The 53,524-nt window shown below is 64.1% G+C and carries 72 protein-coding genes and 1 tRNA gene (1 of these 73 running past the window's edge); 66 read left to right on the plus strand and 7 right to left on the minus strand.

Annotated elements, in window-relative coordinates:
- Positions 1–39: 39 nt before the first annotated feature.
- From LK493_RS01890 to LK493_RS01900, 3 genes are all read right to left on the minus strand, one after another.
- Entirely contained in the window at positions 40–546 is a 507-nt protein-coding gene (locus tag LK493_RS01890) for an iron-containing alcohol dehydrogenase (RefSeq protein ID WP_227789918.1), read from the minus strand.
- Between the two features lie 113 nt (positions 547–659).
- Entirely contained in the window at positions 660–1,760 is a 1,101-nt protein-coding gene (locus LK493_RS01895; RefSeq protein ID WP_227789919.1) for a glycerol dehydrogenase, read from the minus strand.
- An 83-nt stretch (positions 1,761–1,843) separates the two neighbouring features.
- Positions 1,844–3,067, minus strand: a complete 1,224-nt coding sequence (locus LK493_RS01900) for an iron-containing alcohol dehydrogenase (RefSeq protein WP_227789920.1) — start codon at positions 3,065–3,067, stop codon at positions 1,844–1,846.
- A gap of 500 nt (positions 3,068–3,567) precedes the next feature.
- On the opposite strand from LK493_RS01900, the gene LK493_RS01905 reads away from it, so the two are divergent.
- From LK493_RS01905 to LK493_RS01920, 4 genes are all read left to right on the plus strand, one after another.
- On the plus strand, positions 3,568–4,644 hold the full coding sequence (locus tag LK493_RS01905; RefSeq protein ID WP_227789921.1) for a tetratricopeptide repeat protein: 1,077 nt from the start codon (positions 3,568–3,570) through the stop codon (positions 4,642–4,644).
- On the plus strand, positions 4,644–5,687 hold the full coding sequence (locus tag LK493_RS01910; RefSeq protein ID WP_227789922.1) for a hypothetical protein: 1,044 nt from the start codon (positions 4,644–4,646) through the stop codon (positions 5,685–5,687). The genes LK493_RS01905 and LK493_RS01910 overlap by 1 nt, the downstream gene beginning before the upstream one ends.
- Positions 5,688–5,732: 45 nt before the next feature.
- Entirely contained in the window at positions 5,733–7,910 is a 2,178-nt protein-coding gene (locus tag LK493_RS01915; protein ID WP_227789923.1) for a MurT ligase domain-containing protein, read from the plus strand.
- Positions 7,911–8,009: 99 nt separating this feature from the next.
- Positions 8,010–8,086: transfer RNA gene (locus LK493_RS01920), tRNA-Glu, on the plus strand.
- On the opposite strand, the gene LK493_RS10340 is transcribed toward LK493_RS01920, so the two are convergent.
- The 3 genes from LK493_RS10340 to LK493_RS01935 all read right to left on the minus strand — a co-directional run bounded on the left by LK493_RS10340 (position 8,045) and on the right by LK493_RS01935 (position 10,625).
- Positions 8,045–9,487 carry a recombinase family protein gene (locus tag LK493_RS10340; RefSeq protein WP_227790054.1) on the minus strand — a complete coding sequence of 481 codons (1,443 nt, stop codon included), beginning with the start codon at positions 9,485–9,487 and terminating at the stop codon, positions 8,045–8,047. The genes LK493_RS01920 and LK493_RS10340 overlap by 42 nt on opposite strands.
- A gap of 88 nt (positions 9,488–9,575) precedes the next feature.
- Positions 9,576–10,283 carry a hypothetical protein gene (locus LK493_RS01930; protein WP_117800534.1) on the minus strand — a complete coding sequence of 236 codons (708 nt, stop codon included), beginning with the start codon at positions 10,281–10,283 and terminating at the stop codon, positions 9,576–9,578.
- Positions 10,284–10,286: 3 nt separating this feature from the next.
- Entirely contained in the window at positions 10,287–10,625 is a 339-nt protein-coding gene (locus LK493_RS01935; RefSeq protein ID WP_227789924.1) for a helix-turn-helix domain-containing protein, read from the minus strand.
- A 150-nt stretch (positions 10,626–10,775) separates the two neighbouring features.
- Here LK493_RS01935 and LK493_RS01940 point away from each other — a divergent pair, with 150 nt between their 5' ends.
- The 59 genes from LK493_RS01940 to LK493_RS02220 all read left to right on the plus strand — a co-directional run bounded on the left by LK493_RS01940 (position 10,776) and on the right by LK493_RS02220 (position 46,267).
- On the plus strand, positions 10,776–10,973 hold the full coding sequence (locus LK493_RS01940; RefSeq protein ID WP_227789925.1) for a helix-turn-helix domain-containing protein: 198 nt from the start codon (positions 10,776–10,778) through the stop codon (positions 10,971–10,973).
- A gap of 79 nt (positions 10,974–11,052) precedes the next feature.
- Positions 11,053–11,445 (plus strand): hypothetical protein, encoded by a 393-nt coding sequence (locus LK493_RS01945; RefSeq protein WP_227789926.1) that lies wholly within the window; start codon positions 11,053–11,055, stop codon positions 11,443–11,445.
- A complete protein-coding gene (locus LK493_RS01950) occupies positions 11,442–11,723 on the plus strand; it encodes a hypothetical protein (RefSeq protein ID WP_227789927.1) in 282 nt (93 codons plus the stop codon). The genes LK493_RS01945 and LK493_RS01950 overlap by 4 nt, the downstream gene beginning before the upstream one ends.
- Positions 11,716–12,051, plus strand: a complete 336-nt coding sequence (locus tag LK493_RS01955; RefSeq protein ID WP_227789928.1) for a hypothetical protein — start codon at positions 11,716–11,718, stop codon at positions 12,049–12,051. The genes LK493_RS01950 and LK493_RS01955 overlap by 8 nt, the downstream gene beginning before the upstream one ends.
- A 26-nt stretch (positions 12,052–12,077) precedes the next feature.
- Complete coding sequence (locus LK493_RS01960) at positions 12,078–12,509, plus strand: RusA family crossover junction endodeoxyribonuclease (protein WP_227789929.1); 432 nt, start codon at positions 12,078–12,080, stop codon at positions 12,507–12,509.
- Positions 12,506–12,826 carry a hypothetical protein gene (locus LK493_RS01965; RefSeq protein ID WP_227789930.1) on the plus strand — a complete coding sequence of 107 codons (321 nt, stop codon included), beginning with the start codon at positions 12,506–12,508 and terminating at the stop codon, positions 12,824–12,826. The genes LK493_RS01960 and LK493_RS01965 overlap by 4 nt, the downstream gene beginning before the upstream one ends.
- Positions 12,827–12,835: 9 nt before the next feature.
- Positions 12,836–13,132 carry a hypothetical protein gene (locus tag LK493_RS01970; RefSeq protein WP_227789931.1) on the plus strand — a complete coding sequence of 99 codons (297 nt, stop codon included), beginning with the start codon at positions 12,836–12,838 and terminating at the stop codon, positions 13,130–13,132.
- On the plus strand, positions 13,132–13,614 hold the full coding sequence (locus LK493_RS01975; RefSeq protein WP_227789932.1) for a hypothetical protein: 483 nt from the start codon (positions 13,132–13,134) through the stop codon (positions 13,612–13,614). Before LK493_RS01970 ends, LK493_RS01975 begins: the two co-directional genes overlap by 1 nt.
- Positions 13,615–13,625: 11 nt before the next feature.
- A complete protein-coding gene (locus LK493_RS01980; RefSeq protein WP_227789933.1) occupies positions 13,626–14,267 on the plus strand; it encodes an ERF family protein in 642 nt (213 codons plus the stop codon).
- On the plus strand, positions 14,267–14,644 hold the full coding sequence (locus tag LK493_RS01985) for a single-stranded DNA-binding protein (RefSeq protein ID WP_321573258.1): 378 nt from the start codon (positions 14,267–14,269) through the stop codon (positions 14,642–14,644). Before LK493_RS01980 ends, LK493_RS01985 begins: the two co-directional genes overlap by 1 nt.
- A gap of 9 nt (positions 14,645–14,653) precedes the next feature.
- Positions 14,654–14,974 (plus strand): hypothetical protein, encoded by a 321-nt coding sequence (locus tag LK493_RS01990; RefSeq protein WP_227789934.1) that lies wholly within the window; start codon positions 14,654–14,656, stop codon positions 14,972–14,974.
- A gap of 1 nt (position 14,975) precedes the next feature.
- Positions 14,976–15,581 carry a DUF6291 domain-containing protein gene (locus tag LK493_RS01995; RefSeq protein WP_227789935.1) on the plus strand — a complete coding sequence of 202 codons (606 nt, stop codon included), beginning with the start codon at positions 14,976–14,978 and terminating at the stop codon, positions 15,579–15,581.
- A complete protein-coding gene (locus tag LK493_RS02000) occupies positions 15,559–16,143 on the plus strand; it encodes an ATP-binding protein (RefSeq protein WP_227789936.1) in 585 nt (194 codons plus the stop codon). The genes LK493_RS01995 and LK493_RS02000 overlap by 23 nt, the downstream gene beginning before the upstream one ends.
- A complete protein-coding gene (locus tag LK493_RS02005) occupies positions 16,140–16,592 on the plus strand; it encodes a hypothetical protein (RefSeq protein ID WP_227789937.1) in 453 nt (150 codons plus the stop codon). The genes LK493_RS02000 and LK493_RS02005 overlap by 4 nt, the downstream gene beginning before the upstream one ends.
- A gap of 2 nt (positions 16,593–16,594) precedes the next feature.
- Complete coding sequence (locus LK493_RS02010) at positions 16,595–16,999, plus strand: hypothetical protein (RefSeq protein ID WP_227789938.1); 405 nt, start codon at positions 16,595–16,597, stop codon at positions 16,997–16,999.
- On the plus strand, positions 16,987–17,169 hold the full coding sequence (locus tag LK493_RS02015) for a hypothetical protein (RefSeq protein WP_227789939.1): 183 nt from the start codon (positions 16,987–16,989) through the stop codon (positions 17,167–17,169). The genes LK493_RS02010 and LK493_RS02015 overlap by 13 nt, the downstream gene beginning before the upstream one ends.
- A gap of 7 nt (positions 17,170–17,176) precedes the next feature.
- Positions 17,177–17,554: a hypothetical protein gene (locus LK493_RS02020; RefSeq protein WP_227789940.1), complete on the plus strand. Its 378-nt coding sequence runs from the start codon at positions 17,177–17,179 to the stop codon at positions 17,552–17,554.
- 112 nt (positions 17,555–17,666) lie between these two features.
- Positions 17,667–17,966: a hypothetical protein gene (locus LK493_RS02025; RefSeq protein ID WP_227789941.1), complete on the plus strand. Its 300-nt coding sequence runs from the start codon at positions 17,667–17,669 to the stop codon at positions 17,964–17,966.
- Positions 17,966–18,175, plus strand: coding sequence for a hypothetical protein (locus LK493_RS02030; protein WP_227789942.1), 210 nt, complete (start codon positions 17,966–17,968; stop codon positions 18,173–18,175). The genes LK493_RS02025 and LK493_RS02030 overlap by 1 nt, the downstream gene beginning before the upstream one ends.
- Positions 18,175–18,381 (plus strand): helix-turn-helix domain-containing protein, encoded by a 207-nt coding sequence (locus LK493_RS02035; protein ID WP_227789943.1) that lies wholly within the window; start codon positions 18,175–18,177, stop codon positions 18,379–18,381. Before LK493_RS02030 ends, LK493_RS02035 begins: the two co-directional genes overlap by 1 nt.
- A 5-nt stretch (positions 18,382–18,386) precedes the next feature.
- Positions 18,387–18,788: a hypothetical protein gene (locus tag LK493_RS02040; RefSeq protein ID WP_227789944.1), complete on the plus strand. Its 402-nt coding sequence runs from the start codon at positions 18,387–18,389 to the stop codon at positions 18,786–18,788.
- Positions 18,785–19,003 carry a hypothetical protein gene (locus tag LK493_RS02045; protein WP_227789945.1) on the plus strand — a complete coding sequence of 73 codons (219 nt, stop codon included), beginning with the start codon at positions 18,785–18,787 and terminating at the stop codon, positions 19,001–19,003. Before LK493_RS02040 ends, LK493_RS02045 begins: the two co-directional genes overlap by 4 nt.
- A complete protein-coding gene (locus tag LK493_RS02050; RefSeq protein ID WP_227789946.1) occupies positions 18,993–19,367 on the plus strand; it encodes a hypothetical protein in 375 nt (124 codons plus the stop codon). The genes LK493_RS02045 and LK493_RS02050 overlap by 11 nt, the downstream gene beginning before the upstream one ends.
- Entirely contained in the window at positions 19,364–19,576 is a 213-nt protein-coding gene (locus LK493_RS02055; protein ID WP_227789947.1) for a Lar family restriction alleviation protein, read from the plus strand. The genes LK493_RS02050 and LK493_RS02055 overlap by 4 nt, the downstream gene beginning before the upstream one ends.
- Complete coding sequence (locus tag LK493_RS02060) at positions 19,576–19,833, plus strand: hypothetical protein (protein WP_227789948.1); 258 nt, start codon at positions 19,576–19,578, stop codon at positions 19,831–19,833. The genes LK493_RS02055 and LK493_RS02060 overlap by 1 nt, the downstream gene beginning before the upstream one ends.
- Entirely contained in the window at positions 19,833–20,126 is a 294-nt protein-coding gene (locus tag LK493_RS02065; protein WP_227789949.1) for a hypothetical protein, read from the plus strand. The genes LK493_RS02060 and LK493_RS02065 overlap by 1 nt, the downstream gene beginning before the upstream one ends.
- Before the next feature lie 107 nt (positions 20,127–20,233).
- Positions 20,234–20,362, plus strand: a complete 129-nt coding sequence (locus tag LK493_RS10190; RefSeq protein ID WP_265333239.1) for a hypothetical protein — start codon at positions 20,234–20,236, stop codon at positions 20,360–20,362.
- The gene (locus tag LK493_RS02070) at positions 20,363–20,536 is read left to right on the plus strand and encodes a hypothetical protein (RefSeq protein WP_227789950.1); all 174 of its coding nucleotides are present in this window, start codon (positions 20,363–20,365) and stop codon (positions 20,534–20,536) included. It begins immediately after the preceding gene.
- A 2-nt stretch (positions 20,537–20,538) separates the two neighbouring features.
- Positions 20,539–20,913 (plus strand): HNH endonuclease, encoded by a 375-nt coding sequence (locus tag LK493_RS10345; protein ID WP_227790056.1) that lies wholly within the window; start codon positions 20,539–20,541, stop codon positions 20,911–20,913.
- A 244-nt stretch (positions 20,914–21,157) separates the two neighbouring features.
- A complete protein-coding gene (locus LK493_RS02080; RefSeq protein WP_227789951.1) occupies positions 21,158–21,823 on the plus strand; it encodes a ParB/Srx family N-terminal domain-containing protein in 666 nt (221 codons plus the stop codon).
- A gap of 143 nt (positions 21,824–21,966) precedes the next feature.
- The gene (locus tag LK493_RS02085; protein WP_227789952.1) at positions 21,967–22,743 is read left to right on the plus strand and encodes a site-specific DNA-methyltransferase; all 777 of its coding nucleotides are present in this window, start codon (positions 21,967–21,969) and stop codon (positions 22,741–22,743) included.
- Positions 22,740–22,922 (plus strand): hypothetical protein, encoded by a 183-nt coding sequence (locus LK493_RS02090; protein ID WP_227789953.1) that lies wholly within the window; start codon positions 22,740–22,742, stop codon positions 22,920–22,922. The genes LK493_RS02085 and LK493_RS02090 overlap by 4 nt, the downstream gene beginning before the upstream one ends.
- A 107-nt stretch (positions 22,923–23,029) precedes the next feature.
- Complete coding sequence (locus LK493_RS02095; protein WP_227789954.1) at positions 23,030–23,329, plus strand: hypothetical protein; 300 nt, start codon at positions 23,030–23,032, stop codon at positions 23,327–23,329.
- Complete coding sequence (locus LK493_RS02100) at positions 23,326–23,871, plus strand: P27 family phage terminase small subunit (RefSeq protein WP_215693013.1); 546 nt, start codon at positions 23,326–23,328, stop codon at positions 23,869–23,871. Before LK493_RS02095 ends, LK493_RS02100 begins: the two co-directional genes overlap by 4 nt.
- A complete protein-coding gene (locus tag LK493_RS02105; protein WP_227789955.1) occupies positions 23,852–25,324 on the plus strand; it encodes a terminase large subunit domain-containing protein in 1,473 nt (490 codons plus the stop codon). The genes LK493_RS02100 and LK493_RS02105 overlap by 20 nt, the downstream gene beginning before the upstream one ends.
- 42 nt (positions 25,325–25,366) lie before the next feature.
- Positions 25,367–26,632, plus strand: a complete 1,266-nt coding sequence (locus LK493_RS02110; RefSeq protein WP_227789956.1) for a phage portal protein — start codon at positions 25,367–25,369, stop codon at positions 26,630–26,632.
- Positions 26,613–27,221, plus strand: a complete 609-nt coding sequence (locus tag LK493_RS02115) for a head maturation protease, ClpP-related (protein ID WP_227789957.1) — start codon at positions 26,613–26,615, stop codon at positions 27,219–27,221. The genes LK493_RS02110 and LK493_RS02115 overlap by 20 nt, the downstream gene beginning before the upstream one ends.
- A 2-nt stretch (positions 27,222–27,223) precedes the next feature.
- Entirely contained in the window at positions 27,224–28,327 is a 1,104-nt protein-coding gene (locus LK493_RS02120; RefSeq protein ID WP_227789958.1) for a phage major capsid family protein, read from the plus strand.
- A gap of 9 nt (positions 28,328–28,336) precedes the next feature.
- Positions 28,337–28,603: a HeH/LEM domain-containing protein gene (locus LK493_RS02125; protein WP_227789959.1), complete on the plus strand. Its 267-nt coding sequence runs from the start codon at positions 28,337–28,339 to the stop codon at positions 28,601–28,603.
- Between the two features lie 2 nt (positions 28,604–28,605).
- On the plus strand, positions 28,606–29,343 hold the full coding sequence (locus tag LK493_RS02130) for a hypothetical protein (protein WP_227789960.1): 738 nt from the start codon (positions 28,606–28,608) through the stop codon (positions 29,341–29,343).
- Positions 29,340–29,840, plus strand: a complete 501-nt coding sequence (locus LK493_RS02135; RefSeq protein WP_215693026.1) for a hypothetical protein — start codon at positions 29,340–29,342, stop codon at positions 29,838–29,840. The genes LK493_RS02130 and LK493_RS02135 overlap by 4 nt, the downstream gene beginning before the upstream one ends.
- Positions 29,824–29,991 carry a hypothetical protein gene (locus LK493_RS02140; RefSeq protein WP_158566592.1) on the plus strand — a complete coding sequence of 56 codons (168 nt, stop codon included), beginning with the start codon at positions 29,824–29,826 and terminating at the stop codon, positions 29,989–29,991. The genes LK493_RS02135 and LK493_RS02140 overlap by 17 nt, the downstream gene beginning before the upstream one ends.
- Positions 29,984–31,000 (plus strand): hypothetical protein, encoded by a 1,017-nt coding sequence (locus LK493_RS02145; protein ID WP_227789961.1) that lies wholly within the window; start codon positions 29,984–29,986, stop codon positions 30,998–31,000. Before LK493_RS02140 ends, LK493_RS02145 begins: the two co-directional genes overlap by 8 nt.
- A gap of 10 nt (positions 31,001–31,010) precedes the next feature.
- Positions 31,011–31,334 (plus strand): hypothetical protein, encoded by a 324-nt coding sequence (locus LK493_RS02150; RefSeq protein WP_227789962.1) that lies wholly within the window; start codon positions 31,011–31,013, stop codon positions 31,332–31,334.
- Positions 31,335–31,372: 38 nt separating this feature from the next.
- Positions 31,373–31,522: a hypothetical protein gene (locus LK493_RS02155; protein WP_215693032.1), complete on the plus strand. Its 150-nt coding sequence runs from the start codon at positions 31,373–31,375 to the stop codon at positions 31,520–31,522.
- A complete protein-coding gene (locus LK493_RS02160) occupies positions 31,519–31,944 on the plus strand; it encodes a hypothetical protein (RefSeq protein WP_117800497.1) in 426 nt (141 codons plus the stop codon). The genes LK493_RS02155 and LK493_RS02160 overlap by 4 nt, the downstream gene beginning before the upstream one ends.
- On the plus strand, positions 31,937–35,962 hold the full coding sequence (locus LK493_RS02165; RefSeq protein WP_227789963.1) for a phage tail tape measure protein: 4,026 nt from the start codon (positions 31,937–31,939) through the stop codon (positions 35,960–35,962). The genes LK493_RS02160 and LK493_RS02165 overlap by 8 nt, the downstream gene beginning before the upstream one ends.
- The gene (locus tag LK493_RS02170) at positions 35,963–38,383 is read left to right on the plus strand and encodes a fibronectin type III domain-containing protein (protein ID WP_227789964.1); all 2,421 of its coding nucleotides are present in this window, start codon (positions 35,963–35,965) and stop codon (positions 38,381–38,383) included. It abuts the gene before it with no gap.
- Positions 38,380–39,480 carry a hypothetical protein gene (locus LK493_RS02175; protein ID WP_227789965.1) on the plus strand — a complete coding sequence of 367 codons (1,101 nt, stop codon included), beginning with the start codon at positions 38,380–38,382 and terminating at the stop codon, positions 39,478–39,480. The genes LK493_RS02170 and LK493_RS02175 overlap by 4 nt, the downstream gene beginning before the upstream one ends.
- Positions 39,474–39,701 carry a hypothetical protein gene (locus tag LK493_RS02180; RefSeq protein ID WP_227789966.1) on the plus strand — a complete coding sequence of 76 codons (228 nt, stop codon included), beginning with the start codon at positions 39,474–39,476 and terminating at the stop codon, positions 39,699–39,701. Before LK493_RS02175 ends, LK493_RS02180 begins: the two co-directional genes overlap by 7 nt.
- Positions 39,702–40,472 (plus strand): BppU family phage baseplate upper protein, encoded by a 771-nt coding sequence (locus tag LK493_RS02185; RefSeq protein ID WP_227789967.1) that lies wholly within the window; start codon positions 39,702–39,704, stop codon positions 40,470–40,472.
- Positions 40,473–40,482: 10 nt separating this feature from the next.
- A complete protein-coding gene (locus LK493_RS02190; protein ID WP_227789968.1) occupies positions 40,483–42,078 on the plus strand; it encodes a hypothetical protein in 1,596 nt (531 codons plus the stop codon).
- A gap of 362 nt (positions 42,079–42,440) precedes the next feature.
- Positions 42,441–43,661, plus strand: coding sequence for an RNA-directed DNA polymerase (locus tag LK493_RS02195; RefSeq protein ID WP_227789969.1), 1,221 nt, complete (start codon positions 42,441–42,443; stop codon positions 43,659–43,661).
- A complete protein-coding gene (locus LK493_RS02200; RefSeq protein ID WP_227789970.1) occupies positions 43,645–43,917 on the plus strand; it encodes a hypothetical protein in 273 nt (90 codons plus the stop codon). The genes LK493_RS02195 and LK493_RS02200 overlap by 17 nt, the downstream gene beginning before the upstream one ends.
- A 2-nt stretch (positions 43,918–43,919) precedes the next feature.
- Complete coding sequence (locus LK493_RS10195) at positions 43,920–44,027, plus strand: CD1375 family protein (RefSeq protein ID WP_252200017.1); 108 nt, start codon at positions 43,920–43,922, stop codon at positions 44,025–44,027.
- A complete protein-coding gene (locus LK493_RS02205; RefSeq protein ID WP_227789971.1) occupies positions 44,027–44,362 on the plus strand; it encodes a hypothetical protein in 336 nt (111 codons plus the stop codon). The genes LK493_RS10195 and LK493_RS02205 overlap by 1 nt, the downstream gene beginning before the upstream one ends.
- A gap of 8 nt (positions 44,363–44,370) precedes the next feature.
- A complete protein-coding gene (locus tag LK493_RS02210) occupies positions 44,371–44,604 on the plus strand; it encodes a holin (RefSeq protein ID WP_117800487.1) in 234 nt (77 codons plus the stop codon).
- Between the two features lie 17 nt (positions 44,605–44,621).
- Positions 44,622–45,203, plus strand: a complete 582-nt coding sequence (locus LK493_RS02215) for a C39 family peptidase (protein ID WP_227789972.1) — start codon at positions 44,622–44,624, stop codon at positions 45,201–45,203.
- Positions 45,204–45,205: 2 nt separating this feature from the next.
- Entirely contained in the window at positions 45,206–46,267 is a 1,062-nt protein-coding gene (locus LK493_RS02220) for a GH25 family lysozyme (RefSeq protein WP_321573259.1), read from the plus strand.
- Positions 46,268–46,856: 589 nt separating this feature from the next.
- Here LK493_RS02220 and LK493_RS02230 read toward each other — a convergent pair.
- Positions 46,857–48,944 carry a glutamine synthetase III family protein gene (locus tag LK493_RS02230; RefSeq protein WP_161160572.1) on the minus strand — a complete coding sequence of 696 codons (2,088 nt, stop codon included), beginning with the start codon at positions 48,942–48,944 and terminating at the stop codon, positions 46,857–46,859.
- A 425-nt stretch (positions 48,945–49,369) separates the two neighbouring features.
- On the opposite strand from LK493_RS02230, the gene LK493_RS02235 reads away from it, so the two are divergent.
- The 3 genes in view from LK493_RS02235 to LK493_RS02245 are tightly spaced (at most 9 nt apart) and all read left to right on the plus strand, a layout consistent with a single transcriptional unit that may run on beyond the window.
- Entirely contained in the window at positions 49,370–50,242 is an 873-nt protein-coding gene (locus tag LK493_RS02235) for a methylenetetrahydrofolate reductase (protein WP_161115993.1), read from the plus strand.
- A complete protein-coding gene (locus LK493_RS02240; RefSeq protein ID WP_227789973.1) occupies positions 50,242–51,030 on the plus strand; it encodes a vitamin B12 dependent-methionine synthase activation domain-containing protein in 789 nt (262 codons plus the stop codon). Before LK493_RS02235 ends, LK493_RS02240 begins: the two co-directional genes overlap by 1 nt.
- A 9-nt stretch (positions 51,031–51,039) precedes the next feature.
- Positions 51,040–53,524, plus strand: the 5' portion of a protein-coding gene (locus LK493_RS02245) for a homocysteine S-methyltransferase family protein (RefSeq protein WP_227789974.1). It continues 65 nt past the right edge of the window; 2,485 of the gene's 2,550 nt are visible here — the first part of the coding sequence; its start codon is at positions 51,040–51,042; its stop codon lies off the right edge, out of view.

Below are 53,524 nucleotides of genomic sequence, written 5' to 3' on the forward strand. Positions count from 1 at the left end.
ATCGCTGCCTCGATTGCACAAGGTCAATCAAGCGCCAAGCTATGCCTCGCACATGAGCTGCACGAGCTTTTGTTTGGTCACCTTGGTCTGCTCGTTGGCCATGTTGCGTTCGTTTCTAAAGGCCGCATCTGCAACGCTCATCAGGTCGGCATCGGAAATCGCACTGCACGGACCGTCCATCGACGCCGCTGTGGGGCATACGCACAACGGCAACTCGGCATAAAACGCAACGGCCTTGGCGATATCGAGCATTTTGCCGCCGCCAATACCCACTACCATGTCGCAATACTCGGCCTGGGCTTCCTTAGCCATTTCGACAACGGCCTCTTCCGTACACGGACCGTCATAAATCTTAAAGAACGGCTCACTCAGATCGTCGTCCAGAAATCCATCGACGATCTGCCTGCACAGCCGATCCTCGGTGCCCTGGTCAAACAAGACATAGGCAGCGCAGCCCAACCATGACAAATACCTGCCCTGACGCGAGAGTTCGCCCGGCCCCTGAACATACCGGCCGGGACCGCCATAAACCATGGGAAGTGCCATGCGAGAATCCGCCCTTCATCAAACAACGATTGGTGCAAAGTAACCTGACCCCTTTGCGCCATAGCAAAAAGGGGCAAAGCCATCTGTCGGCTTTGCCCCTTCCTTACCTAAGTTTACTCATCCATAAGGTAGTAGTGACCCAGTGCGTCGGCACCCAGGATGGCGTTGGCGACCATCTCGGGCGTCACCTCAAACGGCATGTTGCACATGGTGTCATCGGGCGCGCAGGCGGCCTCGGCAACAATCATGGCCTGCTCGCGCGTAAGCTCGGCAACGCCAAGTTCCTTCATCGTGACCGGCAGACCCAGCTCAATGCAGAAGCCCAAGACTTCCTCGAGCTTCTCGGTCGGAGCATCCTCGAGTACCAGCTGGACGATGGTGCCGAAGGCGACCTTCTCGCCGTGATACATGCCGTGGCACTCGGGCAGCATCGTCAGGCCATTGTGGATGGCATGAGCAGCAGCAAGGCCCGAGCTCTCAAAGCCAATACCCGAAAGCAGCGTATTGGCCTCGATGATATGCTCGACGGCAGGCGTGAGCGCGCCCTTCTCCAGCGCGACCTTGGCCTTGACGCCATCGGCCATAAGCGTCTCGTAGCAGAGCTTGGCGAGCGCCAGGCCGGCCATGCCGCCCTTGCCGCCAGCGCAGGTGCCGCCGTCGGCATCGTGCGTCGCCTGGGCCTCGAAATAGGTTGCGAGCGCATCGCCCATACCGGAAACCGTCAGGCGCACCGGGCTCGCCGCGATAACCATCGTATCCATCAGGACAATGTTGGGGTTTGCCTTAAGGAAGAGATATTTATCGAACTGGCCGTCATCGGTGTAGAGCACCGAAAGTGCCGAGCACGGTGCATCGGTCGAAGCGATGGTGGGGCAAATGATAACCGGGGATTCCAGGTAATAGGCAACGGCCTTCGCGGTGTCGAGGATCTTGCCGCCACCGACGCCGACGATGATGTCGCAACCGTTGTCTCGGGCGAGCGCAACCAGGCGATCGACCTCGCCCTTGGAGCACTCGCCGTTAAAGTCCTCAAACAGCAGCTCGGCCTTAGCCTCGACAAAGCCGCCCTCGATCTTGGCACCGACGCGCTTCTTGCCCGAAGGCGTCACGATGACGAGGGCCTTAGCGCCGAGCGGCTCGACATAGGAGCCGAGCTTGGCGAGCTCGTCCGGACCCTGGATGTACTTGCTGGGGCTATTGAAAATTGCAGCCATAACTATCCCATTCTCTAAAAGAAAAAAGAAAGGGGCTCCGTACAGATACGTGCGGAGCCCCTCGTTACGATAACAAGAGTCGATTAGAAATCGATGTCGGTGTCGTAGTAGCAGGCCTTGAGGATCTTCTCGAAGTCGGCAGCCTTGGTCTCACGCGGGTTCTCCGGCGTGCAGGCGTCGGTCTCGGCGTTCGCGGCGATCTCGGGCAGCTTGGCGAGGAACTCCTCCTCGGAAACCATCTGCGGGTTCTCGGCGTCGACCTTCACGCCACCATTCGCGTAATCCTTGATGGACTGCGGAATGTTGAGCTGGTCGTTGAGGTCGCGGATCTTCTGGACGAGCGCAGCGATGAGCTCCTCGTTGGTCTTGCCGGGAAGGTGCAGGATCTCCTTGGCCACGTAAGCGTAACGCTCGGCAGCACGCGGGTCCTTGGAGTTCCACTGGATGACCTTGCCCAGGTACATGGCGTTAGCAGCACCGTGGATGATGTGGCCGTTCTCGAAGGCAGCACCGGTCTTGTGAGCCATGGAGTGAACAATGCCCAGCAGGCCCGAGGAGAAGGCGATACCGGCGATGCACTGAGCCTCGTGCATGTGCTGACGGGCCTCATGGTCGCCAGCATAGGACTTGGGCAGCCACTCGACGATCTCGCGGATGCCGTGCAGAGCGTTGGCGTCGGTGAACATAGAGGCGCAGGTGGAAACGTAGGCCTCCATGCAGTGGGTCAGAGCATCCATGCCGGTGTGAGCGCACAGCTTGGCGGGCATGGTGTAGGTGAGCTCGGGGTCGACGATGGCGACATCAGGGGTGATGTTGAAGTCGGCCAGCGGGTACTTGATGCCCTTGGCGTAGTCGGTAATGACGGAGAACGCGGTGACCTCGGTAGCGGTGCCGGAGGTAGAGGAAATGGCGCAGAAGTGAGCCTTCTGACGCAGCTCGGGGAAGCTGAACGGCTGGATAATGTTATCGAAGGACTCCTCGGGATACTCGTAGAAGACCCACATGGCCTTAGCAGCATCGATGGGCGAACCGCCGCCGATAGCAACGATCCAGTCGGGCTCGAAGTCGCGCATAGCGGCTGCGCCCTTCATGACGGTCTCGATGGAGGGATCGGACTCGACGCCCTCGAACAGCTTGACCTCCATGCCGGCCTCTTTGAGGTCGGCCTCAACGTCCTGCAGGAACCCGCCGCGGCGCATAGAGCTGCCGCCAGAAACGATGATGGCCTTCTTACCCTTGAGGTTCTTCACCTCGTGGCGAGCGCCCTCACCAAAGTACAGATCGCGAGGATTGGTAAAACGTCCCATACTGTGCCTCCTAAACAAGCCCCTCTTAGACTTGCGTATATAACGGAGCACCCAATTGGCTCCGTTAGGACCGGTTTGCGCGTTGCCGGCGATGACAATGCGCGATGTCTAAACGTCTCAACGCTCAGACAAACACTATTTTACCGTTCTGGTTGGTCAGTTATTCACCTAAAGCCGCCAATGATGAAACGTTTTTTCTATCCCTGAAGACCCTTGTGCGGCATTCATACTCCCAAGCTGGGCAAACGTTTTATCAAGGTTGACTACATATCCCGGGCAGGACCGTGCCCCTCCAAAATATGCACCGTTCGCCGCCAAAAATCGACCGTTTGCGGCACCGTGATACCACTCGGTCGTCCAAGGTGCCGACATTTGTGCGACATCCGTCTTCGTGGTGCAAAGGTGCAAGTCCAAGTGCGGCACCCCCGTTGTGCCACATGCGGGTAAACTAGAATTTTATATAGAAACATTTGAACCCTAACCGCAGCAAAGGAGGCCCCATGGCATTCGATCCCATTCAAGAGGATTGCCATCGCCTCGTTCTTGAGGCCTTGCGCCGTGACAATATCCCGCTCACCGACGGTGCCGCCGTAGAGCGTCTGATGGAACAATTCACCCGCAACCCCGCACCGCTCATCGTGCACGACCGCGACCGCGCCGGGCACCTCATTGCCAAGGTGGTCGAGGCTGTCGACTACCGCATTCCCTTTATCCCTGACGATACCCAGGCAGAGCAAGAAGAGGCCACTGCCGAGAACATGCTTCGCGAGGCAACCGAGCTCGATCCGGCCAACTGGGACGCTCAGCGCATGCTGACCGCCCTCACCGCCAACTCCAACGAGGAGTACGTACAGTATCTGGTGTCCAAGTGCGACGAGGTGGAGCACGACCTGGCACTCAAGACCGCCTCGGCGCAGGACCCCTACGAGCGTGAGGCCGCAGGCGACCTTATGCGCCGCCCCTACCTGCGCTGGCTTGCCGCCCTTGCGTCACGCGCGCTCATTAGCGGCCGCTATCGCATGTCGCTCGAAGCCGCAAACCGCAGCCTCGACTTTGCGCCCAACGACCCCGCTGGTGTCCGCCACACCGCGATGCTCGCCATGGCAAAGCTCGAATACCCCGCCGAGGAGCTCAAGCGCTTTCGCTCTGCCCACTCCGTCCCCTATCTCGCCAACACGCCGCTGCGCCGTCGTCCCAAGGATGCGGAGCGCGACTTGGACCCGTGGACGCTCATCGCGCTGATGAGCGCTGCCTGGCGCGAGCTGGACTACGAGGGCGCCGAGCACTATTTGCGCATCCTCGCACGCTCGTGCCCGCACGCGGCCGAGGCGCTCTACTTCCAAACCGAGTTTCCCGATGGCGTCTATGCCCGCGTCAACGTGGGTGTGGGCTCCACCGACGAGCTTGTCCTCGCGCTGTCCGAGGCGACGCCGGTACTGCAGGAGGGCCTGGGCGCCCCCGACAACGCCAGCTTTGCTGCCTGGGTCGCCACCAACGATATCCTGCGTTCCCAAATCGATGAGCGCATACTGCGGGCGGCCGAGCAGGGTTTGCCGTTTAAGGGAGGAGACCTCTAATGGATCCGAGCGTCTACATCCCCGCCTACCTGGAACGCACCTATCTGGCGTCGCACCCCGAACTCACCGATGCAGCACGCGAGCTTGTCCATAACGACATCAGCGCAAACCCTCACAAGTATGCGCAGACCGAGCATGCCCAAGCGCTGCTGTCCTATGCCGGCGTTCATCGTCACTTGCTTGACGAGCTTCGTCGCATCGAAGACATGGGCAGCGACGAGGAGTTTGAGCAGACGCGCAATCGTCTGTTCGACGATATGCGCGATGAGCTGCTCAAGATTGTTCGCGTCGATGCGCATGTCCTCGACGCCCAGTTGCTCGCCATCATCCTGGCGGACACGCCCGTCGATGCCTGCCTGGGCGACTTGATGAAGCTCGAGACGAGTACGGCCGACTACCTGCAACAGAGCGTGCCCGGGTTTGATATGGAGGCCCCGCACTACTGGGCTAATAATGTTTTGGCCGACGGTGTCACCGCAGCAGACCTTACCGTGAGCGAGCCGGCGCTTATTGGCTGGCTTCACACGCTCGAGGCCATCTCGCAGCTGTGCATGGCGAGCGCTCGTTACCGTGCTGCCGCCAACTATTCTCGCCGCGTCCTTAAGGCAGAAGGCTATCCCACCCGAGCTGCCGGCACCGTCCTGCTCGCCCTCGCCCGCTTGGAAGACCAGGACGGCTTTTTTGCCCTGGCTCACCAGCTCGAGGAGCAGGTGGGAGCTGATGCACTCGAGAACTCCCCCTGGTACCTGCTCGCCCGCACGATTTTGCTGTTCAAAACAAACAAGATGCGTCCGGCGACACGCGCGCTGCGCGAGTTTGCCAACCGCTGCGAGGGCGGCGCGTTCTTCTTGCTGAACCCCATGTACCAGACGCCGTATCTTCCCTGCCGACCCGAGCCGCACGACCCGTGGGATCTTTCGCACCAGGCCGTTTGGGAGGCCGACGGCATTATCTCGGATACTCCCGACTTTGCCCCCTGGGCCAACGCTTGTGAAGACGTATCGCAGCTTGCCCAGGAATTTGCGCGCCGTTACGGCTTTTAACGGCGCAAACGCCACGACCATGTCATTCACGTTAGGAACGGCTTCATGAACTTCCGCTCATCTCTCGCCTGCACCTCGAGCGATATCGCCCGCTGGGGGCTGCGCTCCGTCCTTAAGCGCCAGGGCGGCGTACTCCCCGGCCGCATCGCCATGAAGATCAACCCCGAGCTGCTGAGCGACCTCGCGGGCCTTGTCGACCGCAGCGTGGTGATCACCGGCACCAACGGTAAGACCACCACCTCCAACCTCATCGCCGACGCCGTTGCCGCCAGCGGCGCCACCGTGGTATGCAACCGCGCCGGCAACAATATGGAGCCGGGCGTGGTGGGCGCGCTGCTCGAGGCCCGCGGCGGCCTTAAGCACACCAGCAGCGGCAAGCGCGTGGGCGTTTTTGAGTGCGACGAGCTCTACACGGTGCGCGTCCTGCCCAAGCTCAAGCCGACCTACTTTGTGCTGCTCAACCTGTTCCGCGACCAGCTGGATCGCTACGGCGAGATCGACCACACCCAAGACGTCATCGCCCACGCGCTGGAGCTTTCGCCGGCAACGACGCTCATCTATAACGCCGATGATCCGCTGTGCGCCTCGATCGCCGCGCGCGTTCCCAATGCAAGCATCGCCTTTGGCATCGACGGTGCCACGGGCACCGAGTCCGACCGCATTAGCGACTCGCGTTTTTGCTCACAGTGCAACGCACCGTTGGAGTACGACTATGTGCAGTACGGACAGCTTGGCGCATACCATTGCCCCTCGTGCGGCTGGACCCGCCCTGGGCTTGTCCGTCGCGTGACGAGCGTGGAGCTCGGCTGCGACGGCTACGGCTTTGACCTGGTCTTTGGATCTACGCCCGACGCGGCTGCCGTGCACATCGCCACACGCTACAACGGCCTGTATATGGTCTACAACGTAGCCGCAGCCTTCTTCGCCGCCCACGAGCTGGGCGTAGACACCGCACGCCTGCAGCCCACGCTCGACGCCTACGTGCCAGCAGGTGGTCGCATGGGCCGTTGGAATATCGCCGGTCGAACCGTCGAGGCAAACCTGGCCAAAAATCCCGTGGGCTTCGATCGACAAATCCAGTCCATCAAGACGGCAGGCGGCAGACTCTGCGCGTTCTTCCTCAACGACAACGACGCCGACGGCCACGATGTCTCGTGGATCTACGACGTCGACTTTGAGCGCATCGCCGATACAACGGGGCTTGTCGCCTTTGCCGGCGGCACGCGCGCGCACGACATGCAGGTGCGCCTCAAGTACGCCGGCATCGATGCCGCGATTATCTCGAATATCGAGCAGGCGATCGGTGCCGTTGCGGATGAAGCCGCCGGCGACACTTTCTATGCCGTCGCCAACTACACGGCCTTTCCGCCGCTGGTCAAGGAGCTCGACGAGCTTAAAGGCACCGATGCGGCTACGGTTGCCGCCCACGCTGCAACGTGCGCCGATGGCAGTGCCGTCCCCGTCGGCGTCGCGCCGACCGAGCTTTCGCGCCCCCTGCGCATCGTCTATCTGTACCCCGATGCCCTCAACCTCTACGGCGACGGCGGCAATGTCATCGCCCTCGAGCGCCGCTGCGCCTGGCGCGGCATCCCCGTTCGCGTGGACGAGGTCCGCATGGGCGAGGCGCTCGATCTCACCGACGCCGATATCGTCATGATGGGCGGCGGCTCCGATCGCGACCAGCTGGCCGTGGCGCACGAGCTGCTCGCTCAAAAAGACAAGGTTGCGGCCTATGTTGAGGACGGCGGCTCGTTGCTTGCTATCTGCGGCAGCTATCAGCTGCTCGGCCGTTCGTACTACATGGGTGAAGATCGCATCGAGGGCTTGGGCGTCATTGCCGCCGAAACTGTACGCGGCTCCGACCGACTGATCGGCAACGTCGCCGTCAAGACCGACCTGGCACCCGAGCCCTTTGTAGGATTCGAGAACCACGGCGGCCGCACTCTGCTCGACGCAGATGCCACGCCACTCGGAACGTCCGTCGTCACGGGCACCGGCAACAACGGCGAAGACGGCTTTGAGGGCCTGATCTACAAGGGCGTCATCGGCACGTACCTGCACGGACCGGCGCTACCCAAGAATCCCGAACTCGCCGACTGGCTCATTACCCACGCCCTCGAGCGCCGCGGCGATGCGCAGGCCACAGCCCTGCTGCCGCTCAAGTCCCTCGACGACACCTACGAACACGCCGCCCACGACGCCGCCATGAAGCTGCTCCCCTAGCACCTCACCACCACAAAGGGACAGGCACCTTTGTGGTGGTTTTCCAGTTTGCCAACGATATACGCGCCGGCAAAAAAGTCTGCTATACTCTTTCCCGCTGTCCCCATCGTCTAGCGGCCAAGGACGCCACCCTTTCAAGGTGGATATCGCGGGTTCGAATCCCGCTGGGGGCACCAACCCGAAAATGTGCGAACCCGTGCGATGCTTAGTCGTGCGGGTTCGTTGCGTTCGTCGTCGCAGTAGAGCGTGGCCACGCACTCCTCCGGCGTCACCATCACCTGATAGACAAACGAATCGAGGACGGCCGCGTCGTCCATCCCGCCGCCGCACTGGAGGAAGTCCGCGAACTCCTCTGGGTCGATGCGCGCCTCGTCATAGGAGGCCAGATCGCGCTCGGCGCGGGCCTTCTGGGCCTGAAGCTGGGCTATGCGGTCGGTGAACTCGGGCATCACGATACCCTGTTCAATCGCGGCCATGATGTTTTGGAGGCCGTTCTCGGCCTTGCGCTTCGAGGCCATGGCCCGCCTGCGCGCGTCGGCTATCTCCGGCTCCGGCTCGTCCCAGAGCATGTGGGATATGCGGAGGGCCGTCTCGCGGTCGCGCAGCATCCCCCTGATGGCCTCGGCCAGCTCGTGCTCGAGCCAGTCGCGCCGGACGGGCTTGGCACCGCAGCGGCAGCCGTAATACTCGTACTTGACGTTCTTCTTGCCACGGCCAGACGTCCCGGCCATGTTGTGGCCGCACTCCGAGCAGATCGCCCTGCCGGACAGCGCGAACGTGCCCCAGTCCTCCGAGGCCCGGCGCTTCTTCGGCTTCACCTCCTGGGCCATCGCAAAGGTCGCCTTGTCGATAATCTGGGGCATGCCGCCGTCCACCTCTATGCCTCCCCACGAGTAGAAGCCCGTGTACTTCCTGTTGTGGAGCATCTGGTACACCATCGAGTAGCCGCACGGCCTGCCCGTCCTAGTGGTCACGCCGCGCCGCGCGAAGTCGCTGGCGATGGAGTCGACCGGCTCGTGGTCGCAGGAGCGCCGGAACGCCTCGCGCACTATCGCGGCCTCGTCCTCGTTCACCACGTACTCGTCGTCGTCATTCCGGCCGTAACCGTAGACGCGCACGCCGTTGGTCTTGCACTTGAGGGCGTTGCCCTCCATCCCGCGCCGCGTCCTCATGGAGGTCTTGACCGATTCCACGGCCGCGAGGCCCTCGTAAATCTTCTCGATCAGGATGCGCTCGGGGCCGTCCGGCATGGCCTCCATGGCCGACACGACCTCGACGCCCTTCCTGCGCAGCTCATGCTTGTATGCGGGGGCGTCGTACTCGTCGCGCGAGAAGCGGTCCATCATGTACACGAGCACGATGTCCGATTCCCCCGCGTTGGCTATCATCTTCTGGAACTGGGGGCGGTCGTCGCTGCGGCCGCTCATGGCGTAGTCGGAGTACTCCCCTACGATGGCGTAGCCCTCGCGCGCGCACCAGTCGCGGCAGACGCGCAGCTGGTCGTCAATCGAGGCCTCGCGCTGCTTCGAGCACGAGAAGCGGGCGTATATGACGGCGGTCTTTATATCTTCTGGCATAATCTAGGATGCCCTCCAAACGGGCGGCTATCTGGTAAACCCCGCAGCAGCGTTGGCGCGCTTCGACCTGCGGGGTTTCACTTTGCCGCTACCAGACCTGGGCGTATACCTCGAACGAGGAGTGCTCGGGCATGTTGAAGCAGGAAATCTCGAACGGCTCGGACTCGCCCTTGGACGGGGTATCGACGAACGTCGTGTTTCCGTAGTTAATGGCCCCGGAGGCGTCGCGAGCAATCACGGAGACGGCGACCTGGCTGTACTGTTTCTTGTCCAGATCGTAGTTGGCGGTCAACTCGCCTGTGTACGAGACGCCGCCGTACGAGTCAGGTACTTCAGCCGTGTTCGATACGGTAAAGACGTCTTCGTCCAGCGTCTGGCTGTCTACCCAGCTCGGCTCATTCGCCTTAAACTCGACCGTTGCGGGAGCGGTGCCGTTTCCCGCCTGGAAACCGTAGTGTACGGTCTCACCGGGGAGGACGACGAACAGGGTCTGCTTGTCGGAGAAGACGATGGAGCCGTCCTCGGCCTTGCCAGTTATCGTCACCGTAGGCATCTGGGCCTCGACGTCCTTGTTGGTGTTCTTCAGCGCGAAGCCGTAGTAGACCCATCCGTCGCCGACCACCGACCAGCCGGACTCGGTAATCTCCAATGGTTTCGGTTCGCTCCGATTCTCGACCTCCTTGGACTCGCCAGACGATTGCTGACCGGAACCGGCTTGTTGCCCGCCGGAGCATCCGACAAGCGGCGCTAACGAAGCCGTGGCCATAGCGGCCAGGAACGTTCTGCGGGTAATCATGGGTTACTCCTTCCCCTGCGCCGCCCGCAGCTCGCGGGCGACAGCCAATAAGACATGCTTGTGCGGCGACGTAAGGTCGCGGTACGTGTCGACGAGATCGCGCTCATCGTTTGAGATTGGTGCCAAATCACCGCTCTCGCCGTAGAAGTCAGCTATGTCGACATCGAACAGTCGGCAGAGCCTGATCATGGTGTCGGCGTCTGGCTGGCCGCGCCCGACCTCCCATGCGCTAACTGTCTTACCGCTCTTACCTATGGCATTGCCTATGTCTTCAACACTTAGGTCCTTCTCCAGGCGGAACTTCTTGATGTTATCCGCGATGCAGCGCCTTACAGGCTCCATGACTCCTCCTAACGTCGCTATCTGAAGTATAGGGCATGTGTAGTCAAAAAACTACGTTTTGTAGGAAATAATTCTATATACAGGCTAGACTTCCTACATTTTTGCGGTAGTATTCAGGTCGTACCTACAAAACCTAGGAGAGGAGAACAGATGAAGGCATACGAGGTTATTGGCGCAGCCGTCCAGGAGCGCGGCATCCCGTGCACCGAGCTGGCGCGCCGCACGAACATCAACGCCGAGCTTCTGCGCCGCAGCCTGAACGGCGAGCGCAAGATCGCCGCAGACGAGTTCGTATCGCTTTGCGCAGAGCTCGACCTGACGCTCGACGACTTCAAGGCGGTGGCGTAATGCCCCGCAACCAAAGGCTCGACATCATGCGCCGGAAGTTGCAGCGCCGCTTCAAGTCCTGGAAGGGACGCCGGGCGTAATGACGTGGACGAGCAGCGAAGTCCGCTACCTCGAGGAGCACGCCGGGGACGGGGCCGTGGCCATAGCCGAGGCCCTCGGCAAGACGGTGAGGGCGGTGGAGGTCCAGGCGTCCAAATACGGACTCTCACTCCGCAGGCGCTGGATATGCCCGCGTTGCGGGCGGCAGACCTTCAAGCCGCTTTCCAGCCGGACCGGGTGGTGCGTCTCCTGCACAAGGGAGCAGCGCGCCTCCGAGATCGCCGAGCAGGTGCGGGCGATGGAGGAGGAGGTGAAGAGGGAGGACCGCGTGAACAAGGAGCGGCAGCGGCTCTACAGCCGCAAATACCGCGCAAAACGTCAAATCGACGAGAAGTTTTCGAGAAGCGACAACCAAGGAACGGAGGAAGAATGACCCCTCAAAACAGATACGCGGGCACCCCCAGCAACCACACCAAGAGCGCCCGCACGTCCAACAGGACTCCCCGCATCGTAGCACGCGAGGGCTACCGCCTGCCAGCGCAGGAGCGGGCCGACAGGCAGAGGGATGCCTTCAGGGCCGGGCTTCTGGTCGGCATCACCGTGACGGCGCTCGCCATGTGCGCGCTGCTGTGGCTCTGGATTATCCCGACCATGGACGGCGCGGTGCACAGCGCGCAGGTCGCATACGAGGCGGTGGGCGTCCATGCGTAACGACGAGCGCTACAACCCCAAGCCCCAGAGCGGCAAGCTCGAGATATTCGGCCTCGGGGCCAAGGGCGAGGCGGACGCGGAGGACGCGCGCCGCTGGATTGACGAGAACCCCGGCGCATGGAACTACATGGTCGAGAACGCCGTGAGGCTCTCCAAGAAGGGCTACGTGAGCGCCAACTACCTCGTCAACATGGTCCGAAACGAGCTGCACGTGGGCGTGCGCAACGGCCTCGCGCCGTCATTCGCCCGAATCATGGAGGCGCGCTACCCCAGCCTCAAGGACGCCTTCAACAAGCACCGCAGCCAGTCCGACGGGTTTACGGCATGAGCTGGGTCAGGCACAGGGAGCGCTCCATGACCTTCCAGCTCGAGCTGGAGAAGATCGTGGGCAAGGAGCGCCACCGGACCGACCCGCGAACCGGACGCAACTACACCCCGAAGCAGACGAGGCTCGCCGAGGAGGCCGTACGCAAGGCCTACAGGGCCGAGCACGAGGACCACGGGGACTTCGACGGAATCGTGACCGTCGCCATCGAGACCTTCAGGCCACTGGCCAAGAGCAACCCGAAGTACTGGGTGGGCCGCGCCGACCTCGGCAAGCCCGACTGGGACAACATCGGCAAGCTCATATGCGACGCGCTCAACGGCGTCGCGTACACGGACGACGCCCACGTGGTGATGGGTGGCGTCCAGAAGGGATGCCGCACGCCATACGGCACGCCGCCGCTGGCAAAGGTGTGCATCACCCACTTCACCGAGGAATACATAAAGGAGAAAAAGAAATGAACGACAAGTACTTCGACGGCAACCTCTTCGAGGAACTCCCGGCGGACCACTTCCACAAGAAGGTGCTCGATCACGCCACCTGCATCGCGGCCAACCTCATGTTCGATGCGGCCCACCCCGACCACACCGGCGGCGTGAAGAGCGCCAACGCCTACCACATGATGATCGCGCTGTGCGAGGCCGGGCTCGCGAAGCTCGACGAGAAGGACGTGGCCGAGAGCCGCGAGCTCGTCGCCAAGGTGCTCACGCCCATCACCAAGGAGAACGAGCGCGAGATGTGCCGCGAGTTCATGGCCGCCATCTTCGGCATCAAATAGGAGGCATCTATGGAACCCATGGAGATCAGGGCCAACTTCAAGCAGGCGACGGTCAAGGGCGGCACGGCCGTGCTGCAGCTCGAGATTCTGACGAGCGACGCCAACGCCTTCCCCATCCTCAAGCTCTCCGGCAAGCCCGTCGTCCTGACGGTGGCCGACATCCAGGACGAGCTGCCGCTCGACTACGACGAGGAGGACGAGGGCGAGCCGCTCCCGTTCGACCGACCGGCGAACGTGGACGCTGATACGGGAGAGGTCTACGAGGTAATCACGGACGAGGCGCGAATGATTGGAGACGGTGAGTAATGGAGTACACGCAGGACGAGAGGCTGGCCGTGCTCACGGCCATGCAGAAGCAGATCGAGCCCGCGCTCGACGAGGCCAAGGCCATCGCGCGGCAGGAGATCATGGAGGGCTTCGCCGAGACCCACACCGACCGCCGCGCCATCATCGTCGGCGACGAGAAGGTCGGCGAGATCGGCATCAGCTACAGCAAGGCGGCCCCGGTAATCCTCAAGGAGCGCATGGACGAGGCCGTTGCCTTCCTCGACTCCATCGGCATGGTGGACATCGTGCCCAAGAAGGGCTGGGAGGCCCACTTCGCCAAGGCCGGGGACAAGGTCGTGTGCACCGACACGGGCGAAATGGTCGACTGGGCCATGTGGTGCCCCAAGTCGCCCAAGACCGCAGCGGTGCGCGGCTGCGCCCCCGAGGACGTCATGCAGGCGCTCGGCCCGCGCGTCGAGGGAATGAGCGCGGCCGCCCTGCTCGGGGACGGTGAGCTGTGATGGCCCAGACGGTGAAACCGGATACGTTTGACCCGTCCGCGCTGTTCACCCAGCTGCTCGCGGAGGCGCAGGCCGAGATGGCCAACCCGCCGAAGAGCAAGACGGGGCAGAAGGGATACCAGACCTACTCGTACTCCCCGCTGGACTTGGTTCTGAACATCATCAGGCCGCCGCTGAACAAGCGCGGAATCTTCTTCTACCAGCGCTCCGAGGTCGCCGCCAACGGCGCGGGCATGCTCCTGAACACCGTCGTGGCCTACGGGGACGAGGAGCGCGTGCTCGACGTGAAGCCCTACGAGTACGCCAGCGACCCGCAGGAGTTCGGCAAGCGCGAGACCTACGCCCGCCGCTACTCCGCGCTCATGGCCTTCGGCCTCGTGGGCGAGGAGGACACCGACGGCGACACAGGCCCCAAGGAGACGAAGGAGAAGGCCCCGACGAAGCCGTGCCCGAGCAAGCGCAAGGTGATGCTAGCCAAGATAGCGAAGCTCAAGGCCGAGTGCATGCAGAACGGCGTCAAGGAGGAGGGCCTCCGCGCGTACGAGGAGGCCAACTTCGGCACCGACGACACGACCAAGCTCACCGACAGGCAGCTCGAGGAGCTCGGCAAGCATCTGGCCCAGATGGCCAGGGACAGTAAGGAGATTGACTAGTGAGCAGCGGAATCAACACGGTCACCATCAGCGGCAACCTCGGGCGCGACCCCGAGCTGCGGGCCACGCAGACGGGCACGCAGGTGCTCCGGTTCTCGGTGTGCGTCAACGAGCGCCGCAAGGTCGGCGACGAGTGGCAGGACGTGCCCAACTGGGTCGACGTCACCGTTTTCGGCAAGCGCGCCGAGGCGCTCAACCGCTACCTGTCCAAGGGCACGCACGTTTGCGTCCAGGGCAGGCTGCGCCAGAGCAAGTGGGAGAAGGACGGCCAGAAGCACAGCCGCCTCGAGGTGATCGCGGACAACGTCACGTTCTCCGGCGGGGCCAAGCGAGACGACGTGCCCGACGAGGTCTACGACGACGATTGCCCGTTCTAAGGAGTGAAGATGGAGCAGTATTCGATTCTCGACCTCGCTCTCGAGGTCTACATCCCGGGGGCCACCGGCTACGGTTGCCCCGAGGGCCGGTGCGTCTACACGGTCACCAACGGCCAGGCGCTCCTAGTCGAGGCCAAGGTCAAGCGCTCGCGCGGCAACGACGCAGCGCCGAAGGTCAACAAGAAGCGCCTGCAGCGCGTGGCCATGTGCTTCGCCGCCGACCATCCCGAGGTCGAGGCCATCAGCTTCGACGTGCTCGAGGTGATCGTGGGCAGCGAGGCAACCCTGACCTTCAACGCGGCCAAGGCCGCCTTCACCTGGGAGCGCTGACATGGAGGAGGCCCAATTCAAGTGGCTTCCCAAGTTCACCGCAGCCTGCGCCAAGGCACCGGAGGAGCAGCGCGGAAAGCTCCTCTGGGCCTTGGCCCAGTACGGCACCTACGGCATCGAGCCGGAGCTGGAATGGCCGCTCGATGCCATCTTCGCCAGCGTCCGCGAGGACATCGACTACTCGAAACGGTGCATCGCGGCAGGCAAAACGGGTGGACGAGGTAACAGAAAGCCCCCTTTAGACGGTGCTAAACCCCCCTTTAGCGAAACCGAAACCCCAAACGACGAGCCTGAAGGAAACGACGAACCCCTTTCGGTAGAGCAAAAGGGTGACGGGTACAGCGCCGAAGCCAAAGCAAAGCAAGGCAAGGCAAAGCAAGGCAAGGCAGTTAGTAAGAGATTCGTCAAACCCGCGCTCGCGGAAGTCGAGGAGTACGTCTCGGCCAAGGGCTACACGTTCAACCCCGAGGCGTTCTGGAGCTACTACGAGGCAGTCGGGTGGAAGGTCGGCAGCAAGCCGATGAAGAACTGGAAGGCCGCGTGCTCCACGTGGCAGCAGCGCGAGGCGAAGAAGGAGGTCGGCCATGATGCGTACTCAAATCTCTAACGTGCTCATGCCCGACGGGGCGCGCGAGCAGATCGCCGCAATCATGCGCTCCCGCCTCCGCAAGGCCGGGCTGCGCGGCCCCTACGCCGAGGCCGACTGCGACCTCGGCAAGCGCATGGCCAAGCTCACCGGGAAGGGCGAGGGCGCATACCTCTGGGGCGAGCCGGGCACGGGCAAGACCTACGCCGCCGCCTGCGCCGTCCGCATGGCCGTGCTGGACGGGACGAGCGCCAAGCTGGTCACCACGAGCCGCCTACTCGACGACATCCGCTCCGAGTACGACGGCGGCGAGCGCGGGGCGCTCCGCAGGGCCGAGCGGTACAGGCTCCTCGCCCTGGACGACCTCGGGGCCGAGCGCCCGACCGAGTGGGCCATCGAGACGCTGACGCGCCTCATCGACACCCGCGTGGCCGAGGGCCTGCCCACCATCGTCACGAGCAACTACCGCATCGGCCAGATCAGGGACCTCTGGGGAGGCATGGCGGGCAAGCGCGTGGCATCGCGCCTCGCCGGTGCGTGCAGGCCCATCGAGGTCAAGGGGCAGGACAGGAGGCTCGGATGATAGTTAGCGCATCGCAGCTCCGTGGAGTCCCGAAGGACCGCGCGGAGCTCTACGGAAAGCCCCACGTCGGCGCGCGCTACGTGGGCAACCGCTACGAGCTGACCGCCGAGCGCTGCGGAATCTGCGGGCGGCAGGCCACGAACTGCCACCACATCGTGCCGAGGCGCTGCGGTGACTTCGCCCTCGTCACACCCAGGGGCACGTGGCGGCTCCGCTCGCCGCTGATCGCCCTGTGCGGGAGCGGCACCACGGGATGCCACGACGGGTTCCACGGCGGGGCGAGATACAGGCCCGAGTGGGTGTGGGACGAGCCGGAGTTCGAGGAGGCGTGGTGGGACGGCACGCTGCTGTGCGAGCACGAGCCGCACGACCCCGCGCTCTACGCCTACGGACACTGGGCGATAACCGATACCAAGACGGGACGAACCATCGAGATAACGGAGGGTTAGACATGGAAATCACCAACTGCGAGCAGTACGTGCTCGCCGAGCTGGACTACGAGCAACGCCGCAACGAGCGCCTCGTGGCCGAAAACAACAAGCTGGCCAAGCAGCTCTACGCCATGACCAAGAGGGCCAAGAGCTACAAGGAGACCATCGACCGCCCCAAGACGCCCATCGAGGCGCTCGCGGACACGGTCATGCGCGAGGAGATGCTGACCCGCTTCTCCTATGCCGAGGTCACGGACGTCAAGGGCGCGTTCAGCGGCAAGCTGCTCGACTTCGACGAGTGGTGCCATCAGGCGGTGCGCTTGAAGCCGCTGCCGGACGACATCAGCGAGGAGACGCTCATCCGATTCATGCGCGACGACCTCAAGGCCATCTATGACGAGCAGGTGGCCAAATGTACCGAGTAGAGGCGGTCGTGTTCGACAAGAGCGACGGCGGCAGGCCGATGCCGTCGAGCGGCTCCTTCTACGACGTCTGCGCCGGGAGCTTCGAGAAGTGCATGGAGTTCATCCGCGCCAACGCCGTGACCCCGCCGGACTGCATGCCGACCTTCTACCGCATCGCCCGTGATGAATAGGGCGTGCGTGGGGCAGACGGTCCTCGACCTCTTCCCCGCGCCTCCGCGCGACCACGTCGAGGACACGCTCACGTGGATGTGCGACGTGCACGGGTGCATCAGGGGCGAGATAGAGGGCGATGTCCGCGAGCTGTACCGGGACTTCGGCACCGTGGAGGCGTTCGACCGCTGCAAGGCGCTGGTCCACTTCCATGACGGGAAGAGGTGCCACGAGCCGCTCCTATGCACCAGCCCACGGCAGATAGGCGTGTCCGACCCTGATGTGAAGGTCCACACGGTGTGGGACCGCTGCTGGGCGGCGACCCACGGCCTGCCGATGGGGCAGGTGTTCAGATTGAGAAGTTGGGACTATGGCCACAAGAGGCCGGGGAGCTGGATGGAATGAGGAGACCGACCGGGGAGGACGCCATAAGGGCCGCAGCGCTGCTGTTGAGCATCCCGCTGCTTTTGGCGTGCCTCCCGCTCATCGCATACGACTGGATTAAGGAGAGGAAGAAATGAACGAGATCACCACGGAGGAGCGCCTCCGCATCGTCGAGGAGCTGAACCGCACGGCCAACGACAGCCTGGGCGGCGAGAGCCTCCAGCGCGCGCTGGCCAGAATCACCGGGGCGGAGGACACGAGCTGGCGCGGGGTCATGCGCCGCGTGGCCGAGCTGGCGTACCGCCCGACGACGCAGGTGCAGGTGGCCCCAGACGGTCGATACCACTGCTTCGCCTGCGGCCACGACGGCAGGACCGAACCCACGGGCGGCCTGAACTACTGCGAGCAGTGCGGGGCGGAGGTGACCAACTGATGGATAGGCCCGACATCTACACGGACGGGGTGAGGCCGGAGCGCTGCGCCAACTGCGACCATGCCAGGACGACCGTGTTCCGCAGCGTCTACGGGACCGAGCGCATCGAGTACGAGTGCATGCGCAGGCCCGAGTTCATCCACCGCACCCAGGGCGAGGCGCGCTGCGACTACTGGGCCGACGCGAGCTACGAGACCGGGGAGGACTGATGGCAATTATCGAAATGCCCAAGGGCGTGAACCCATTCACGCTCCCCGAGTATGCAACGCCCAACGAATGGGCCAAGGCTTTCAACGTGAGCCTGAGGACCGTCTACAGGATGTGCAAGGACGGGGAGCTAATGACCGTGAGGACGCCCGGCAGCATCCGTATCTGCCGCGACATGTCCTTTGTACTGCTGGGGCTAGATAGGTGATAGCAATGGAGAATATCGAGTTACCAAAAGATGCCGAGGGGCGCGAGATTCCGCTGTACACCAAGGTGCTGTACAACGAGGACGGCAAGTGTTTTAAGGTCAACCGCTTTACCTATTCCGTGGTGCAGACGATGCCCGGCCTAAAGTGGGGCGTCGTGTTCATGGATTGCCAATATGACTATTGCAGCTCCTTCTACCTAACGCCACCGGAGACGCCCGACAGTTGGGAGAAGCTTGAAGCGGACTTTGACAGGTGCATCGAGGAGAGCAACTCCTGCTGGTATTTCAGCCCGGGAGGGAGCTGCTTCAAATGCGCCAGACCTGACAGCGACACATGCGGATGCACGGCCTCGGTGTTCAAAGACATCAAGAGGCGCATCCGCAGGCTGCGGGGCGAGAACCGATGAACTTTTCCGATTATGCCGAATTGGAAAAACGCGCGGAGGCACACGGCCTAGGGGACGACCCGTCGCTGGCGCAGCTCCTGCACATTATCCAGTTCAAGGAGGTCGTCAAGAAAGGACACAAGCGGACGATGAACGACCTAGCCACCTGGGAGAAGAACATCGCGGAGAATGTAGAGCAGCGCATAGAGGAGGCGGAGGCTGCAGATGGCCAATGATGAGAAGCGGCGCGAGGTAGCGGCTGAACTGCGCAGGCAAATCGGATACATGAGCGAGCGGTCAAAGTGGTACGAGGACGATATTGACGTCAGCGAATGTGGCAACACGGCCTACCGCAACATCGCCGCTTCGGTCGAGCGATGCGGACATGCGTTCCGAGGCAATTACATCCATATCTGCGAGACGCTCGCCGACCTTATCGACCGCCCGACCTGCAAAATCATCCTCGCGAGAAAGCTACGCACGGCCTACGGTAAGCCGATCACCGGGATAAACGGCTACATACTGTCGTGCGGGCACCAGGCGGTCGGGTTCGCGAAGCCTAGGTATTGCCCGGAGTGCGGGATGGAGGTCGGCGAATGATTGACCATGGCCTGTACAAGCGCTGTCCCTGCTGCGGCACCACCGAGCATCTGGGCGAGTTCGTGCGCGACGCCCCGAATGGAGCCATATTGCAGTTCGTGGCCTGCGCCTCGTGCGGTGCGTTCGGAGACGTCGGCCTGATGGATGCCGTCGAAGCGCGCAACCGATGGAACCGGGGGCCTATCCAGATACGAGCGGAGGTGGCCTGATGGACACGATTGAGGACATCCTCGAGGACTGCAACGAGGTGTTCCGCTACGACGAGACGAGGCCGCAGGACCGCGCCCACGCGTACCTCAAGGAGCACAGGGTCTGCCGGGGATACGACGACACGGCCATGGAGCGCGCCGCCCAGGACATGATCGAGCGCGCCTACACGGTCGGCCGGATGGAGAGCAGCAAGGCGGTGGCGAGGGAGACCGCGCGCATCATCGCCGAGGGAAATAGCGAAGGGGCTGGAGACTGATGTGCGATAACGAACCTGGCAGTGGCTACAACCTCCCCGCCGGGTGCACCGACGCGGCAATCGACAGGCACTTCGGCGAGGGCAAGCCAACGTGCGCCGAGTGCAAGCGCATGGTCGAGTGCTGCTGCGACTACGGCATCTGCGAGGTCGAGTTCGACCGGGCGTACGCCGAGGAGTTCGGCACCGGCGGCGCCGAGAACTCTAGCTTCGGGGCGATGTGGGCACTCGAGTGGATACCGAACCACATGAGGGACATGCAGGAGGCGGCGTGCGAGACCTTCGAGAGCTACTAGCGCTGGCCCTTTTGGCGGCAGCCCTGCTGGCGGCATGGGCGTGGACGGTCCGCGCCCTCGCCGCAGGGCTCCTCCTGCTCGCATTCATGGCACTATAGGAGGGACACATGATCGACTGGAAGAGGGCGGGCGGATGCCTGCTCATCATCGCGGCCTGCCTCGCCATAGACGCGACGGCGGTGGCCGTGATGTTCAAGATGCTGCTGGCGCTGTCGGCGGCGATTGGAGTTGGATAGATGGACAACGGGAAACAGTACGACCAGCACAAGGTCGAGCAGGGAATCACGGCGGCGCTCAAGGCGTTCGAGCTGCTGGGCCTCACGCCGCTGGAGATATTCCAGGCGAGCCGCAGCATCAGCCTGGGCGTGGCCGCCAAGGCCAAGGCCGAGAGCGGGAGGCGCGAGCTGTGAGCGTGTACTGCCCGCACTGCGGCCGCACGCACCCCGAGGGCCAGCGCTGCCCGTGCAGGCCGAGGCCCAAGCGCAGGCCGACGGAGGGCGACGCCACGAGGGCCGAGCGCGAGCCATGGCGCGCCGAGTACTCGTCGAGCGCGTACCGCAAGGCGAGGCAGAGGGCCATCGGCAGGCAGCTGGGCAGGTGCGCCGACTGCGGCAGGGTGTGCGCGGAGTACCGCGACGGCCGCTGGTACACGGCCGGGATGGGCGGCGAGGTGGACCACGGCCGCGCGCTGTGCGAGGGTGGCGGCAGCGAGGTGGAGAACCTCACGCTGCGGTGCAAGAGCTGCCATAAGAAGCGCGATGATGCACGCAGGGCGGCGAACAGATAGCTTTTATGCACAAGGGTGTGGCCTCGGACGGGGCTGCACCCTTTTTTATGCACGACCCCCCTACCCCCTCGGAAAATCGGGTTTCTTTCCCCCTACCCCGCGCGCCCCTATCCCCCGCGTTTCGCTACGAAATTGGAGGCCGGGGGGGGTTCAGTGCAACGCCAAGGCGAGAGCAAAACGCAACGCTAAATCTCACGCGGCCAATACCATCACGCCAGCAATGGAAGGAGCGGCAATGAGACCAATGCCGGAACTGGAAGTGCGCGAGATGGCGGTCGCCGACCTCGTGCCATATGCGAACAACGCCAAGATGCACCCGAGGGAGCAAATCGACCAGATCGCCGAGAGCATCAGCGAGTTCGGCAACTGCGACCCCATCGCCGTCTGGCACAACGAGGACGGAGAGGCCGAAATCGTCGAGGGCCACGGCCGCGTGATGGCGTTGAAGAAGCTGGGCATCGAGACGGCTCCGGTTATCTCCCTCGATCATCTGACGGACGAGCAGAGGCGCGCGTACACGCACGTCCACAACCAGACGACCCTGAACAGCGGCTTCGACTACCAGACGCTCGTCGAGGACATGGACAACCTAGACATGGACTGGGAGGCCCTCGGCTTTGCCGAGTTCATGCCGAAGTTCGACGACGATGAGGAGGAGCCGCAGGATGAGGAAAACGAGAGCGTGAAGCTCGCCGACCGCTTCGGTGTGGCACCGTTCTCCGTCCTGGACGCGCGCAAGGGCGATTGGGCCGACCGCAAGCACCAGTGGATGTCGCTCGGCATCCGCTCGGAACTCGGGCGCGGTGCCGCTCCGGGGGGGCACCCATGCCGCTTAACCGTGCGGGGGGGGGTGGTCGCTCGTAGGCTCACCTACAACATCGACGCCAGCGCATCCGCGTACAGGAAGTAAGACGCTGGGGACGATAGCGCCGAACCAGAAGCACCTATTCGAGATCATGAAAGGCAAGTAATGGGAGTCCTTTTCAACAGCGCCTCGGGCCAAGACCCGCGCTACTACGAGAAAAAGGCGAAAGTCGAGAGAGAGGCATCTCGATGACTAACGCCGAGTTCGAGGCCTCCGGCCTTTACGACGGATATTCCGGCAACGCCGGAACGCTGTCAGACTCCGGAACGTCGGTTTTCGACCCCGTCCTCTGCGAGCTCTCCTATGCCTGGTACACCAAGGAGGGCGATACGATCATCGACCCGTTCGCCGGAGGCTCCGTGCGCGGAATCGTGGCCGAGAAGATGGGGCGCTTCTACACTGGCGTCGAGCTTCGCGCCGAGCAGGTGGAGGCGAACATCATCCAGGGCTCCGAGCTTTGCGATGCCTGCCCAAAATGGGTTCAGGGCGACAGCGCACATATCGACGAGCTGCTGCCCGAGGACGGCTTCGACTTCATGTTCACCTGCCCTCCGTACGCCGACCTCGAGGTGTACAGCGACGACCCTGCCGACATAAGCAACATGGGCATAGACGGTTTTCTCGAGATGTACGAGATCATCCTGCGCAAGACCGTCGAGAAGCTCGCCGATGACCGCTTCGCCGTCGTCGTCATAGGCGACGCGCGCGGCAAGGACGGTTTCTACTACAACCTGCCCGGCAAGACGGTCGAGTTCATGGAGCGAGCCGGTGCCCGCTACTACAACGAGGCGATTCTTGTAACACCTGCGGGGAGTCTGCCGATAAGGGCTGGAAGACAGTTCGCCGCTTCGCGTAAGCTCGGTAAGATCCATCAGAACGTGCTCACGTTCTGCAAGGGAAGCCCGCGCGAGGCCGCAGGACGCCTCGGCGAGGTGGTGATTCCCGATCTCGAGGAGCAGGAATGAATTCTTACGACGAGGCGTGCTGGGCACGAGATATGTACCGGGCTGGACAGATAACCAGAGGCGAGGCCCAGCGCAGGATGGCCGCCTATAAATCAGAGTTCAACGCGAAATCGAGGGAAATAGCGAGAAAGCACGGCATGAGGCCCAAGCTGTTCAACTTCACCGCCTTCTGCCGATAGCAACAGCGCATGCGGCACCGTCGGGCGGCTGGCCCGTTACCCTCGCGGCCAATATGGCCGATTGCCAGCCGTCCAGCGATGCCGCACCGTTGTCTTTGGAGGCAGATTTGATAAAGAGATGCGAGTCATGCGGGCGCGAGTTCCAGGCGAAGAGGAGCACCGCCCGCTTCTGCTGCTCGACGTGCCGCAGCCACGCATACAGGGGCTACGCCTACGTTGGCGAGCTTCAGGCACCGGCACCAAACGCCGCCATGAGCGACGACGAGGTGCTCGAGGTAATCCAGCGCGCGCACGTCGCCGCCTCGGATATGTCCCGCGCATCACTCATGACCGCCGCCCCGCTGTGCCTGTCCCTGAAGAAGGCCGCCAAGAAGATGGAGGACGCGCTGCGGGGTGAGGGCCTGTGAAGGGTGCCAAGCCGAAACACGACGCCATCCGGCGCGGGATAACCGACGCATACGGGCTCGCGGCAAAGACCGACGCCGCCGGAGTCCTCATGCCCGAGGACATCGCCCTCGACCCCGTCCAGAGCGAGATATGGGCGTGGCTGTGCCCGCCCGTGAACAACTTCAGCGAGCAGGACATACCGACCCTGCGCCTCCTCACCTACTGGCACGCCGTGGCCGAGCAGGCGCAGCAGGCCATCCACAGCGAGGACGGCCGCATAAACATCTTCGACAAGATCGGCGTGAAGCCGTACAAGACACCGGATGGGAGGGAGGTCCCGCTCGTGCGCAAGAACCCGGCACTGACAATCCTGAAGGAGGCGTCGAGCGAGATTCGCGCCCTGTCCGACATGCTCGGCCTGTCGCCGCTCGCGCGCTCGCGCATCGGCCTCATGGACGCCACGACCGTCAAGACCGCAGCGGACACGGCGTCCATGTTCCGCTCAATCGACGCGGCCTACGAGCTGCCAGCGGAGGTAGTGGATGTATCGGACGCCGACTAGCTACTCGCGCGAGGGCCTCGTCATGGCGCGCGACTACGAGCGCTGCTTCACCTCGATGTGCCGCCACGTCGCCAACGACTCCTACTACGCGCAGCCCTTCTATCTGGAGGAGTTCCAGCGCGAGAATATCTGGAAACCGCTCTTCGCCTCGGGCAAGATGACCGCCAGGGGCTTCAAGCGCAAGTACCGCCGAGCCATCATCGGCCTGCCCTCCGGCTACGGCAAGTCCGAGACGTGCGCCGGAATCCTCCTCACCGTGGCCACCATGGAGCCGGTCCACAACGGCCAGTACGGAATGGTGGCGTCGTCGAAGGACCAGATTCGTAACGTCTACGAGAAGATCTGCACGATGATCAAGCTCAACCCGACGTGGCGCGAGCAGTGGGACATCGGGAAGAACATCATCACGCACAAGGAGACCAACGCGAAAATCATGATTCTGCCGAACACGGCGGACGCGCTGGAGTCGTGGCACTTCAACTTCCTGATATTCGACGAGCTGCACACCTACCCGGACTCCAAGGTCTGGGACGCCGGGGTCAAGGGCCAGAAGGTCCTATGGAACCCGCTCACCGTGGGAATCACCACGGCCGGAGACAAGCGCGAGGGTTTCCTCTGGGAGATGTACAGCGACAAGGCGCGCCGAGACCCCGGCATGTACCTGTACTGGCTCGGCCTCGACGATGACGACGACATCGAGAAGCGCTCCGACTGGGAGAAGATCATGGTGGCCTCTTGGGTCACGTGGGAGAGCATCGAGGACCAGAGGGGCATGGCCGCATCCGCCCGCCAGTTCGAGCGTTACACGGCCAACCGATTCCCGAAGGACAACGACGCCTACTCGGTCTTCAAGGCACCGCAGCTCGACCGCTGCGAGCGCGGCACCAACAGGTTCGACTTCAACAAGCCGTGGACGCTCGGAATCGACGGAGCCACGGCGGGCGACTCGTTCGCAATCGTCGCGTACCAGAAGCGAAAGACCAAGAAGGGGAAGACCGTCTGCCTCACCAAGGAGTGGGTGTTCGATACCCCCGACGAGGAGACGGGTCACTACGACTTCGAGCAGATAACCCAGCTCATCGCCGGGCTGTGCTCGGAGCACTGGCCGCAGGTCGTGGGAATAGACCCAAACCGCCTGATCGTCATGAACTCGCGCCTGCGCGACGTGTACGGGATAGAGACGGTCTCGTTCCCGCAGAACAACGCCACGATGTGCCAGGCGACGTCAATCGTCGTGAACGAGGTCAAGGCCGGGGAGCTGCGCCTGCGCGGGTGCCCCAAGCTCCGCGCGCACCTGGCCAACACCGTCGAGATGGAGCGCGAGCCGTACGGCATGCGCTTCGGCAAGGACTCCAAGAAGTCCAAAATCGACGCGGCCATCGCGCTGGCGATAGCGGCCCTCGCATACGACAAGCTGGTGAGCGGCACGGAGTCCTACGTGCCCGTCAGCTAATCTCACGCGCCCCATACGATGCCCCCGACAGAAAGGGGACGTATGGGACGTTTCTACGACATGTTCTACAAGAGGGAGCCGGTGCAGGACGTCGTGCACGTCACGCTGCCGCCGGGCTTCGCCACGCCGCACGGATACGGCGCGCTCATGTCCATCGACTTCGCCGCCTGCGAGCAGACCAAGGCGCGCAGCATGGCCAGCCTCCCGTTCTCGGTGATGCAGTCCGGGCGCGACGGCCACAAGCGGCTCGATAACCACCCGCTGGCCAAGATTCTAAACGGCATGGCCAACGAGGAGATGACCGCCGCGAAGCTCATGGACTGGACCGTGCTGCGCCGCGACACCTTCGGCAACGCCTACTGGTACGTCGAGTGGTTCAAGGGAAAGCCGGTGGCGATCTGGCCCATCACGGCCAGCGTGATGCACGACTACGACAAATACGCGCCCAGGGGAAGGCGCACGCGATACTACGTCTCCCCCGGTGACGACCACGTGCCCGCCGGGTGGTACTACCCAGACGAGGTCGTGAACATCTCCACGCACATGACCAAGGACGGCGTGAGGGGCATCTCCCTCGCGCGCCTCGCGGCCGAGGAGATCGGCCTGTCCATCGACCTCGAGCGCTTCTACCGCTCCATGCTCCACAACGGCAACCACCAGCTCGGCCACGTCGAGGTGCCCGAGGGCCGCATGGACGAGAAGGACCTGAAGGCACTCCGCGCCGCCGTGGACGCCAAGAGCGGCGTTACCGAGGCGGGCCGCGCGCCCATCTTCGGCTACGGGGCCAAGTGGGTGACGGACCAGCAGACGATGAAGGACGCATCCGTTATCGAGCAGCAGAAATGGGTGCTCCATCAGGTCTGCCGCGCCTGCAACGTGCCCCCGTGGAAGGTCTACGACAGCAAGGGGGCCACGTACAACGGCGGCCAGCAGATGCGAATCGACTACGTGACCGACACCATCACGCCGGACGTGCGCGACCTCGAGATGGCGCTGCAGCCCGTCCTCGACGCCTGCTACCAGCGCAACACCAAGGCCAAGTTCAAGCTGAACGGCCTTATGCGCGGAGACGACGCGGCCCGCACGCAGTACTACCGCGAGCTCGGCTACTTCGGCGCGATCACCCGCGCGGACGTGCGCGACCTCGAGGACATGGAACCCGTCGAGGGCATCGACCAGCCGCTGTTCCCGCTCAACTACGGAACCGTCAACGACGACGGCACCGTGAACGTATTCAGCGCAGACAAGCCGGGCGGCACCGCCGACGGCACGCAGGAAGGGGCAACGAATGTTCCGAATCAAGAATGAGGCCGAGAAGGCCACCGTGTACCTCTACGGCACCATCGGCAGCGACTTCTGGTCCTCCGAGGAGTCCAACACGGCCAAGAACTTCGCCAAGGAGCTTGACGGCCTGAAGGGCAAGCCCGTCGACATCCGCATCGACTCCCTGGGCGGCGACGTCTACGAGGGCTTCGCCATCGCCTCGGCAATCCAGCGCTACAAGGGCGAGACCACGGCGCACATCGACGGCATCGCCGCATCTGCGGCCTCCTATATCGCAATGATGGCCGACAAGGTCGTCATGAGCAGCTTCGCCCAGCTGATGATCCACGACGCATGGACCTACGCGCAGGGCAACGCGCAGGAGCTGGCCGACGTCAAGAAGGCCATGGACGAGGAGACGTGGTACACGGCCGACGAGGCGCTCGAACTCGGCCTCGTCGACGAGAAGGTGGCCACCGAGAAGCGCGTGGCCGACGCGCTCGACCGCACGCTCATGGGCCGCTTCAAGCACGCGCCCGCCGACGCAATCGAAAAATCTCACGCCGTGGATACAGTCGCCCGGAGCGAGGAGGGCTTCGTCCTCCTCGGCAACCACGTCTACCGTAAGGAGTAAGCATGCCGCTCAATTCCAAGCAGCTCTGGCAGGAGCGCAGCCGCCTCGCCGAGGAGCAGCACAAGGCCGCCGATTCCGGCGACCAGAACAAGGCCCTCATCATCGAGGGCCAGATTCAGCAGCTCGACCTGACCCTCGAGCACGTCATCGAGGAGGAGGACGCCGCCCGCAACGCGCCCGCCCCCAAGGTGCCCACGCCCAAGGCATCCTTCGCCGAGCGCATCCTCGGCCCGCGCGACGAGTTCCGAGGCCTCTACCGTGGCTTCAAGAACGAGGCCACCGTCGTCACCGTCGGCGCGCCCACCGAGATCGAGCTGACCCTCGACCCGAAGCCCGACAGCCTGTTCGGCAGCTTCGCCGACACGCTGCGCGAGACCCCCGCAACCGGCTCCGTCACCTACAAGCAGCGCTCCACGCAGACGGGCATGCCCGCCACCTGGGACGGCGTGGTCGACGGCACCTCCGCGGCCAAGGCCAAGGTCCTGTACTCCTACAAGGACGCCGTGGCCAACAAGGAGACCATCGCCGGATACGTCCCCGTCTCGGAGGACACGCTCAAGGACTACGACGAGCTCTTGAGCATCATCCAGCACGACCTCCTGCTCGACTTGAACAGCGTCACCGACGACCACATGTTCAGCGGCAACAACTCCACCGGCATCGTCGGCATCAAGAACACCACCGGCATCCTCGAGTTCGAGGAGCACGTCGGCGGCCTGTACTACGAGGCCATCCGCAAGATGCGCACCAAGGTCATGCTGACCGCCAAGCGCGTCCCGACCCACGTGCTCGTCTCCCCGATCATCAAGCAGGAGATCGACCTGTACAAGACCGAGACCGGCCTGTACCAGTCCATCACCGGCGACGTGCTCTGGGGCATGAAGGTCGTGGAAGACCCGAACTGCGACGGCCTGCTCGTGTACGACTCCTACGCAGCCGAGCGCCGCTCCATCCACGGCACCACGGTCGACGTCGACCGCGTCAACGACCAGTTCATCCACAACGAGCTGTGCATCCGTGCCGAGCACACCAAGGCGCTGCAGGTCCGCTACCCCGACGCCTTCTGCTACGCCTCCAAGACGAACCTCGACACCGCAGCGGCGTAAGGGGGAGCCATGGAGACCTACACCTCACCCAAGCGCGTCGTGCGCGACGGCCACCTGGTCGCCTTCGAGGGCGAAGTCATGTCCGCCGACGAGGCCGTGCGACGCGGCCTCGCCATCGAGGCCGTAAAGGCCCCCGAGCCGCAGGCCGATGACCTCACCGTCAAGGAGATCAAGGCCAAGCTCGACGCCGAGGGCATCGAGTACCCCAAGGCGGCCAAGAAGGAAGAGCTTCTGGCGCTCCTCGAGGCCGACCTCTACGACGACGAGGAGGAGTAGCGGTGCTCGTCCAGCCCTACAGCACGCTGCGCGTCGCCTACACGGACGAGCTGACACTTGAGACGGAGGCCGCGCCCGACCGCGCGGCCCTCCTTTTGGGCAGCGGAACGTCCCTCGAGTACAGGCTCGAGGACGGAAAGCTGAAGCTCCCGCGCATCGCGGCCCCCGATTCCGTGCGAATCAACTGGTATCGCGGTGACGACCTGCTGTTCACCACGTTCCTCGCGGTGGTCACGCGCCACTACTTCAGGCTCGAGCAGCTAAAGGGCATGGACGACACCGACGACTTCTCCGACGTGACCGAGGAGGAGTTCTGGGCCGCGCGCCAGGCGGCCACCGAGACGTTCGAGCGCAACGCGAGGCGCAGCTTCGTGCAGCAGATGGGCGTCACGGAGACCTTCGGTGGCGGCTTCGTCTGGCTCGACCACAACGACGTGGCCGAGGTCCTCACCCCCGGCTGGTCGCTCGTGAGCGACTGCCAGGCGGTCGGCCCCGAGGGCCGCGCGACCATCCGCTACCGCTACGGCCTCACCGAGGTGCCGGAGCGCGTGAGCGAGGCCGTCCTGCGGCTCGCGGCCTACTACCTGCGGCCGTCGGCCACGCCCGAGAGGGCCACGGGCGAGGCCACCGACGCGGGCTTCATCCGCTACACGCTCGCCGGGCGCGACGGCGCGACGGGCCTGCCCGAGGTCGACGCGGCAATAGAGCAGTTCGGCCGGTGCAGGGCGGTGGTCATGTGATCGCCATGCCCTACGCCGAGGCCGCCACGGCCCTGTTCGAGCGCGCGTCGCTCGTGCTGTCCGAGAGCGCGCTGGCCATGTACGGCGACGGCGGCAAGGTGCCCGAGGTCCACGACCACATCCCGTCGAAGCGCCCGCCGTTCCTCGCGTGGTGCGACCCGCTGGCCGACATGGACAGCACGACGGGCGGGGCCACGAGCGCCGAGTACGCCAAGCAGTTCACGCTGCACGTCTACCTGTTCGCCACGCACGCCAAGTTCGACGTCGCGCGAGAGAGCGTGCAGCGCTGGGTCAACTCGCTTTGCTACGGCATCGCCGCCGACGCGACTCTCGGCGGCGCGGTCGACTGCGCGATTCCGCGCATGAGCGACGCGGGCTACGACTCGACCCCCGACAAGAAGTACGTGGTGGCGGCGCAGGTCGATGTGACCTGCAAGGTCTTCTCGGCCTGCCCCAGAGAGTTCAAGGAGCTGGTGCGCAATGCTTCGCGCGGCTAAGGGTTTCGAGGCCACCTACAACGGCCTCACGTATCGAGCGAAGAAGGGCGAGCAGGTCGAGGGCCTGCCCACGTCCCTCCTGACCATCCTGAAGCGGGACGGAATCGTGAAGGAGTCCCGCACGTCCAAGAAGGAGACGGCAGATGATTAACACATCCATCGGCCTCCTCGGCGTCGCCCGCCAGGAGTCCAAGACCAAGGCCGCGCCGACGCCGACGTTCCGACACGGCCTCACCGGCGGCAGCCTCATCAAGCCCGAGCGCACCGTCGAGCAGAAGAACGTGGCGTGCGGCCTGCGAGCCAACACAACCAACGGGGCCTACGTCTCCGAGGTCAACATGGCCGTCGACTTCGAGACGCTGGCCTACGCCGACTCGCTGGTGCTCTACATCCTCGCCGCCATGGGCAACATCGTCACCACCTCGGCCGAGAAGCCCGGCTACTACAAGCACGTGATCACCCTCGGCTCCGAGATTCCCTTCCTGACCTTCTGGGGCCAGGTGGGCAACACGTCGGCCGCCACGGTGCACAAGGCCACGGGCTGCAAGATCGACACGCTGTTGCTGTCCTTCGAGGGCAACGCGCCGCTCGACATCGGCATCACGGCCGCAGGCATCGACGCCGCCCTGTTCGGCGGCTGGTCCGGCGAGACGGAGCCCTCGTGCTTCGACGGCTACTTCATCCCGACCAACGGCGTGTTCAAGTTCTCCCCCAACGACCAGACCCCCATCGAGGTGCTGGTGACCAAGGGCGAGTTCGAGCTGTCCAACAGCCTCACCTCCTACCGAGGCGCGGGCCGCGTCATCGCATCCGAGGTCGCCGAGTCCAAGCTCAAGACCACGGTGAAGCAGACCATCATCCCCGAGGACTACACCGAGATTCGCAAGGTCCTCACGGGCAGCGAGAACGGCACGACCGTCACCAACAAGGTCGTCTACGGCTCCGCAGCGTGGGAGTTCACCCACTCGCAAGACCCCAACTGCACCATGAGCGTCGTCTTCTCCAACGTCCCGTGGAACTGCGAGACGCCCGAGATCGACCCCGAGGGCAGCGCCGCCGAGGTCGAGTTCAGCGCCGACGACATCGGCGTGGCGGACAAGGACGGCTCCCCCGTGACCATCACCATCGTCAACAAGGTTCAGACCTACGCAGCAGCCTAGGAGGCACTAAATGCTCAAGTTCCACTTCACCCTCACCGACGGCGACAACGACCCCATCGAGTTCGACGCGGGCCGCACCTCAAACTGGAAGTCCATCGACGCCATGGCATCCATCCCCGACTCCCCGCACAAGACCGCCTACAACGACTTCGTGTGGTGCGTGATCGCCGCCGAGCAGGCGGACAAGGCCAAGGAGGTCGGCATCGAGGGCATGGAGCTGGCCGAGGCCGCCGAGTACATCGCCGACACCTACGACGCCGTCGTTATCGACGACAACACCAAGCTCCTCGCCAAGGAGAAGGACGCCCCTTTAGCATCTGCGCCCGCCAAGTAGCAAGCGCCGCGCGAATCACCGGGGCCTCCCCATACGACATGGCGCGCCTCCTTGACGAGTACCCGTTCGTCTTCGAGGAGTGGCTGGCCCTGTTCGACCGTCGCGGCGAGGGCTTCGCGGCCAAGCGCGAGAGGACGAGGGGCGAGCGCGTGCAGCGCCTGTTCGACCGCATGGGGAGGAAGAAATGAGCAGCTTGAGCATCAGGGTCGAGGGCCTCGCGGAGACGCTGAAGGGCCTCCGCGAAATCGACCGCGAGCTGCCGAAGGAAGTAAAGAGGGGGCTGCGCGAGGACGTGCGGCCCCTTTTTGCAGCCTATCAATCTTACGCGCGCGGCCTCGGCGGCTCCGGGCAGTACGCCGCCAACGCCTCGATGCGGACCATATCGGCGGGCGTGAAGATCGCCAACAGCGACCCCGGAGCAGGCCCCATCGAGTTCGCAAACCCCGGCGCGTTCTACCTGAACGGCCCCAGGGCGGGCAGGCGCATGGGCGTGCCCCATGCCGGGAAACCGCGCGCGCTCATGCGCGCCGTCGACGAATACGAGGACGAGGTGCGCGACCGCGTGGAGTCGCGCATCGAGAAAGTAATCCAGAGGTACCTAAATGGGTAAGGCATCAATCTCCATCGCCGTCACAGGCTCCTATAACGGCTCCGCGCTGGAGAAGGCGGAGAGGCGTCTCGACAGCCTGTCCAAGAAGGCCGTGGCCGCGAGCGGCAACCTAGACACCGCCGGGGGCAAGCTGGTTAGCAGCGGCTCCAAGCTAGCAAAGGCCGGAGGCGAGATATACAACTACGGCGAGCGCGTGGAGCAGGCCGGGCAGAAGATGATGCCCATCTCCGCAGCCATCGCCGCCGTCGGCGTGGCCACCGGTGCCGCAGCCGTCAAGATCGACACGTCCCTCACGGGCGTGCGCAAGACCGTGGACGGCACCGAGGAGCAGTACCGCCAGCTCAAGGAATCGGCCATCGAGTTCTCCAAGACCAACGCGGTGAGCGCCGACCAGATTCTCGACATCCAGGCGCTGGGCGCGCAGCTCGGCTTCTCCATCGACGAGCTGGACGAGTTCTCGCGCGTGGTATCCGGTCTGGACATCGCAACCGACATGAACGCCGAGCAGGCGGCCACCGAGCTGGCGCAGTTCGCCAACATCGTGAAGATGTCGCATAGCGACGTGAGCCGCTACGGCTCGGCCATCGTCAACCTAGGCAACAACCTCGCCACAACCGAATCAAGCGTCTCGTCCATGGGGCAGCGCATCGCTGCCGCATCCAACCAGGTCGGCATGAGCACGCCGGACATCCTCGGATGGTCCGGTGCCATGTCCTCCCTCGGCATCGAGGCCGAGGCCGGTGGCACGGCGTTCTCCAACACCGTCGCATCCATCGACAAGGCCGTGGCCACGGGCGGCGACGCGCTCGACTCGTTCGCGTCCATCGCCGGAATGAGCGCCGACCAGTTCGCCCAGAGCTGGAGGACGAGCGCCACCGACACCATGCTGGCCCTCCTCAAGGGCACCAACAGCGCCGAGAACATGACCGTGGCGCTGGAGTCCATGGGCGTGACCGGCATCAGGCAGACCGACGTGCTCAAGCGCCTCGCGGGCAACACGGACCTCGTGAGCCAGGCGCTTCAGGTATCCAACGACGGATGGCGCGAGAACACGGCGCTGCAGGACGAGGTCAACAACCGAAACGACTCCATGGCCGCCAAGCTGGAGATTCTGCAGAACAAGGTCACGGCGGTGGCCGAGGACATCGGCACGCCGCTGGTAAACGCCGCCACCGACGCCGTCGACGCGGCCGAGCCGCTCTTCGAGTCCGTCGAGAACGTGACGCAGGGCTTCGCCGACATGGACGAGGGCGCGCAGCGCAATATCATCACGCTCGCCGCCGTGGCCGCAGCCGCCTCGCCGTTCCTCACCACCACTGGCCGAATCGTCAAGACCGTTGGCAACGCCGTCACGGCCGTGGGCAAGGCCAAGCAGGAGTGGGGCGTCTACGCCGACGCGCTGACCACCACGAACGCCTCGGCGCTGAAGACCTACAGCAGCAACGAGAAGTTGAGCAAGGCCCTCGAGAAGAACCCGGCGGCCAAGGCGGCTGGCGGCGTCGAGAAGTACGTCGAAGCCGTGCGCAACGCCAACAGCGACACGACCAAGTACAACACGGCCGTCCGCAAGCTGTCGAACGAGCAGAAGAAGGGCAGCAAGGCCAACGCCGAACTCGTCGAGAACCTCAAGAAGGAGGTCGTCGAGAAGCGCAACGCCATGAACCAGTCGAACGGGCTGGTGAACGGATACAGGCAGGAGGCCGCTGCGGTCAAGACGTCCGAGGCCGCCACGAAGAGCCATGCCGCCGGACTCATGATGTGGGCGAAGGCCGCAGACGTGGCCAAGCTCGCCCTCGCCGCCGTCGGCCCGGCGCTCGTGATCGGCGCGGTTGGCATGTTCATCCAGAGCATGGAGGACGCCAAGAAACACGCGGACAACCTGAAGGCATCGACCACCGAGCTGGAGGCCGCCGCCGCTGGGGCCAAGAACGAGGTCAAGGAGGAGGCCGGGGCCTTCGACGTCCTCACGGGCTCCACTGGCAGTGCCAAGGCCGACGTCGACAAGATGCTCGAGAGCCAGGCGCAGCTCGCCACCACGCTCAAGGAGACAAACACATCGGCCGCCGCGCAATCGGCACAGCTCACGGCCGCATACGACACCATCAGGGAGTATGCGAACAAGAGCGACTTGAGCACCGAGGCGCAGGGCCGCCTGCGCGCTGCGGTCGATACGGTCAACTCGATGTGCGGCACGCAGATAAGCGTCGTCGACCAGGCGAACGGCAAGCTCGCCGACGAGCACGGCGCAATCAGCGACGTCACCGGGGCGCTCGGCGAGTACGTCGAGAAGAAGCTCGAGCAGATCAGGATAGACGCGCAGCAGTCGAACCTGATGGCTCTCTACGAGCAGCAGGCGCAGGACATCCAGACGCTCGCCATGGCCCAGAAGGACTACAACGACGAAGTCAACCGCTGCATGAAGAACAACCCGCAGATGACGCGCGAGCAGGCCGAGCTGACCATGAGCTACTCGAAGCAGGGCAAGGCGCTTGACGAGGCCAAGGCCGCGCTCGGCGCGGTGAACAACTCCATCGACACCGTCACGGAAAGCCTCGGCGCATCCGTGGCCGTGGCAGACGGGGCCACCGCGAGCGTGAAGGACCTCGCTGCGGCGTCCCCGGCCGTCTCCTCCGCGTTCCTCGGCCTCGACAAGGACCTCGGCCAGTTCTGCGACGACCTCCAGAGCGCCGGAATCAGCGTCGAGGACTTCCAGAGCCTGAACGATGAGCAGCTGATCAAGCTGTCCGCATCGTGGGACGGCACCACCGGGAGCATCATCAAGGCCCTCGGCGACATGGGCATCAAGTGCAAGACGCAGGGGCAGGCAGCGGCCGACAACTGGGCCAGCGGCCTAAGCGCGGGCGCGCAGAGCGCCATCGGCGCGGCCCAGCAGGTCACCGGCTCCACGCTCGAGGAGTTCAAGCGCAACTGCGACGACTACGGCATCGCCGGAGACGCCGCCGTGACGGCCTTCGCCAACGCGCTCGCCCAGGGCGACACCTACGACGTGGCGTCGGCAAAGGCCAGGGAGGCCGTGGGCGGCCTCGACGAGGCCAAGCAGGGCGGCTCCGACGCTGGAACCCTCGCCGGAGCACTGTTCGCCGAGGGAATCACGACCGGAGGCGCGCCGACCGAGGGCAACGCGGCCGCGCTGGCCGCAGCGCTGGCGAGCGGCATATCCACCGCCGCCGCCGACGCATCCGCGACGGGCAACTCCGCCGGAGCGGGCTTCGCGCAGGGCATCGCCGATAACACGCCGCAGACATCCAGCAACGCCGCAGGGCTGCGCGCGGCCCTGTCAGGCGGCATCGCCCCTGCGCCCGGCGACGCATCAAGCACGGGCAAATCGGCGGGCGCGCTGTTCGCCAGCGGAATCGGCTCCGCGTCCGGCAGCGCCAACGCCAACGCGCGCTCGCTGGCCAGCAACGCCAAGTCCGGCGTCTCCTCCTCCCCCGGTGCCCTCGGCGGCACCGGTAGCTCGGCCGGTTCTAACTACGCACGCGGAGTCGGCGCGGCTGCTGGGGCATCGAGGGCGAGCGGCTCGTCGCTCGCCAGCAGCGCCTCCTCCGGCGCGAGCGGGTGGAGCGCATATACCAGCGGCTCGCACCTCGGCCAGCAGTTCGCCAGCGGCATCGGCTCGGCGTGGAACTCCGTACGCAGCTTTGCCACGTCGCTGGTCAATGCGGCCAAAAGCGTCATGGGCTTCTCCGTTCCCGAGGACGGCCCCTGGTCCGGTGCCGAGAAGGGCGGCGAGACCTCGGGACGCCACCTCGGCGAGAACTTCGCCCACGGCATGCTCGAGGCCCGCGCGGACGTGAGGGACAGCGCCAAGCGCCTCATGGCCACGGCGCAGCTCGACGGCAACGTGGCCTACACGGGCAACGGCGGCACCAAGACCACCGTGGTCAACAACTACTACTCGCTGGGCGACGTCAAGATCGACGCCTCCTCGATAAGCGAGTTCATGACACTCAACGACTTCTTCCAGACCGTCCGCAAGGCGAAGGCAGGGATGTAAATGGCATGGGGCAACGAGGTCTGGCCTACGGGCCAGACCGCCTGGAACACATATATCGAGTGGAAGATCAAGGAGTACGGCGAGAACTCCTGCTACGTGCAGGTCAAGTACAGCTCATACGTCAAGTGCGGCGACATGCAGGGCACTATCCTCAACCGCTCGTGGGGCGGCCAGTACCGCATGTACGGCCCCGGCTGGTACGGCGATAGCGGCTGGCTCGACGTCGGCTGGGTCAACTACGGAGACCCCGTCACGCGCGAATGCTCGGCGTGGTACACGGGCTACTCCGGGACTTTCCGCAAGTCGACGTGCAGGGACACCTTCAGGCCCTCGGCCCCGGTCTGGACTCCCCAGACGCCGAGCAACGCCAAGGCCGTGCGCAAGTCCCAGACCCTGAACGTCATCACGTGGACGCGCAACACCACGGCCGCCCGACCGTACGACGGCATCTACGTCGACCGCCAGACCGACGGCGGTGAGTGGGAGAACATCGCCAAGCCCGGCGGCGACAAGACGGAGTACAGCGACGACACGGTGCGGCCGAACCACACGTACCGCTACCGCATCGGCGCATACAACACGGCCGGAAACGCCGGTGGCCACTCCTACACCGAGACGCTGCGCAACCCGCCCGAGAAGCCCACGGCGCCGAGCGGTGCCAAGGTCGAGCGCTTGAGCGACGAGAAGAACCTCATCACGTGGGTAAACCACGCCACGGACGAGGCACCCTACTCCGAGGTGCGCATCGAGCGCAGCACGGACGGGGGCGGCTCCGTCCAGATCGCCCACGTGAGCGGCTCGGCATCCTCCTACACAGACCCGACGTGCTCGGCCGACCACTACTACCGCTATCTGGTCCGCGCGTACAACGAGAGCGGATACTCCGAGCGCGTCATGACCGACCGCACGTTCAACACGCCGTCCGCGCCGTTCAAGCCGAGCGGCCAGCGCACGGGGGACACCTCCGTCGAGCTGACCATCCCGAACCTGTCGCGCACCGCGAGCGCCACCGAGATTCAGCGCTCGCGCGACCGCAAGGACTGGACCACCATCGCCACGGTGACCGGCAAGGCGCTGTCGTTCGGCGACAACCCCGGAGGCGGCACGTTCTACTACCGCGCGCGCAACTTACGAGGCAGCCTCGTCTCCGCGTGGTCCGAGCCATCCGAGGCCATCGTCACGATCTGCGCCCCGGCGGCACCGACGCTCCTCACGCCGACGAGCGGCCAGGTGCTGCTCGTCTCGCAGGGCAGGGTCACGTTCACGTGGCACCACAACCCCATCGACGGCTCCGCGCAGAGCGCCGCCGAGGTCCAGTACTCCACGGACGGCACCGCATGGAAGACGGTGACGGCCGCGACCGCCCAGAGCGCGAGCGTGCCGAACTTCCCCCTCAACTCCACCGTCTACTGGCGCGTACGCACCAAGGGCGTGCACGCGGACTTCGGACCGTGGTCCGGCAACAGCTCGTTCCACGTCCGTCAGCCACCGCAGCTCGCCTTCGACGCGCCCGGCCAGACCGTGCGCAACGTGCCGGTCGGCGTGAGCGTGCAGTACGTCGACGCATCCGGCGCGCTCGCGGCCATGGCCGTGGCCATTACCGATACGGGCGGCAACGTGCTCTACGAGGAGGCGCTCGGCACCTCCACGGCCACGAGCGTCACCAAGGACGAGTGGATGCCGGAGGACGGCGGCGAGTACCGAATCGTGGCCACGGCGCGAAGCACGAGCGGCCTGCAGTCTACGGCCTCCATGCCTTTCCGCGTGGAGTTCGAGCTGCCGCGCCGCGCCTCCCTCCGCATCGAGGCCGACATCGAACGCGGATACGCCGAGCTGCAGTGCATCGTCGACAACAACGACGAGGGGCAGGACGTCGAGAGCCTTAGCATCTGGCGCGTCACGCGCGACGGTGAGAGGCTGATCGCCTCCGACCTGTCCGACGGCTCGTCGGTGGTCGACCGCTACGCGCCGCTTAACACCGAGTACAGCTACCGCGTGGCGGCGTATGCCGCCTCGGGCGCATCGAGGGCGACGGAGCACACGGGCAGCATCAAGACGCCCTACTGCTTCGTCTACTACGGCGACGGCCTCATGGCCCGCGCGCAGTTCGACCCGACCGAACAGCGCAACCTCGAGCGCGCCAACCGCACGCTCGTGCGCTACGCGGGCAGGTCCCATCCCGTCCTATACGACGCGGGCGGCATCAGCGACACCCGCCCCCTGACCGCGCACGTCATAGGCGAGGAGGAGGTCCGCGCCTTCGAGGACCTCATCCTCTACCCGCGCGCCATCTTCAAGAGCGTGGCCGGTGACGTGTTCCACGTCGCCGCCGACGTGAGCGTGAACCGCGACCTGTGCATGCCCACGACGCACGCCGACATCAGCCTCTCGCTGACGAGGGTGGACGGTGAGGCCCTGTGATCTGGACAGGTTTCCGGCAGGAGTCGTACATCTACCGCCGCGTGACGTGGCCCGGCCTCGTCGAGGCCGAGGACTACGGCATGTTCACCGGCGGGCGGCTCACGCACTCCGCGCTATCGCAGCTCCGCTCCCAGGGCACACTCGACTTCTCCGGCAGCGCCATACCCGACGAGCACGACCTCGTGCGCGTGTACTACCAGATGGAGGACGAGCGCGGCGAGGCCGGGACCTTCGCCCTCGGGACGTACTTCTGCAGCATCGGCACGCCGAAATACAACGGGCCGCTGGTATCCGGCAGCGTCGACCTCGAATCGACACTGCGCCTCGCGGTCAAGGGGAAGTACGGCCGCTACTACACGGTGAAGGCGGGGACCAACGCGGTCGCGCACGCCGACGGCATCTTCAAGCGCCTCGGCCTCCGGACGAACGAGCCGCGCTGCGACTACGTCCTGCCGAGGGACGTGGTGTACGAGCCGGACGACAGCTGGCTGAAGATAGCCAACGACCTCCTCGCCATGGCCGGGTTCGCATCGGCCTACCCCGACGCATACGGAGTTATCCAGATGGTCCCGTACGTCGAGCCGCAGGCGCGCAAGCCGGTGCGCACGTTCAACGACGGCGAAGACTCCATCATGCTCCCCGAGGTATCCAGATCGGACAACGCGGACGACATACCCAACGCCGTGTACCTGACCTACGAGACGGAGGAGGAGAGCCTCTGGGCCGTGTGCCGGAACACCGACCCCAACTCCCGCGCGTCCATCCCGTACAGGGGCTACGAGGTCCCGCTCGTCGACCAGGTGACGGAGCTCACGGGAGCCACCAAGGACGAGCGCCTAGATGCCCTCAAGGCCAAGGCGAAGACGAAACTCGTGGACAACTCCTCGTCCATCGAGTACGTCGAGTGGGGCCACCCGTGGGTACCGCTGCTGCCAAACGACGCGGTCGGCATCGACTATCTCACCGCCGGGCTAAATTGGCGCGGTGCGATAACGGAGCAGGAGATAGAGGTCGGAGGCCACTGCGCGGTGACGGGCAAGGCCCGCCGCTTCATCCGCTCCGGCTTCGTCACCGAGACGGAGGGAGGGTCATGGTAAGCGGCCACGAGCTGTACGAGCTGCTGTTCGGCGGGACGGGCGCAAAGGAGTCCCACACGTGGGGCACCGTCGCCGCAGTCAACAAAGACGGGACCGCCGACGTGCGGCTCAACCCATCCATATCGACCACCTGCACGTGCCTGGCCGAGGTGAAGGCCGGGGACCGCGTGCTGGTGCTCGTGTTCAAGCAAGGAGCAGTAGTGCTCGGGAAGGCGGTCTAGATGCTCATAGACCTCACGCTCGACATCGAGAAGGGCACCAACCGCTTCTCGACGCTCGACAACCCCATCACGCTTCGGCAGCAGGATGCCGAGGCGTACGTGTTCAACGTCAACCTGCGGCAGGGGGGCGCGGTGCTCGACCTCACGGGCATGACCGTGCGCTTCTACGCGCTGCGGCCGGACGGCGGGAAGGTCATCGACGGCGAGAACGTCGCGGTGCTCTCCGCGCCGGACGGAATCGTGCAGTACACCGTCCCCGCCAAGCTCACGCAGGCGGCCGGGGACATCCCGACCTCGTACATCCGCATCAGCTCGGGCGACTGGTCGGCATCCACGGGCAACATCGCCATCAGGGTCGTGCCCTCGGTGGCCATCGAGGCCACGGGCGGCGACTACATCCCCGAGATCGACCACCTCATCAACGCGCTCGAGGCGCAGCGCGTCACCTACGGCAACGCCGAGGATGTGCGCGCGTCCGAGTGGCAGGCAATCATGGACGAAGTCTCCAACGCGCGCGGCCGGGCGAACAGCGCCGCCGACCGCTGCGAGGCCGCGCTCGCGTCGCTCAAGGTCGACTACGACGACCTGACGGACGACGCGAAGGAGAAGATCGCCGCCATGGCCAGCGCCGGAGTGGTCTTCGCCACGCACGCGGAAATCGACGAGGCGTTCGAATCCATCATCGCCCCGGCAATCGGCACCGACACGGTCCTCGACGGCCTCACCCAGGAGGACTACGACTACGCCTTCGGCAAGGTATTCGGCCAGTAAAGGAGAAATAATGGCAGTACAGGTAAACAAGGTCATGACGTTCGGCGACACCGTCGACCTCATCACCAAGGTGCACAAGGCCTCGGCGAACCCCGTGGCCGTCGCGCCGCACTACGACGGCACCAAGGGCGAGTACGACAACCTCGGCGAGTGGTTCAGCCTGCGCCGTGACGGCAAGGTGTACGGCGTCGACATCCCCGAGTACACCTACTCGAACGACCCCAAGGGCATCAAGACGCGCGACAACGTCGGCCTCGTGTGCCAGCCCGCCACCAACACCACGGCGGGCCGCGACGACTACTCCAAGCTCAACGCCTTCGAGTACTTCACGGTGAACGGCACGGTCGACGACAGCGGCAAGTTCCACTGCACGGCCATGAAGGGCGACGGCCGCTTCAGGGCCGACGGCTCCAACGGCGACGTCTGGGTCATGGCCTGCCCCGGCTACTACAGCATCACGCGCAGCAACGGATACAAGCGCCTGCTCTACTCCGACACCAAGTACGAGGGCATGAGGCCGCTGCCGGGCCAGAAGTACGCCGACGGCACCGAGCGACCGCTCCTCGTGTTCTCGCCCTATCTCGCGTGGTGCGATTCCAACAACGTGCCCCACAGCTACTCCGGCAAGGTCCACACGTTCCAGTTCGGCTCGCACGACACCGGCATCAGCTACAGCAAGAAGAAGGGCGCGGGCTACACGGGCCGCACGGTCGCCGACAACTTCTACCTCCAGCTCATGCTCATGCTCAAGTACGCCACGCAAGACCTGCAGAGCCTCGGCGGCTGCACCGACTACGCGAACCAATACAAGGTCCTCGAGGCCGAGACGGGCGTGAACCGCGTGCTGCTGCCGAAGGCTGCGGCCGACTACTTCCTCGTCGGCTCCACGCTGAACTGCGGCCCGAACAGCGACCGAGGAGCGACCGCAGGCCAGTCCACGTTCGCCTACCGCACCGTCACCAAGATCGAGACGATGAGCGACCGATGCGCGGTCTACGTCGACGGCGCACCGTTCACCACGGCCGTCGACGACTACGTGAGCGCCATGCCGTGGAAGACGGGCACGTGCGACAACCTGCTCGGCACGGACGGCTACCCGCTCGCGGGCAAGCCCAAGCATCGCCAGCCGTACCGCATCCAGGGCATCGAGGTGCTCTGCGGAGCGTACGAGCCGCTGTGCGACGTGATCGTGAATCAGGTCAAGACGTCGGCCGACGAGGGCCACTGCGAGCTGTACAAGTGCTTCGATTCGCGCAAGTACTCCTCGGCCCTCGACGCCAACCACGTCAAGCTCGACCTCGAGCTGCCAGCGCGCGACAGCAAGACCAACGGCCAGTGGATGTACAACGAGGACTGGCAGGAGTCCGCGAAGTGCCCCGGCCTCCTCGTGCCTACAGGCTCCAAGGGAACCTCGACGACGGGCACCTGCGACGCGATATATTCCGACCCGATCTCATCCCCCGGCCTGCGAGAGCTGCGGTGCTTCGGCGATCTCTGGACTGGGTCTCTGTGCGGTGCCTTCTACGGCGGTTCGAACTTCGGGCTCGGCGGCGCCTGGTGGACCTGTGGCGGTCGGCTATCTGGCCTGGGGGTCACCATGGCCTAGCCATGGTGCGGGGGTGAAGCGCAAGCGAGGGGGCAGCGCCCCCTCATCACCCCTCCCAGGCCCCTTGGGGGTTCTCGGCGGTAGCCGCTTGGTTCTCGGCCTTCTGCAGTGCTTCGGCAATCTCAGGAATGGGTCTATGTACGGTGCCTTCTACGGCAATTCGAACAACAGGCTCGGCAACTACAGGTGGAACTATGGCGGTCGGAAATCTGGTCAAACGCGGAACACGCTCGTCGAGTCCACCCGCTTCGAGCGGGCTTGCCCCGTCAACTGACGAAAATATAAACCACACGGCGTTTGGTAGCCAGGCGGCGAAGAACGCCAAAACCAGATAGGAAACAATGAGGCGTTACTGCAAGCGCGTGGACATCGAGGACGAGGGCTTCTGCCTCGTCGCGGTCCGCGACTTCCTGCGAGGCAAGAGCGGGCGCAGGGAGGTGCAGGCGCTTCTGGACGAATACGGAGGCGAGGAGGAGCTGGCGCGCTCCCTCGCCGCCGAGATACGCGAGCGGCGCGTCACGGTCGCCCCCATCCAGTATTTCAATAGAATCGAGCCGATCAACGGCAAGCACCGCATCATCGGGCGCGAGACGCCGAAGCACCAGTGCTTCGACTACATCGCGGTGAACGGTCTGTCCGAGATGCTCATGGCCAAGATAGGCGACTACCAGACGGCCTCCATACCGGGGCGCGGGCAGATATTCGCCAAGCACGCCATCGAGAAGTGGATACGCGAGCCGGGGGCCAAGTACTTCATAAAGCTGGACATCCGCAAGTTCTACCCGAGCATCGACCAAGACGTGCTCCGCGCCATGCTCGCGCGCGACGTGAAGAACGAGGCCCTGCTCTACCTCGTCGGCGTCCTCCTCGACCAGTTCCCGCACGGCCTGAACATCGGCTCGTTCCTAAGCCAATACCTGGCCAACTACTACGCCTCGCGCGCGTACCACTACGCGCAGGAGCACCTGCGCAAGACGCGCGTGAACAGGCGCACGGGCGTGGTGACGGATAAGCGCCTCGTGGACCATGTGCTGTTCTACATGGACGACATCCTGCTCATGGGCCACGACAAGCGCGACCTGAAGATGGCCGCGCGCCGCCTGTCCAAGTTCGTGAACGACGAGCTGCACGTCGAGCTGAAGCCGTGGAAGGTGTGCATCATCGACAAGGAGCCGCTGGATATGGTCGGCTTCGTCTTCTACACGTACAAGACAACCATCCGGCCGGGCATCTTCCTGCGCGCCAGGCGGGCCTTCATGCTCGCCGGGCGGTCGGAGGTCATACCGCTGCCGCTTGCCCGGCGCTGCATCAGCTACTACGGCTACCTGAAACACAGCTGCAGCAAGGGAGTCATCGAGAAATATCACGCGGAGGATACATTCGCACGGTGCAAGGACGTCGTGAGCCTTGCCGAGACCGAGAGGAGACTCGATGAGAGTTTATTCGACGGCGGAGCTTCAGGCCGTGGACTACCACGAGCGCCCGGACGGCTTCGCGGACATCAGGCTGCGCCGCAACATCCAGAAGGTGACGCGCGAGCAGATCGACCCTGCCGGAGAAGCCACCGTGGAGTGGCAGGCTGACGAGCAGTACGTCCTCGCAGCCATCTCGAAGGACGAGGCCACCGAGGCGTTCGACCGGCTCTGGGAGCAGGCCGTGCGCGACGGCATGACCCTCGACGAGCGAATCGACGAGACCGAGCAGAGCGCCAGCGACAGCGGCGACGCCCTCGCGGAGCTCGGCGACATGGTCGCGGAGCAGCAGTCGGCAATCGAGGACCAGGAGGCCGCACTGGCCGAACTCGGAGACCTCGTGGCGGCAATCAAGGGAGGTGAGTAGCAATGGCGAAGATCTATTACCGACAGGTCAAGGCGGGCAAGCGCACCATCGACGAGGTGCCCGAGCTTTGGCGCGAGAAGGTGCAGAAGATGCTGGACGAGGAGGCCTGATGCTCTCCACCGTTATCAGCGGACTGACGCTCGCGGTGGTGACGGGCCTCGCCGGGTATCTCGGCAGGCAGCTGCATGACATCCGCAAGGAGTACTCGGCCGTCATATCCGCGCAGCGCTCTCAACTAAAGGCCTCCATCGTGCGCAGCTACGAGGAGGCAGAGGCCAGGGGCTACATCACGGCCATGGAGCTGGACACGCTCAACAAGCGCGCCGACAACTACGCCCTCCTCCACGGGGACACGTACATCGAGACGATCAGGGCGCACGCCAACACCATGGACATACACGGCAGCATCCCCGAACACACGCATCCCGAGAACCACAATGGTTAGGAGCAACTATGAACAAGGACGCGCTCAAGCGCTGGCTCATCGCCGCAGGAGTCCGAGCCGTGAAGACGGCGGCCCAGACGGCCGTGACGCTCATCGGCTCGACCGCCGTGGCCATCACGTCGCTCGACTGGGGCCAGATCGCGGCCGTGGCCGCGTGCACCGCAGTGGTATCGGTACTCACCTCAATCGCCGGAGTCCCGGAGGTCGAGGAGGGTACCTCGCCGTTTGCGATGCGGCACTAGCGCTGCTCGCGGCATCCGTGCTCGTCTTCCTCTCTCTCGAGCTGGGGATGCCGCAGGTGCGGACGGCCGGAAAGGCGATACCGACCGTCTATGACAGGAGCGCCCCCGCGCAGGTCCCGACCTACCTCCAGACGGACGAGCGCTGGGGTGCTCTCCCCTATGCGGGGGACGACATCGCAACGAGCGGCTGCGGCCTCACGAGCGCGGCCATGGCGTACACCCGCCTCACCGGCGAGGAGTGGACGCCGCTGCGGCTCGCGCTGACCGTCGGCGACACGTGCACCACGGACGGCCTGAACGACATGCAGAAGTTCTGCGCGTGGATGCGCGCGAACGACGGAGGCCTGTCGAGCACGGGCCTGCTCTACGACCAGCAGGAGGCGCTCGGGTATGCCGGGCGCGGCTGGATGGTGTTCGGCTCCATGACCGGCCAGCTCCACGAGGGCGGGAGGGCCTACGGCGGCCACATCGTGCTCATATGCGGGTGGGACGGCAGCACGGCCGACATCCGCGACCCAGACGAGGGACAAGTGAATCTGAACACAGACGAGTTCGCCAGCGTATCGTGGGCGTACTTCATCGCTATAGGGAGTGATTGACGGTGCATGGCATCGACATCAGCAACTACCAGAGGGGCATCGACCTCGACAAGGTCCCGTTCGACTTCATGATCTGCAAGGCGACCGAGGGCACCGGAATCGTCCACGACACCTGCGACGGCTTCGTCCAGAAGGCCAAGGCGCTCGGGAAGAAGTGGGGCTTCTACCACTTCCTGAACGGCGAAGACCCGGTGAAGCAGGCCGAGTTCTTCGTATCGCAGACCAAGAACTACTTCGGCAACGGCGTGCCCGCGCTCGATTACGAGATGTACGGCATGGTCCACGGGGCCGCAGGAGCCAAGAAGTTTCTCGACCGCGTCCACGAGCTGACGGGCATCCGATGCGCTGTCTACATGAGCCGCAGCGTATGCACCGAGGACGACTGGAGCGCCGTGGCCAAGGACCACCCGCTGTGGGTCGCCCAATATGCCAACACGGAGCGTACGGCATACCAGGCGACCCCGTGGCTGCCCTTCGGCGGCTTCGGCGCGTGGAACGAGTGCGCGCTCCACCAGTACAGCTCCAACGGCCGCCTCGACGGATATGACGGGCCGCTCGACCTCGACATCGCGCACCTCGATGCGGACGGCTGGGACAGGGTGGCGAACCCCAAGGGCCTGCCCGTGCCCGATGCCAAGCCGAGCGGGACGGTCCCGCAGCCGCAGGAGACGGCGCTCGAGCTGGCCGCCCGCGTCATGGACGGCACCTACGGCAACGGAGACGCGCGCAAGAAGGCGCTCGGCGGCCGCTACGACGAGGTGCAGGAGTTGGTGAACTACGTCCTGAACACGAGCGCCACGGAGCTGGCCGACGCGGTAATCCGTGGGCAGCTCGGCAGCGGCGAGCTTCGCAAGCGCGTGCTCGGCGGGCGCTACGCAGAGGTTCAGGGCGTGGTCAACGACCGCCTCGGGGCGTCGCCCAAGAAGACCTACACTGTCAAGAGCGGCGACACGCTCTCGGGCATCGCCGCCAAGTACGGCACGGACTACCAGACGCTGGCCAAGGCGAACGGGCTGGCGAACCCGAACGTGATCTACCCCGGCCAAGTTTTGGTGGTCGGATAGCCAAAAGGAAAGGGGAGGCTCCTCGCGGGGCCTCCCCTTTTTCAGTAGTTGCTATTTTAGGCGGCCCGGGAAAACCTGATGAACACGGAACGACCGAGGGCCAGTACCTGGGTTCGACTATCTTTTGAAACGGGGCACCATTTAAACTGAGAAGCCCGTTGCCCTCGCGGTGACGGGCTTTTTGCTATCCATGTGCCGGGGATTCGAACCCCGAGGGCATTAAATCACACTGTCATCCAAGGGCCCGTGGGCAAAAAATAGCAAATATGAGTACTGTTACCAATTTAGTAACAGCGATTGCATATCACCAGAAGGCGATTTAGACGCCAGGAATCCTACGGCGGAAGAATTGCAGACGTTTATCAGCTAAGTACTTGGACATATGTTGCGTAACACAGCATATTTTACAAAAAAATAATGCTACAGCACTTGTGACAGTACTCATATTTGACGTTTTTTGCCCACGACCCCTTATTGCGTGGGTGAATCAGTTGCAAAACGGGCTTCAAAGCGTCCTTCTCAAACAAAAAGCCGGGGCCCGCGCGATGCGGACCCCGGCTCAATACCGTGACGATATGTCAGTTACGTTCTACACGTAGAACAGGATGTCGTCGTAGGTCGGGACCGGCCAGTAGTCGGCGGCAACGATCTCCTCCATGGCGTCCACGGCGGCGCGCAGCGTATCCATAGCGGGAACGACCTCGTGTGCATACACATTGGCCTGCTCCTGGCCATCGAGGGCCTCGGCCTTCTGATGCACGGCGTCGAGCGCCTTGATGGAGTCGTTGATGGCGGTGATGCCGTTGCAGAGCTTGTTGAGCGTGTTCTGCTCGCACTGCATGGCGGCCTCAGCACCGGCGGCACGAATAGTCTCGAGGCCCTTAGCGACCTTGGTGGCGTAGGCGGTAATGACCGGGCGATAGGTACGACGCGCCTCGCGAACCATCGTGGTAGCCTCGATGTTCATGAGCTTGTTGTACTTCTCGAGCTTGCAGTCGTAACGGCACTGGGCCTCGGCCTTGGTCAGGACACCCGTCTCCTCAAAGAGCGCAATGGCCTTATCGGAAACAAAGGCGGGCAGGGCGTCGGCCGTGGTCTTGTTGTTGGCAAGGCCGCGCTTCTCGGCCTCGATGGGCCACTCGTCGGAGTAACCGTCGCCGGAGAACAGGATGCGCTGGTGATCGGTCAGCACCTTCTTGCAGTACTCGAGCGCGGCGTCCTGGAACTTATCCTCGGGCGTACCCTCGAGTGCGTCGGCGAAGGACTTGAGCGACTTGGCCACGGCGGCATCGAGCACCAGGTTGGAGTCGGAGACGTTCTGCTCGGAGCCGCAGGCACGGAACTCGAACTTGTTGCCGGTGAAGGCGAACGGGGAGGTGCGGTTGCGGTCGGTGTTGTCCTGCATCAACTTGGGCAGGGTATCGGCGCCCAGGTCGAGCACGCCGCGCGTGGCATGGACGGAAGCCTTGCCATCGATGATCTTCTCGACGACCTCGGTAAGCTGGTCGCCCAGGAAGATGGACATAATCGCCGGAGGAGCCTCGTTGGCGCCCAGACGATGGTCGTTGCCGGCCGAGGCAACGGAGGCACGCAGGAGCTCCTGATAGTTATCGACGGCCTCGATCACCGCGGTGAGGAAGACGATGAACTGCAGGTTGTCGAGCGGAGTGTCGCCCGGATCGAGCAGATTCTCGGACTCGGTGCCAAGCGACCAGTTGTTGTGCTTGCCCGAACCGTTGATGCCCTCGAAGGGCTTCTCGTGCAGCAGGCAGACCAAGTCGTGGCGGGAGGCGATGAGCTTCATCTTCTCCATCATGACCAGATTCTGGTCGATGGCCTCGTTGACCTCGCCATAGACAGGGGCGAGCTCATGCTGGCAGGGAGCGACCTCGTTGTGCTTGGTCTTGGCGGGAATGCCAAGCGCCCACAGCTCATCGTCCAGGTCCTTCATATAGGCCGAGACGGTGGGGCGGATAGCGCCAAAGTAGTGCTCCTCGAGCTCCTGGCCCTTGCAGGGAGCAGCACCAAAGAGGGTGCGGCCGGTGATGACCAGGTCCCTGCGCTTGCGGTAAGCGTCTTTCTTGATCAGGAAGTACTCCTGCTCATCGCCCACGGAAGGAACGACCTTCTTGGGGGTCTTACCAAACAGCGCCAAAACGCGCTTGGACTCACGCGAGAGCGCGGTCATGGAGCGCAGCAGCGGGGTCTTCTTGTCCAGGGCCTCGCCCGTGTAGGAGCAGAAAGCCGTGGGGATGCACAGGACATCGTCCTTGATAAAAGCGGGGCTGGTGGGATCCCAAGCGGTGTAGCCACGGGCCTCGAAGGTGGCGCGCAGGCCGCCGTTGGGGAAGCTGGAGGCGTCCGGCTCGCCCTGGATGAGGTTCTTGCCCGTAAACTTGGTAATAGCGGTGCCGTCGTGGTTGGGCTCCAGGAAGCTGTCGTGCTTCTCGGAAGTAATGCCCGAAAGCGGCTGGAACCAGTGTGCGTAGTGCGTCGCACCCTTGGAGATGGCCCAGACCTTCATGGCGTGGGCAACGGCGTTGGCCACATCCAGGTCGAGCGGCTCACCGCCCTCGAGGGTTGCAGCAAGGCGCTTCCAAATGTCCTTGGGGAGGTAGTCCTTCATGACTTCCTCAGAGAACACCATGGTCCCGAAGCGGTCAGTAAGATCGGCCATACGGAACTCCCTTCGTATCGGCACCGCGTGAGAAGCGGTGTTGATTACTAACGAACGAGTCATAGATTAGGCTCGTCGTGTTTCCGCGACATTACCGTTATGTTGCTGTCACGAAACCAATCAATGAGGTTACCCTATCGAGGCGGCATTGCCACCCTCAACAGCCAATCAACTGTATAAATTGCAGACCTCTCCCCATAGTTTAAGGGTAGTCAATTTGGGATGGGCTCTATTAACTGGTATTTCGCATCAAATACCATTCAATATAGTCCGATCTTAGATTGACTACCCCGTTATAGGAAATGCCGATAGCGAAGCATTTTCGATTGGTATCCCCAAATAGCGAGTGAAACTCCACCGTAACACAGTGGTGCTGTAGAATCCTTACAACACATCACACTATTAAGTATCTAAAGGAGCACGATATGCGCGTCGACGAGGTTTTTAAGCAGGCAGCATCCCAGGGCACCGCACCCGTTTCGTTTGAGATGTTCCCGCCCAAGGGCGAGCTTACCCTCGACACGGCTCGCGAGGTGGCAGGCAATCTGTGTAAGCTTTCGCCGAGCTTTGTCTCGGTCACCTGCTCGGCCGGCGGCTCGGGTAACGGTGCCACCACCGCCCCCATCGCGCATATGATTTCGAGCGAATTCGATACGCCCTCGGTAGCGCATCTCACCTGCGTGGGCCGCACCCACGCCGACATCGCCGCCAAGATTGACGAGTATCGCACTGCCGGCGTGGAAAACGTGCTAGCCCTGCGCGGCGACCTGCCCGCCGGCGCGACCGAGGACGACAAGCCTGCCTCCGACTACGCCTACGCCCGCGACCTCATCCCCGAGCTCGTCGACGCCGGCTTTTGCGTGGGAGCCGCAGCCTACCCCGAAGGCCACATTGCCTGCGAGGATCTCAACCTCTCGGTCGAGCACCTCAAGCAAAAGCAAGACGCCGGCGCGAGCTTCTTTGTGACACAGCTCTTCTTTGATAACGAGTGCTTCTATCGCTTCCGCGAGCTTGCCGACAAGGCCGGCATCACCGTGCCCATTACCGCGGGCATCATGCCGTTTATGGGCAAGTCGCAGATCAGCCGCATGGTCTTTATGTGCGGCGCGTCGCTGCCCTCCCCCGTCATCAAGATCCTCGCCAAGTACGAGAACGACCCCGAGAGCCTGCAGGCAGCCGGTGTAGATTATGCTGCTCGTCAGCTTTGCGACCTTAAGGAGCACGGTGCCGACGGTCTGCACCTGTACACTATGAACCGTCCTGCAATCGCCGCGACCATTATGGAGCGCCTGGGGTAATGGAAAAACCGCACGTCGATACAACCGTTGCTGAAGTGCCGGCCGACCTTGCGTCGCCGGCGCTTTACCGTATCGACGCTGCCCACCACCCTCGTGTCGACCGTGCCGAGATGCTGCAGTATCTGGGCTACGGCGGCCAGCAGATTGAGCCCGATCTGTCACGACGAATTGAGCTTGTGGTCGAGCGCCTAGAGCTGGATATCGAGCCCCGCGGCGTGCGACGCGTGTTTGCCGTCGATGCCACGGGCGTTGACGAGCAGGGCGAGCCCTGCATCCGCTTGGTTGGCACCAATGTTGAGCTGCGGGGTCGTGATATCTATCGACATCTCAAAGACGCCCGCCTGGCGGCGCTCATGGCCTGCACCCTCGGCATGGACGCCGAGCGTCGCCTGCGCACCACGGGAGCCCAGCAACCCCTGGAAGGCGCCGTGCTCGACGCCGCATGCTCTGCCTATGTAGAAGCTGCTGTTGAGCAGATGGACCGACAGGTCAAGACAGACGCCGCTGCACACGGGCTCGCCGGCAACTGGCGCTTCAGTCCCGGCTATGGCGACTGCCCGCTTACGGCCCAGCGCTCAATCGTGGACGCGCTCAACGCCACACGGCTCATCGGGCTTACCGTCACCCCCACCAGCCTGCTCATGCCCACCAAGAGCGTGACCGCGGTGATCGGTCTGTTCGACGGCGAGGTCCACGACGCCCAGAGCCGCCCCACCTGCAATATCTGCCGCATGCGTGAGCACTGCCGCTTCCGCGCCGCCCACACCACCTGCTATTCCAGCCATTAGGAGCCATCGATGTTTACTCCGCTTATCACTCATGATCTGGACGGTGCCGCGCTGGCGGCACCCGTCAATGCTGCGCGCTGCAACGGTGCCGCGTACAAAACGCGCACGATCGATGACCTTCGCATTAAGGACGATCGCCTGCGTGCCGCCATCGAGGGCACCGGGCACCTGCTGTTTGACGGCGGCATGGGCACCATGTTGCAGGCCGCCGGCATGAAGGCAGGCGCCCTGCCCGAACTGCTCAACTTTGAGGAACCCCGGGTCATCACCGATATCCAGCGTCAGTACGTCGAAGCTGGCTGTGACGTGATCACCGCCAACACCTTTGGCGCCAACGCCCACAAGCTCGACGGCGCCGCCACCGTGGCAGACGTCTTTGCCGCGGCAGTCACCTGCGCCCGCGAGGCCGGCGCCCGCTACGTCGCCGGCGACATCGGCCCCATCGGCGCCCTGCTGCGCCCCCTGGGCACCCTCAGCTTTGACGAGGCCTACGACCTCTTTGCCGAGGAGGTGCGCGCCGGCGTCGCTGCGGGCGTCGACCTCTTTATTATCGAGACCATGACCGACCTGGCCGAGATCAAGGCGGCCGTCCTCGCCTGCCGCGAGAACTCCGACCTGCCCGTCTTTGCCACTATGACCTTTGAGGAAGACGGCCGCACCTTCTTGGGCACGAGCCCCGAGGTCGCCGCCATCACCCTCGACGCCATCGGCGCCGACGTCCTGGGCATCAACTGCAGCCAGGGCCCGGCCGAGCTCCGAGGGCTCGCCGCGCGCATGCTCACCGTCACCGACAAGCCCGTTATGGTGCAGGCCAATGCGGGACTGCCCCGCGTGGACGATGACGGCAATACCGTCTTTGATATCCAGGCACCCGAGTACGCCGAGGCCGTCGCCGGCATGATCGAGGACGGCGTGAGCGTCGTGGGCGGTTGCTGCGGCACCACGCCGGCGCACATGGCGGCCTTGCGCACGCTTATCGACAACCACACGCCCAGCCCGCGCCACCGCAAGCCCAGCATGTCGGTCACGAGCGCCCAGACGGTCGTGGACCTCCCCTGCGACGGCCACAAGATCGCCGTCATCGGCGAGCGCATCAACCCCACCGGCAAAAAGCGCCTGCAGCAGGCCCTGCGCGACGGCGACCTGGACTACGTCGTGAGTCAGGGCATCAGCCAGCAGGAGCAGGGCGCCGACATCCTGGACGTCAACGTGGGCCTGCCCGAGATCGACGAGGTCAAGGTCATCCAGCAGGCCACCGAGCAGCTCCAGGGCTCCACGCTGCTGCCGCTGCAGATCGACTCCACCGACCCCGCAGCCGTCGAGGCCGCCGTGCGCCGCTACGCCGGCAAGCCCATCATCAACTCGGTCAATGGCAAACAACAGATCATGGATGAGATCTTTCCGCTGGTGGCCCACTACGGCACCAACGTCGTCGGCCTTACGCTCGACGAGGGCGGCATCCCCGATACCGCCGAGGCCCGCTTCGCCATCGCCGAGCGCATCGTGGCCGAGGCCGCCCATTACGGCATCGGCCCGGACCGCATCCTCATCGACTGCCTGGTCATGACCGCCTCGACCAACCAGCGCCAGGCTGAGCAGATTCTACGTGCCATGTCTCTGTGCAAGGAGCGCCTGGGCGTCAAGTGCGCACTCGGCGTATCGAACATCAGCTTTGGCCTGCCCGCGCGGCCGCTGCTGGGCTCGGTCTTTTTGGCCGCCGCCTTTGGTGCAGGTCTGGATGCCCCCATCATGAACCCGGGTTCCAAGCGCTTTATGGATACCGTCTACAGCTATCGCGTCCTGAGCGTTGAGGACGAGGGCTCGACCGGATACATCGAGCGCTACGCCGGCTGGACCGATCCGTACAAGATCGCCGCGAACCCGGCGGCGGCTCAGGCAGTATCGACCGACACTGTGCCCGCTGCTGGCACCGACGGCAACGACGACCCCATCCGCCACATGGTCGTCTCGGGCCGCAAGGGCGAAATCGCGGCCGAGACCGAGCGTCTGCTGGCAGATCACGACGCCATGGACCTCATCAACAACCACTTTATCCCCGCCCTCGACGAGGTTGGCGTCCTCTTTGACCAGGGCAAGTTCTTCTTGCCGCAGCTCATGGCCTCGGCCGAAGCCGCACGCGTGGGCTTCGACACCATCAAGCGCCTGATGCCCGCCGGCGAGATTGCCGACAAGGGTAAGATCTGCGTGGCCACCGTTAAAGGTGACATCCACGATATCGGTAAGAACATCGTTAAGATGCTGCTCGATAACTACGGCTATACCGTCTTTGATCTGGGTCGCGACGTCGATCCGCAGGAGGTGCTCAAGACCGTCAAGGAGCGCGACATTAAGCTCGTCGGCCTTTCGGCGCTTATGACCACCACGGTCGTCGCCATGGAGGAGACCATCAAGCTACTTCATGCCGAGGTCCCAGGCGTCAAGATCATCGTGGGCGGCGCCGTGCTCACCCCCGAATACGCCAAGCAGATCGGCG

Origin of the sequence: Collinsella aerofaciens (genome assembly GCF_020709435.1) — a bacterium.
Classification (GTDB): Bacteria; Actinomycetota; Coriobacteriia; order Coriobacteriales; family Coriobacteriaceae; genus Collinsella; species Collinsella aerofaciens_AU.

What these genes read in the sequence shown, in the direction of transcription:
- LK493_RS01995 (WP_227789935.1), top strand. Translation starts at nt 14,976, where the DNA reads ATGGAGGAGGCCCAATTCAAGTGGCTTCCCAAGTTCACCGCAGCCTGC.
- LK493_RS02170 (WP_227789964.1), top strand. Translation starts at nt 35,963, where the DNA reads ATGGCATGGGGCAACGAGGTCTGGCCTACGGGCCAGACCGCCTGGAAC.
- LK493_RS02050 (WP_227789946.1), top strand. Translation starts at nt 18,993, where the DNA reads ATGGCCAATGATGAGAAGCGGCGCGAGGTAGCGGCTGAACTGCGCAGG.
- LK493_RS01965 (WP_227789930.1), top strand. Translation starts at nt 12,506, where the DNA reads ATGAACGACAAGTACTTCGACGGCAACCTCTTCGAGGAACTCCCGGCG.
- LK493_RS01950 (WP_227789927.1), top strand. Translation starts at nt 11,442, where the DNA reads ATGACCCCTCAAAACAGATACGCGGGCACCCCCAGCAACCACACCAAG.
- LK493_RS01895 (WP_227789919.1), bottom strand. Translation starts at nt 1,760, where the DNA reads ATGGCTGCAATTTTCAATAGCCCCAGCAAGTACATCCAGGGTCCGGAC.
- LK493_RS02065 (WP_227789949.1), top strand. Translation starts at nt 19,833, where the DNA reads ATGTGCGATAACGAACCTGGCAGTGGCTACAACCTCCCCGCCGGGTGC.
- LK493_RS02160 (WP_117800497.1), top strand. Translation starts at nt 31,519, where the DNA reads ATGAGCAGCTTGAGCATCAGGGTCGAGGGCCTCGCGGAGACGCTGAAG.
- LK493_RS02190 (WP_227789968.1), top strand. Translation starts at nt 40,483, where the DNA reads ATGGCAGTACAGGTAAACAAGGTCATGACGTTCGGCGACACCGTCGAC.
- LK493_RS02120 (WP_227789958.1), top strand. Translation starts at nt 27,224, where the DNA reads ATGCCGCTCAATTCCAAGCAGCTCTGGCAGGAGCGCAGCCGCCTCGCC.
- LK493_RS02240 (WP_227789973.1), top strand. Translation starts at nt 50,242, where the DNA reads ATGGAAAAACCGCACGTCGATACAACCGTTGCTGAAGTGCCGGCCGAC.
- LK493_RS01915 (WP_227789923.1), top strand. Translation starts at nt 5,733, where the DNA reads ATGAACTTCCGCTCATCTCTCGCCTGCACCTCGAGCGATATCGCCCGC.
- LK493_RS10340 (WP_227790054.1), bottom strand. Translation starts at nt 9,487, where the DNA reads ATGCCAGAAGATATAAAGACCGCCGTCATATACGCCCGCTTCTCGTGC.
- LK493_RS10190 (WP_265333239.1), top strand. Translation starts at nt 20,234, where the DNA reads ATGATCGACTGGAAGAGGGCGGGCGGATGCCTGCTCATCATCGCGGCC.
- LK493_RS01955 (WP_227789928.1), top strand. Translation starts at nt 11,716, where the DNA reads ATGCGTAACGACGAGCGCTACAACCCCAAGCCCCAGAGCGGCAAGCTC.
- LK493_RS02085 (WP_227789952.1), top strand. Translation starts at nt 21,967, where the DNA reads ATGACTAACGCCGAGTTCGAGGCCTCCGGCCTTTACGACGGATATTCC.
- LK493_RS02150 (WP_227789962.1), top strand. Translation starts at nt 31,011, where the DNA reads ATGCTCAAGTTCCACTTCACCCTCACCGACGGCGACAACGACCCCATC.
- LK493_RS02005 (WP_227789937.1), top strand. Translation starts at nt 16,140, where the DNA reads ATGATAGTTAGCGCATCGCAGCTCCGTGGAGTCCCGAAGGACCGCGCG.
- LK493_RS02180 (WP_227789966.1), top strand. Translation starts at nt 39,474, where the DNA reads ATGGTAAGCGGCCACGAGCTGTACGAGCTGCTGTTCGGCGGGACGGGC.
- LK493_RS01900 (WP_227789920.1), bottom strand. Translation starts at nt 3,067, where the DNA reads ATGGGACGTTTTACCAATCCTCGCGATCTGTACTTTGGTGAGGGCGCT.
- LK493_RS01910 (WP_227789922.1), top strand. Translation starts at nt 4,644, where the DNA reads ATGGATCCGAGCGTCTACATCCCCGCCTACCTGGAACGCACCTATCTG.
- LK493_RS01990 (WP_227789934.1), top strand. Translation starts at nt 14,654, where the DNA reads ATGGAGCAGTATTCGATTCTCGACCTCGCTCTCGAGGTCTACATCCCG.
- LK493_RS02035 (WP_227789943.1), top strand. Translation starts at nt 18,175, where the DNA reads ATGGCAATTATCGAAATGCCCAAGGGCGTGAACCCATTCACGCTCCCC.
- LK493_RS02060 (WP_227789948.1), top strand. Translation starts at nt 19,576, where the DNA reads ATGGACACGATTGAGGACATCCTCGAGGACTGCAACGAGGTGTTCCGC.
- LK493_RS02030 (WP_227789942.1), top strand. Translation starts at nt 17,966, where the DNA reads ATGGATAGGCCCGACATCTACACGGACGGGGTGAGGCCGGAGCGCTGC.
- LK493_RS02210 (WP_117800487.1), top strand. Translation starts at nt 44,371, where the DNA reads ATGAACAAGGACGCGCTCAAGCGCTGGCTCATCGCCGCAGGAGTCCGA.
- LK493_RS02080 (WP_227789951.1), top strand. Translation starts at nt 21,158, where the DNA reads ATGCCGGAACTGGAAGTGCGCGAGATGGCGGTCGCCGACCTCGTGCCA.
- LK493_RS01890 (WP_227789918.1), bottom strand. Translation starts at nt 546, where the DNA reads ATGGCACTTCCCATGGTTTATGGCGGTCCCGGCCGGTATGTTCAGGGG.
- LK493_RS10195 (WP_252200017.1), top strand. Translation starts at nt 43,920, where the DNA reads ATGGCGAAGATCTATTACCGACAGGTCAAGGCGGGCAAGCGCACCATC.
- LK493_RS02185 (WP_227789967.1), top strand. Translation starts at nt 39,702, where the DNA reads ATGCTCATAGACCTCACGCTCGACATCGAGAAGGGCACCAACCGCTTC.
- LK493_RS02145 (WP_227789961.1), top strand. Translation starts at nt 29,984, where the DNA reads ATGATTAACACATCCATCGGCCTCCTCGGCGTCGCCCGCCAGGAGTCC.
- LK493_RS02090 (WP_227789953.1), top strand. Translation starts at nt 22,740, where the DNA reads ATGAATTCTTACGACGAGGCGTGCTGGGCACGAGATATGTACCGGGCT.
- LK493_RS02205 (WP_227789971.1), top strand. Translation starts at nt 44,027, where the DNA reads ATGCTCTCCACCGTTATCAGCGGACTGACGCTCGCGGTGGTGACGGGC.
- LK493_RS02110 (WP_227789956.1), top strand. Translation starts at nt 25,367, where the DNA reads ATGGGACGTTTCTACGACATGTTCTACAAGAGGGAGCCGGTGCAGGAC.
- LK493_RS02010 (WP_227789938.1), top strand. Translation starts at nt 16,595, where the DNA reads ATGGAAATCACCAACTGCGAGCAGTACGTGCTCGCCGAGCTGGACTAC.
- LK493_RS01940 (WP_227789925.1), top strand. Translation starts at nt 10,776, where the DNA reads ATGAAGGCATACGAGGTTATTGGCGCAGCCGTCCAGGAGCGCGGCATC.
- LK493_RS02055 (WP_227789947.1), top strand. Translation starts at nt 19,364, where the DNA reads ATGATTGACCATGGCCTGTACAAGCGCTGTCCCTGCTGCGGCACCACC.
- LK493_RS02115 (WP_227789957.1), top strand. Translation starts at nt 26,613, where the DNA reads ATGTTCCGAATCAAGAATGAGGCCGAGAAGGCCACCGTGTACCTCTAC.
- LK493_RS02105 (WP_227789955.1), top strand. Translation starts at nt 23,852, where the DNA reads ATGTATCGGACGCCGACTAGCTACTCGCGCGAGGGCCTCGTCATGGCG.
- LK493_RS02235 (WP_161115993.1), top strand. Translation starts at nt 49,370, where the DNA reads ATGCGCGTCGACGAGGTTTTTAAGCAGGCAGCATCCCAGGGCACCGCA.
- LK493_RS02140 (WP_158566592.1), top strand. Translation starts at nt 29,824, where the DNA reads ATGCTTCGCGCGGCTAAGGGTTTCGAGGCCACCTACAACGGCCTCACG.
- LK493_RS02155 (WP_215693032.1), top strand. Translation starts at nt 31,373, where the DNA reads ATGGCGCGCCTCCTTGACGAGTACCCGTTCGTCTTCGAGGAGTGGCTG.
- LK493_RS02000 (WP_227789936.1), top strand. Translation starts at nt 15,559, where the DNA reads ATGATGCGTACTCAAATCTCTAACGTGCTCATGCCCGACGGGGCGCGC.
- LK493_RS01970 (WP_227789931.1), top strand. Translation starts at nt 12,836, where the DNA reads ATGGAACCCATGGAGATCAGGGCCAACTTCAAGCAGGCGACGGTCAAG.
- LK493_RS02165 (WP_227789963.1), top strand. Translation starts at nt 31,937, where the DNA reads ATGGGTAAGGCATCAATCTCCATCGCCGTCACAGGCTCCTATAACGGC.
- LK493_RS01945 (WP_227789926.1), top strand. Translation starts at nt 11,053, where the DNA reads ATGACGTGGACGAGCAGCGAAGTCCGCTACCTCGAGGAGCACGCCGGG.
- LK493_RS01935 (WP_227789924.1), bottom strand. Translation starts at nt 10,625, where the DNA reads ATGGAGCCTGTAAGGCGCTGCATCGCGGATAACATCAAGAAGTTCCGC.
- LK493_RS02015 (WP_227789939.1), top strand. Translation starts at nt 16,987, where the DNA reads ATGTACCGAGTAGAGGCGGTCGTGTTCGACAAGAGCGACGGCGGCAGG.
- LK493_RS02070 (WP_227789950.1), top strand. Translation starts at nt 20,363, where the DNA reads ATGGACAACGGGAAACAGTACGACCAGCACAAGGTCGAGCAGGGAATC.
- LK493_RS02025 (WP_227789941.1), top strand. Translation starts at nt 17,667, where the DNA reads ATGAACGAGATCACCACGGAGGAGCGCCTCCGCATCGTCGAGGAGCTG.
- LK493_RS02230 (WP_161160572.1), bottom strand. Translation starts at nt 48,944, where the DNA reads ATGGCCGATCTTACTGACCGCTTCGGGACCATGGTGTTCTCTGAGGAA.
- LK493_RS01905 (WP_227789921.1), top strand. Translation starts at nt 3,568, where the DNA reads ATGGCATTCGATCCCATTCAAGAGGATTGCCATCGCCTCGTTCTTGAG.
- LK493_RS02040 (WP_227789944.1), top strand. Translation starts at nt 18,387, where the DNA reads ATGGAGAATATCGAGTTACCAAAAGATGCCGAGGGGCGCGAGATTCCG.
- LK493_RS01960 (WP_227789929.1), top strand. Translation starts at nt 12,078, where the DNA reads ATGACCTTCCAGCTCGAGCTGGAGAAGATCGTGGGCAAGGAGCGCCAC.
- LK493_RS01930 (WP_117800534.1), bottom strand. Translation starts at nt 10,283, where the DNA reads ATGATTACCCGCAGAACGTTCCTGGCCGCTATGGCCACGGCTTCGTTA.
- LK493_RS02125 (WP_227789959.1), top strand. Translation starts at nt 28,337, where the DNA reads ATGGAGACCTACACCTCACCCAAGCGCGTCGTGCGCGACGGCCACCTG.
- LK493_RS02045 (WP_227789945.1), top strand. Translation starts at nt 18,785, where the DNA reads ATGAACTTTTCCGATTATGCCGAATTGGAAAAACGCGCGGAGGCACAC.
- LK493_RS01975 (WP_227789932.1), top strand. Translation starts at nt 13,132, where the DNA reads ATGGAGTACACGCAGGACGAGAGGCTGGCCGTGCTCACGGCCATGCAG.